At 47.9% G+C, this 57,671-nt stretch carries 41 protein-coding genes (2 of these 41 running past the window's edge); 30 read left to right on the top strand and 11 right to left on the bottom strand.

What is annotated here, in order from left to right; genetic code table 11:
* The 4 genes from AAC022_RS03680 to AAC022_RS03665 all read left to right on the top strand — a co-directional run.
* Positions 1-558, top strand: partial view of a trypsin-like peptidase domain-containing protein gene (locus AAC022_RS03680; RefSeq protein ID WP_339728092.1) — the 3' portion only. Its footprint begins 402 nt before the window's first position; 558 of the gene's 960 nt are visible here — the last part of the coding sequence; its start codon lies beyond the left edge, outside the window; it ends in the stop codon at positions 556-558.
* Positions 559-797: 239 nt separating this feature from the next.
* Positions 798-2,558 carry a hypothetical protein gene (locus tag AAC022_RS03675; protein ID WP_339728090.1) on the top strand — a complete coding sequence of 587 codons (1,761 nt, stop codon included), beginning with the start codon at positions 798-800 and terminating at the stop codon, positions 2,556-2,558.
* Positions 2,559-2,750: 192 nt separating this feature from the next.
* Complete coding sequence (locus AAC022_RS03670; RefSeq protein ID WP_339728088.1) at positions 2,751-4,487, top strand: hypothetical protein; 1,737 nt, start codon at positions 2,751-2,753, stop codon at positions 4,485-4,487.
* Between the two features lie 248 nt (positions 4,488-4,735).
* Positions 4,736-5,797, top strand: a complete 1,062-nt coding sequence (locus AAC022_RS03665) for a hypothetical protein (RefSeq protein WP_339728087.1) — start codon at positions 4,736-4,738, stop codon at positions 5,795-5,797.
* Between the two features lie 21 nt (positions 5,798-5,818).
* Here AAC022_RS03665 and AAC022_RS03660 read toward each other — a convergent pair whose 3' ends face one another.
* The 3 genes from AAC022_RS03660 to AAC022_RS03650 all read right to left on the bottom strand — a co-directional run bounded on the left by AAC022_RS03660 (position 5,819) and on the right by AAC022_RS03650 (position 7,979).
* Positions 5,819-6,499: a methyltransferase domain-containing protein gene (locus AAC022_RS03660; RefSeq protein ID WP_339728086.1), complete on the bottom strand. Its 681-nt coding sequence runs from the start codon at positions 6,497-6,499 to the stop codon at positions 5,819-5,821.
* A gap of 53 nt (positions 6,500-6,552) precedes the next feature.
* On the bottom strand, positions 6,553-7,494 hold the full coding sequence (locus AAC022_RS03655) for an aminotransferase class IV (protein ID WP_339728084.1): 942 nt from the start codon (positions 7,492-7,494) through the stop codon (positions 6,553-6,555).
* Positions 7,495-7,562: 68 nt separating this feature from the next.
* A complete protein-coding gene (locus tag AAC022_RS03650) occupies positions 7,563-7,979 on the bottom strand; it encodes a hypothetical protein (protein ID WP_339728082.1) in 417 nt (138 codons plus the stop codon).
* 339 nt (positions 7,980-8,318) lie between these two features.
* On the opposite strand from AAC022_RS03650, the gene AAC022_RS03645 reads away from it, so the two are divergent.
* The 5 genes from AAC022_RS03645 to AAC022_RS03625 all read left to right on the top strand — a co-directional run bounded on the left by AAC022_RS03645 (position 8,319) and on the right by AAC022_RS03625 (position 12,458).
* Positions 8,319-9,239 (top strand): NAD(P)-dependent oxidoreductase, encoded by a 921-nt coding sequence (locus tag AAC022_RS03645; RefSeq protein WP_339728080.1) that lies wholly within the window; start codon positions 8,319-8,321, stop codon positions 9,237-9,239.
* 88 nt (positions 9,240-9,327) lie between these two features.
* On the top strand, positions 9,328-10,215 hold the full coding sequence (gene dapA / locus AAC022_RS03640; RefSeq protein WP_339728078.1) for a 4-hydroxy-tetrahydrodipicolinate synthase: 888 nt from the start codon (positions 9,328-9,330) through the stop codon (positions 10,213-10,215).
* Between the two features lie 121 nt (positions 10,216-10,336).
* Complete coding sequence (locus AAC022_RS03635) at positions 10,337-11,641, top strand: ATPase, T2SS/T4P/T4SS family (RefSeq protein ID WP_339728077.1); 1,305 nt, start codon at positions 10,337-10,339, stop codon at positions 11,639-11,641.
* A gap of 104 nt (positions 11,642-11,745) precedes the next feature.
* Entirely contained in the window at positions 11,746-11,886 is a 141-nt protein-coding gene (locus AAC022_RS03630; protein WP_339728076.1) for a hypothetical protein, read from the top strand.
* Between the two features lie 338 nt (positions 11,887-12,224).
* Positions 12,225-12,458: a hypothetical protein gene (locus tag AAC022_RS03625; protein ID WP_339728075.1), complete on the top strand. Its 234-nt coding sequence runs from the start codon at positions 12,225-12,227 to the stop codon at positions 12,456-12,458.
* A gap of 214 nt (positions 12,459-12,672) precedes the next feature.
* On the opposite strand, the gene AAC022_RS03620 is transcribed toward AAC022_RS03625, so the two are convergent.
* Both AAC022_RS03620 and AAC022_RS03615 read right to left on the bottom strand, forming a co-directional pair.
* The gene (locus AAC022_RS03620) at positions 12,673-14,406 is read right to left on the bottom strand and encodes a thiamine pyrophosphate-binding protein (protein ID WP_339728072.1); all 1,734 of its coding nucleotides are present in this window, start codon (positions 14,404-14,406) and stop codon (positions 12,673-12,675) included.
* A gap of 167 nt (positions 14,407-14,573) precedes the next feature.
* Positions 14,574-18,293, bottom strand: coding sequence for a family 10 glycosylhydrolase (locus AAC022_RS03615; RefSeq protein WP_339728071.1), 3,720 nt, complete (start codon positions 18,291-18,293; stop codon positions 14,574-14,576).
* 401 nt (positions 18,294-18,694) lie between these two features.
* Here AAC022_RS03615 and AAC022_RS03610 point away from each other — a divergent pair, with 401 nt between their 5' ends.
* Positions 18,695-20,611 carry a hypothetical protein gene (locus AAC022_RS03610; RefSeq protein WP_339728070.1) on the top strand — a complete coding sequence of 639 codons (1,917 nt, stop codon included), beginning with the start codon at positions 18,695-18,697 and terminating at the stop codon, positions 20,609-20,611.
* On the opposite strand, the gene AAC022_RS03605 is transcribed toward AAC022_RS03610, so the two are convergent.
* Positions 20,608-22,020, bottom strand: a complete 1,413-nt coding sequence (locus AAC022_RS03605) for a 6-phosphofructokinase (RefSeq protein ID WP_339728069.1) — start codon at positions 22,018-22,020, stop codon at positions 20,608-20,610. The genes AAC022_RS03610 and AAC022_RS03605 overlap by 4 nt on opposite strands.
* Before the next feature lie 338 nt (positions 22,021-22,358).
* Between AAC022_RS03605 and AAC022_RS03600 the strand changes: the two genes are divergently transcribed.
* Positions 22,359-23,579 carry a trypsin-like peptidase domain-containing protein gene (locus AAC022_RS03600; RefSeq protein ID WP_339728068.1) on the top strand — a complete coding sequence of 407 codons (1,221 nt, stop codon included), beginning with the start codon at positions 22,359-22,361 and terminating at the stop codon, positions 23,577-23,579.
* Positions 23,580-23,640: 61 nt separating this feature from the next.
* Here the strand turns inward: AAC022_RS03600 and rpmA are convergent, their stop codons facing one another.
* The 3 genes from rpmA to AAC022_RS03585 all read right to left on the bottom strand — a co-directional run bounded on the left by rpmA (position 23,641) and on the right by AAC022_RS03585 (position 26,834).
* Positions 23,641-23,892, bottom strand: coding sequence for a 50S ribosomal protein L27 (gene rpmA, locus AAC022_RS03595; protein WP_339728067.1), 252 nt, complete (start codon positions 23,890-23,892; stop codon positions 23,641-23,643).
* A gap of 158 nt (positions 23,893-24,050) precedes the next feature.
* On the bottom strand, positions 24,051-24,887 hold the full coding sequence (locus AAC022_RS03590) for a hypothetical protein (RefSeq protein ID WP_339728066.1): 837 nt from the start codon (positions 24,885-24,887) through the stop codon (positions 24,051-24,053).
* A 489-nt stretch (positions 24,888-25,376) separates the two neighbouring features.
* Entirely contained in the window at positions 25,377-26,834 is a 1,458-nt protein-coding gene (locus AAC022_RS03585) for a serine/threonine-protein kinase (RefSeq protein ID WP_339728065.1), read from the bottom strand.
* Positions 26,835-27,208: 374 nt separating this feature from the next.
* Here AAC022_RS03585 and AAC022_RS03580 point away from each other — a divergent pair, with 374 nt between their 5' ends.
* Complete coding sequence (locus AAC022_RS03580) at positions 27,209-28,468, top strand: CPBP family intramembrane glutamic endopeptidase (protein WP_339728064.1); 1,260 nt, start codon at positions 27,209-27,211, stop codon at positions 28,466-28,468.
* A 40-nt stretch (positions 28,469-28,508) separates the two neighbouring features.
* Here the strand turns inward: AAC022_RS03580 and AAC022_RS03575 are convergent, their stop codons facing one another.
* A complete protein-coding gene (locus tag AAC022_RS03575) occupies positions 28,509-29,846 on the bottom strand; it encodes a cytochrome c (RefSeq protein ID WP_339728063.1) in 1,338 nt (445 codons plus the stop codon).
* A gap of 560 nt (positions 29,847-30,406) precedes the next feature.
* On the opposite strand from AAC022_RS03575, the gene AAC022_RS03570 reads away from it, so the two are divergent.
* Together AAC022_RS03570 and AAC022_RS03565 are read left to right on the top strand one after the other, a co-directional pair.
* On the top strand, positions 30,407-31,354 hold the full coding sequence (locus AAC022_RS03570; protein WP_339728061.1) for a DUF1559 domain-containing protein: 948 nt from the start codon (positions 30,407-30,409) through the stop codon (positions 31,352-31,354).
* Positions 31,355-31,421: 67 nt separating this feature from the next.
* Positions 31,422-31,886, top strand: a complete 465-nt coding sequence (locus AAC022_RS03565; protein WP_339728059.1) for a hypothetical protein — start codon at positions 31,422-31,424, stop codon at positions 31,884-31,886.
* A gap of 48 nt (positions 31,887-31,934) precedes the next feature.
* Here AAC022_RS03565 and AAC022_RS03560 read toward each other — a convergent pair whose 3' ends face one another.
* Positions 31,935-32,759 (bottom strand): PIG-L deacetylase family protein, encoded by an 825-nt coding sequence (locus tag AAC022_RS03560; protein ID WP_339728057.1) that lies wholly within the window; start codon positions 32,757-32,759, stop codon positions 31,935-31,937.
* A gap of 205 nt (positions 32,760-32,964) precedes the next feature.
* Between AAC022_RS03560 and nadA the strand changes: the two genes are divergently transcribed.
* From nadA to ccoN, 16 genes are all read left to right on the top strand, one after another.
* The gene (gene nadA, locus AAC022_RS03555; protein WP_339728055.1) at positions 32,965-33,954 is read left to right on the top strand and encodes a quinolinate synthase NadA; all 990 of its coding nucleotides are present in this window, start codon (positions 32,965-32,967) and stop codon (positions 33,952-33,954) included.
* 639 nt (positions 33,955-34,593) lie between these two features.
* Positions 34,594-35,901, top strand: coding sequence for an MFS transporter (locus tag AAC022_RS03550; RefSeq protein WP_339728052.1), 1,308 nt, complete (start codon positions 34,594-34,596; stop codon positions 35,899-35,901).
* Between the two features lie 57 nt (positions 35,902-35,958).
* Positions 35,959-38,937 (top strand): nitrite reductase large subunit NirB, encoded by a 2,979-nt coding sequence (gene nirB / locus AAC022_RS03545; protein ID WP_339728049.1) that lies wholly within the window; start codon positions 35,959-35,961, stop codon positions 38,935-38,937.
* Positions 38,938-38,951: 14 nt separating this feature from the next.
* Positions 38,952-39,722 carry a ferredoxin reductase gene (locus tag AAC022_RS03540; protein WP_339728047.1) on the top strand — a complete coding sequence of 257 codons (771 nt, stop codon included), beginning with the start codon at positions 38,952-38,954 and terminating at the stop codon, positions 39,720-39,722.
* Between the two features lie 6 nt (positions 39,723-39,728).
* Entirely contained in the window at positions 39,729-41,474 is a 1,746-nt protein-coding gene (locus AAC022_RS03535) for a DmsC/YnfH family molybdoenzyme membrane anchor subunit (protein WP_339728045.1), read from the top strand.
* A gap of 29 nt (positions 41,475-41,503) precedes the next feature.
* Positions 41,504-43,711, top strand: coding sequence for a nitrate reductase (locus AAC022_RS03530; protein WP_339728042.1), 2,208 nt, complete (start codon positions 41,504-41,506; stop codon positions 43,709-43,711).
* A gap of 376 nt (positions 43,712-44,087) precedes the next feature.
* A complete protein-coding gene (locus tag AAC022_RS03525; protein ID WP_339728039.1) occupies positions 44,088-45,125 on the top strand; it encodes an alpha/beta hydrolase in 1,038 nt (345 codons plus the stop codon).
* Between the two features lie 375 nt (positions 45,126-45,500).
* Complete coding sequence (locus AAC022_RS03520) at positions 45,501-46,034, top strand: sigma-70 family RNA polymerase sigma factor (RefSeq protein WP_339728036.1); 534 nt, start codon at positions 45,501-45,503, stop codon at positions 46,032-46,034.
* Positions 46,035-46,065: 31 nt separating this feature from the next.
* The gene (locus tag AAC022_RS03515; protein ID WP_339728033.1) at positions 46,066-46,653 is read left to right on the top strand and encodes a hypothetical protein; all 588 of its coding nucleotides are present in this window, start codon (positions 46,066-46,068) and stop codon (positions 46,651-46,653) included.
* A 4-nt stretch (positions 46,654-46,657) separates the two neighbouring features.
* Positions 46,658-47,341 carry a hypothetical protein gene (locus tag AAC022_RS03510; RefSeq protein WP_339728030.1) on the top strand — a complete coding sequence of 228 codons (684 nt, stop codon included), beginning with the start codon at positions 46,658-46,660 and terminating at the stop codon, positions 47,339-47,341.
* Positions 47,342-47,391: 50 nt separating this feature from the next.
* Positions 47,392-50,157, top strand: a complete 2,766-nt coding sequence (locus tag AAC022_RS03505) for a DUF1549 domain-containing protein (protein WP_339728027.1) — start codon at positions 47,392-47,394, stop codon at positions 50,155-50,157.
* 97 nt (positions 50,158-50,254) lie between these two features.
* A complete protein-coding gene (locus AAC022_RS03500) occupies positions 50,255-51,553 on the top strand; it encodes a DUF1501 domain-containing protein (protein WP_339728024.1) in 1,299 nt (432 codons plus the stop codon).
* Between the two features lie 77 nt (positions 51,554-51,630).
* Positions 51,631-52,140 carry a hypothetical protein gene (locus tag AAC022_RS03495; RefSeq protein ID WP_339728021.1) on the top strand — a complete coding sequence of 170 codons (510 nt, stop codon included), beginning with the start codon at positions 51,631-51,633 and terminating at the stop codon, positions 52,138-52,140.
* Positions 52,141-52,403: 263 nt separating this feature from the next.
* Entirely contained in the window at positions 52,404-55,262 is a 2,859-nt protein-coding gene (locus AAC022_RS03490) for a DUF1553 domain-containing protein (RefSeq protein WP_339728018.1), read from the top strand.
* Positions 55,263-55,277: 15 nt separating this feature from the next.
* Positions 55,278-56,717 carry a DUF1501 domain-containing protein gene (locus tag AAC022_RS03485; protein WP_339728016.1) on the top strand — a complete coding sequence of 480 codons (1,440 nt, stop codon included), beginning with the start codon at positions 55,278-55,280 and terminating at the stop codon, positions 56,715-56,717.
* Positions 56,718-57,567: 850 nt separating this feature from the next.
* Positions 57,568-57,671, top strand: the 5' end (the start) of a protein-coding gene (gene ccoN, locus AAC022_RS03480; protein ID WP_339728013.1) for a cytochrome-c oxidase, cbb3-type subunit I. It continues 2,179 nt past the right edge of the window; 104 of the gene's 2,283 nt are visible here — the first part of the coding sequence; it begins with the start codon at positions 57,568-57,570; its stop codon lies beyond the right edge, outside the window.

Genomic DNA, 57,671 nt, shown 5'->3' with positions numbered 1-57,671 from the left:
AACTACCATGTTGTAGAGAAAGAAACACGGATCGCCGTGACCATTTTTCATCGTGCCGCGAATGGCGAGTTTCAACGCCGACAGATCAAAGATGTCGAAATTGTGGCGTTAAACCCGTTTTTTGATTTGGCATTGCTGCGGATTCCTCGACAGAAGGATGTCCCGTTTCGTACCGTCTATCTGGCGGAGAATGATCAACAACGCGAAGGTGAGGAAGTCTTTGCCATTGGAAATCCGCTGGGGCTGGAACGGTCCGTTTCACGCGGCATTGTCAGTACCCGCAATCGCAATATGCAGGGAATTGTCTATATCCAGACCACGACTCAAATCAATCCGGGAAACAGTGGCGGCCCCTTATTCAATTCGCGCGGGGAAGTCATCGGCGTGACCAACATGAAATTGATTCTCGGAGAAGGCTTAGGCTTTGCGATTCCGATTACCTATGTCAAACATTTTCTGGACAATCGTGATGCCTTTGCATTCGATAAGACCAGCCCCAATACAGGTTATCGCTATTTTGATGCACCACGCAGAAAATCGGCTGATTCTGAAAAGTAAGCGAAGTTTTTTGCAACCGGCGTTTGTTTTTGCTGGTACTTCCTTGTGAGATTCCTCTGCCAATTTTTTGTATCTGCCCAGGAAGCAGGGCAAGTTGGGGTTGTCAGAAAAAACAGAATTGCTACAAATAAACAGTATTTATCATCGTCGCGCTCTACTGCCTGGACAAGGACATTTAGTCCAAGCAAGCGGACGATCTTTTAAATCCCCTTACTAAAAGAGAAAGAATGAAGGCTCCAATGAGAAAGCCACTTTTGTTTTTTACTTTGATGCTCATGCAGGCGATGTTCCTGCTAACGACAGTTCAGGACAGCTTTGCGCAAGACCGAGTCACGGCTGCCCAGCGTATTCCCGCTGATTCATTGCTCTACTTTTCTATTCCCGATGTAGAAACATTGGGCGATAACTGGAGCCGCTGCTCCATGGGCCAGATGACGCACGATCCTGCATTTGCGGATTTCAAGAAAGACCTGATCAAACTGATCGAAAAATTCTCCGAGAAGTTTGAATCAGAAACAGACTTGAGCCTCAGTAATATCCTCAGCATTCCCAGTGGCGAAGTCTGCTTTGCCTTTATCAAAAGTGATGAAGGAAAATTTGGTGGTCTGGGTCTGATGGAATACGGCGAAAGCGGTGAAGTCCTGGAAAAAATTCTGTCAAAAGCGGCTGACGCATTTGATAAAGAAGGGGCACAGCGCTCAATCCGTAGCGTTGATGGAACCAAAATCGTCGTTTATTCTTTTGAATCAGAAGACGACGATCAAGCGCCAGTCAAAGTTCCTCTGGCAAAGAAATTTGCTTACTTCCTCAAAGACAAAACCTTTGTGACTTCAAACGATGACAAAATTTTGGAATCGGTTTTAGCGAAATGGGATGGTCAGGGGCAAAACACATTAGCTGGTAAAAAAGAATATCAGTACATTCAAACGAAATGTGCCGATCCAACAGCTCCTGCCGTCATGCAGTGGTACATGAATCCTATCGGGGTGCTTCAGTCAATCCTCGGAGTTGCCAGCCGCATCAATCCTCAAGTTGGTATGGTTCAGGGATTTCTCCCCGCTTTAGGCATTACCAATCTGAAAGCAGTCGGTGGATCAACATATATTGCTACGAAAGATTACGATTCGATTTCGAAAACGTTCACCTATGTCGAAATGCCGACTTCCGGAATTATCGACATGTTCAAATGCCCGGCAGTCGCTCAGCAACCACCAGTCTGGGTTTCGGATAAAGTTTCAACCTATTACTCAATCAACTGGAGCATCGGCGGTGCTTATGATTCGATTGAGACCTTGTTTGATGGTTTCCAAGGACGCCCTGGAGCATTGTCAGCGCTCATCGATCAAATGGCTGACAAACCCGAAGGTCCCAAAATTCACTTCAAAAAAGATATTGTCGATAATATGAGTGGCCGGATTCAGGTCGCAACCGAACTGATTGAAGGCGAACAATTGGACCTGACGAAAATGTCTGGCCAGTTTACCGTTGCATTCGGACTCAAAAATTCTGACGCATTTCAGAAAGTGATAGCATCGCTAACTGCCCGAGATGACTTCCCCGGCCAGACACGCGAGTTCCAAGGCATCACGCTGTACGAACTCCCGGGAGCAATCCTGAGCTCGCCCACCGATGCCGCGTTCTGTATTGCAGAAAACCAGCTTTTCATTGCCAATGATGTCAAGCAAATCGAAAACGTACTACGCAAAGACCGTGGTGTCAGTTCGCTGGTAAATAGTGAAAGTTACAAACGGATTTCAGAAAACTTTCCTGAAAAAACGTCGATCATCACTTACCAAAATGCAGACGCACAAGTTCATGCTGTCTATGAATTATTGAGAAAAAATGAAACCGGGGTAGATCTGCAAGGTCTTGATTTATCGAAGTTACCCTCTTTCGATGTGATTCAAAAGTATCTTCCCATTTCAGGCGGATACACGGTTCCCGATGATCAAGGGTTCTTCACTTCGACCTTTGGCGTTAAAAAATCAGAAAACAAATGATTTTTGAATCGCGTCTTTAAGCTACTTAACCCGGTGAGTTCGCTCACCGGGTTTTTTCGTCTGTACGACAAATCTTGCAAAATCTGATTTAGGAAAAACGGAAAAGCTGGCCATGCTTTGAAAATTGATCTATATTCGAATGAATACTAAAAGCGCAGTCCAGATTCATCTCTAAAATGCGAGTCGCCTCCGATGCAAAAACAATTGTTGTTGAGTGTTTTTTGTTTAACGCAAGCCTGCTTTCTGCTCGGTATTCAAAGCAGCCCTGCCCAAGCCAGCGGCCAGATGGCCCAACGCATTCCCTCAGACACCTGTCTTTATTTTACCGTCCCGAATGTGAAAACGGCGATAAAACAATGGACTAACCGATCTGTCTTGCAGATACTGGAAGAGCCCGCACTGTCGGAATTCAAAGAGGAAATCACAACAAGCTTTGAGAAGGCATCCCGGGAGATCAAGAAAGAAACCGGATATCCTCTCTCCACCATCCTGGAAGTTCCCAGCGGAGAAGTTTCGCTTGCGGTTTTCAAAACCGCTGAAGACCGCATTGGTACTGTCGCAACGATGGAGTACGGTGAAGGCGAGAGCAGTGAGGTTCTGAAAAAACTGTTATCGCTCGCTGCCGACCACCTGAATAAAGCAGGGGCCGTTCGTTCCATCAAACGCGTTAACGGCACGATCTTCAAAACTTATTCTTTTGAGGCAACAAAATCAGAGTCGGATACCGTCCCTCTGGCCAGGGAAGTGGCGTATTTTCTCAAAGACAACTCTCTGGTGATCTCAAACGACAGCAAGCTACTGGAAGCAGTCTTGTCAGACTGGGAAGGACGCCGCTCAGACTCTCTGGCTGACAATAATGAATTTCAGTATATCCTCAAAAAATGCGAACAGGAAGATGCGTCTGCCGCCATGCACTGGTATCTGAACCCGATCAATGCAATTCAATCGACGTTAAAAATTTATGCACAATTCGAACCCATAGCCGGCATGGCTCAGGGAGTATTGCCGTCACTCGGAATCACCAATTTAAAAGCAACGGGCGGTTCAGCCTACTTCTTTACCAAAGATTATGAATTTGTCTCCAAAACCTTCACCTACGTGAAACTGCCCGGATTCGGTTTGATCGATGTCTTTCACTGCCCCGCAATTTCGCAACAACCGCCTTGGTGGGTTTCGAATCAATGCGTCAGCTATTACTCGATCAACTGGTCGATTGAGGATGCCTATCAAGCAGCGGAATCACTTCACGACGGCTTCCGTGTGAGTCCCGGCGCTCTGGCCAAAGCGATCGATGATTATTCGAAGCAAGACGACTCTCCCAAAATTCATCTCAAAAAGGATCTTCTCGATCATCTCACCGGCAGAATTCAGATTATCACGGAGCATCAGGACTTAGAATCCGTGGAGCAATTCTTTGGAAGATATACGCTAGTACTAGGACTGAAGAATCCAGACACATTCAACAAAACGATTCTCGCGTTGTCGGACAGGAGTGAGTCCAAAATCGCAATACGAGAATTTCAGGGGACCACCTTGTATGAATACCCCGATAGTTTTCTCCCTGCCGCTTACTGCATTATCGATAATACATTCATTGCATCTACCAATGTAAAAGAGCTTGAAATGATCATCAGGAAAGATCGTCAGGCAGGCTCATTAGTGGATGATCCTGTTTTCAAGAAAATCTCAAAGACGTTCCCGACAAAGACATCAATCATTTCATATCAAAGATTAGATGCTCCGTTTCTGGCGTTCACAAAATTGCTCCAAGATAACAAATATTCAGGCGAAATCGATGCAGGGCTGTTATCCCAAATCCAGAGTTTAGACGGTGCGATCAAATACCTCCCGATTACCGCTGGCTATACAGTTCCCGATGACCGTGGCTTTTTCTCGGTCCGAATGATTATGAATAATTCATTTGATTAGTTCGCCTCTCGCTAGAACCAGATAAAGAGAATTCAGTTCGTTTTTTAAGAAATTAACCAAAACTATTCGAAGTGAAGCGTGTTTAATTTATTAACCCGGATACGGGTTGATGAGAGCCATTCCAGCCTCAATTAAGATATTCCTGACAAAGCCGAACGCTTGGGGACACTTAAGTCCAGGCAGGGCAGGGCTTCGATGTAGAATCTCTGGTATTTTTCTATCTCAGCATTCCCACGAAAGAGACTGTCATGAAGCGCACTTTTCAATGTATTACTTTGTTGACTCTACTTGGCGTTTCTGTCAATCATCTCGCTGCAGCGCCGGAAAAAGATGAGTCGTCATCGCAGAACATCTTTCAGCAACTTGACAAAAACTCAGATGGAATCGTGACTGCTGAAGAAGTGCCGGACGAGAAATCACGTTTTTTCGATCATCTCATTCGCCAGGGAGATCAGAATAAAGACGGCAAACTGACCAAGGCTGAATTTGAAGCGGGCCTGAAAAAAGAAGATCAGAAGTTTCCCGCAGGCGATGCCCCCAGGGGAAACCGCAATCGGGGACCGCGTGATATGAAAAAGTTTTGGAGTCGCCTGGATCGAAATGGTGACAAGAAAATTTCCAAAGAGGAACTTCCGGAACCGATGCGTGCGCGTATGGAACCGCTGTTTCAACGATTAAATACAGATGAAATTTCCCTGGAAGAATTTGAAAAGTTCGGAAACCGATTCAAAGGAAACAGAGAAGGGGGCAAGCCCCCCGGAAATCGCCCGCGGAAACCTGGAGACATGCAAGCGGGTGCAGAGCGATTTTTCGATCGATTGGATACCAATAAGGATGGGAAACTCACTCTGGAAGAATCTCCCGAACGAGGAAAACCAATTGTACGGCGTCTTTTGGAGAAATCTGGAAAAGGCGAGGATGCAGAACTGACCAAGGAAGAATTCAAGAAAGAGTTCGCTGCGTTTCGTCCTGACCGACGTCGCCCCGACCGTGAAAACGACAAAGAGATGAAACGTCCAGAAATGCGTGACCAACAGAAAAAACAGCCGGGTGAGCCAGCAAGGCGGCGTCCCGGTTCCAGTTTCTTTCAAACAATAGATCTTGATAATGATGGAAAATTGAGCAAATACGAGTTAAATCAAATTGATCGCGTCTTCGACAGACTGGATCGAAATCGAAATGGATATCTCGAATTAGAGGAAGTCGTCGGACAACAAAGACGTGGCAGAATCAACCCGGTTCGCATCGGAGCTGAGCCGCAAAAAGAGAATCAGAAAACGGAGAGTAAAGGAAAAAAAGCGTCGGAGTAAAACGGCAACGTTTCACTCGCATTAAGACTTGAGTTCCTCAGAGGCAGTCTGCTCGGCCAGCGCAGGACTGCCTTTCTCTTTTTGCAGATGTTGCACCCAAGCAGGCGGCAGATTGAACCAGACCCAGTCCGTTTGAATTTGATACTGACTGGTATAATGACTCATAATGTCATCAATTTGCCGAATCCGCTGATTCTCTTCACCCCGCGAAATGGCTTTCCGCACAGGTCGCACATACATATATTCAAAGTAAGACAGGACGCCACCCGGCTTGAGCAGACGAAAATAGGCTTCAAAGATCTCGCCCACCAGATCCGTGGGAAAATTGTTCAAAGGCAGTCCGGAAACGATATAGTCGTATTCTTCTCCCGCTCCATATTCCTGCAACGGACAGTTGTGGATGGATGTCTGATCCTTGATCTCTCGAAACCCCTGTTCCTGGTCAAAACGTTTATGGAGAATCTCGACAAACTTGTCATTCAACTCCACCAGATCCAGTTGGTCTCCCGGTTGAATCTGTTTGACGATCTGCCGTGTCACAGCGCCGGTTCCGGGACCAATTTCCAGAACTTTCTTAGGCCCCTGATGCTGCTTCATCGGCCCCGCCATATCTGACGCCAGAAAACGGCTGCTGGGAGCAATTGCACCGGTGGTTTCAAAGGTCGTACGAAACTGTTTGAAAAATTCCAGATAGTGTGACACGGTGATAGTTCCTGGTATGTAATCAAAACAAGGGAATAATATGAAACCGGCAATTACGAAAGTGTCTTCCGTCTCGCGTCACCGATCTGTACAGCCTGTTGAGCAATATCAACCCCGACGGCTTCGCTCCACGCTACGAGTAACTGCATAAACACAGGCCCCGGAACGCCCTCTGAAATGGGAGTTTCCCCAAAACGGGTCACTGGCATCAGACAATACCCGGTCGAAGACGTCAATGCTTCATCGGCCTCGAGAATCGCATTTGCCGAAATATCTGCCTCTGCATAGCGAAGTCCCAGCTGTTTCGCTAATCGGATCACCATCTGCTGACTGATCCCTCCCAGAATATGCTCCGGACGTGGTGACACGATCATATTGTCTTTGACAATATAGAAGTTACCGATCGTCGTTTCCGCGGCAAATCCTGACTCATCAAATAAGAGTGCGCTGGCTTGTGGCTCTTTTTTACGAATCAGTTTATCCGCTCGATACAAGTGAATGCGGCTGCGGGATTTGACCTGGGGATCAAATATTTTTGCATTGAGCTGTTGTACTTCGGATCTCACCAAATGTTGGCCGACTGCGTATTTTTGATCCCATAGTTCAAACGCCAAAGGAAACGTATGCACGCAAACCGTCGGCGTTTGACAGGTTTCAAGTTCGGCAAGTCCCAGGTAGGGCAGATTCTGGCCGGCTGTAATGAAGACCGTCAAACCCAGATCCTGCTCTGTCGGTAACAATGCTGCGTTCTGATCGATCAGGCGTTCACAGATTTGTTGTAGCTCCGATTTTGCCACGGGGGATTCAATACAGACATAATCCAACGCAGAGTAGAGCCGGTCCAGATGCTCGTCCAGCATAAAGGGGCGATGCGCGAAGGTGCGAATCATCTCCGTCACCGAAGCGCCGTACACAATCCCCAGATCTGTCACCGCCAGCTTTGCGTCGGAAAAAGGGATCAAGGCGCCATTGAGATACGCCAGTGGTTCAGTCATGCCGGAAATTTCATCACAAAAGGAAGATTCGTTGAAACGCAGAAGCGGAAGCTCATCAATAAGACGAGTTAATAACCATCATACACGGGGTACGAATACGCGGGGACTGGTGTCTGATACTGTGGGTACTGTGAATTCAAATAAGGCCGTCTGCCATAGAGCCGGACTTGCAGATACATGAAGTTAGACACCATGCGGCAGCCGAGCGGAAAGGCGGAATTATCACAGCGGCGATGTAAATCCTGGCGAAATTGCAAGTCACAATAACGGCGGCTGACTCCGGGAATTTCATAACATCGATCATGCTGTATGCAGGTCCCTCGAAAATTGGCTCCCATGAAACCCTGCGGCGTTAAAAACCGTAACAAAGGCGCACCATCCGGGCCGCAAGGATACCCGCACCCCTGGGCATAAACAGTGCTGTGACTGCCTGAAGCAGGCATTAACCAGAGTGTGAAAAACAGGATCGCTAGTTTCCATTTCATGGAGAGGCTCGCTTTATCATCTGAAAATTAGTCGACTGACACCCAAAAGAGGAGCGGGGCAGGTGTAGTGGTCGATTTTTACGATTTTCCCTACTTGGCGTGCGAATCGCAAGTTTCTTTTATCACCTCTCTTTAAATCCCCCGACAAAAGACCAAATCGCCAGCAATTGTTGTCAAAAAAATGAACCAGTGGTATGACTTCTGAGTCAGAGCTCGATATACTGCCAAGGAGAAATATTGTGCTAACTTGAGATCTGACAATCATTTTTTTACGATTTCCAGTAGGCCATTGTGAATAGAAATACGAACTTGAACTGAGAGCGAAAAGGATTGAACAATATGGCGATACCAGCAATTCAACCAGGACAAACGAAAGTCGGCTGGATTGGAACGGGAGTCATGGGTGCCAGCATGGTCGGACACCTGATGGACGCTGGTTTTTCAGCAACTGTCTATAATCGCAGTAAATCTAAAGCAGAGCCTTTGATTCAGAAAGGCGCCAACTGGGCCGATTCCCCAAAGGCAGTCGCAGAAGCGTCTGACGTCATTTTCTCAATTGTTGGTTTCCCTGCCGATGTCAGAGAAGTCCTATTAGGAGAGCAGGGGGCATTAGCCGGAGCCTCTGCCGACAAAATTCTAGTCGATATGACAACCAGCGATCCCTCTTTGGCCGTGGAAGTTGCCGAAGCAGCGAAAGCAAAGGGCGTCTATAGTGTAGATGCCCCCGTTTCCGGCGGAGATGTCGGCGCCAAAAATGGCACCCTGTCTATCATGATCGGGGGAGAGCAAGCAGTGGTCGATGCCCTGCAACCCTGCTGGGAAGCCATGGGCAAGACGATTGTGCATCAGGGTGAAGCCGGTTCCGGTCAGCATACGAAAATGGTCAATCAAATCCTGATCGCCACGAACATGATTGGTGTCTGCGAGGCCCTGCTGTATGGTTATAAAGCAGGACTGGACCTGCCGACCGTATTAGAATCTGTCGGCAGCGGCGCTGCAGGCAGCTGGTCGCTTTCCAATCTCGGTCCTCGTATTATGGATAATAATTTCGATCCAGGATTCTTTGTCGAACATTTTATCAAAGACATGGGCATCGCATTGGCAGAAGCCAAAGCAATGAACTTGAGTCTGCCTGGTCTGGCATTAGGACATCAACTGTACCTTGCTGTTCAGGCTCAGGGACATGGTCGCGACGGAACACATGCCCTGCAGCTGGCACTGGCGTCTTTATCCAATGTTGACTGGGAAAATCGTTCCTAGTTGCAAAACGGATCAATCACATAAAAGTAGATCATCGATCTGGTCAAACCGGTCTGACCAGTCAACTTAGTTTTGAGGTAGAATAAGCATGTCTAATCAAAGTGACCTGTTTGCAGGTCTTGCGGTGGCAATGATCACCCCTTTTAAAAATGGCGAAATCGACGAATCAGGCCTCTGCGCACTGGTCGACTACCATATTGAACAAGGGACTGACACCTTGTGTCCCGTTGGAACAACCGGTGAATCACCGACTCTCTCCCACGACGAACACAAACAGGTAATTTCGATCGTTTGCAAACATGCGGCAGGCAAGATCAAGGTCATGGCGGGCACCGGTTCAAACAGCACCCGCGAAGCCGTCGAATTGACCAAATATGCAGAACAGGCTGGTGTCGATGGCGCTCTGCACGTTGCCCCGTATTACAACAAACCAACTCAGGAAGGCTTTTTCCAGCATTACAAAGCCATCGCCGAATCGGTTGATATTCCGATTGTGATCTACAATATTCCCGGTCGAACGGCTAAGAATATTGAACCTGAAACCATTATTCAGTTAGCTGATATCTCCAATATCGTGGCCGTTAAAGAGTCCACGGGTTCCATGGACCAGGCTTCCCATATTCTCTCTGCCTGCGATCTGGCCGTCCTTTCAGGGGACGACAGCCTGACTCTGCCACTGATGGCACTGGGAGGAAAAGGCGTTGTGTCTGTTGTGGGAAATATCGTTCCAGGCGACGTAAAACAAATGCTGAACGCTTTCAATGCCGGCGATTTGAATCTGGCCCGCGAATGGCACTTTAAGCTGTTCAGTCTCTGCCGTAATCTGCTGGGACTGGCGACGAACCCAATTCCCATTAAAGCGGCAATGCAGTTGCTCGGACGGGACAACGGTGAAGTCAGACTTCCGATGACGCAGCTTGACAGTGCTTCCATGAAGGTTCTGGAAAAAACACTGCAAGATTACGGTCTCCTGTAATCGATTTGCGGCTGAGTCTTTCAGCCTGTCAAAGTCGAAAATGCACGTCACTACTGAGTGAAGGCGTTCAGAAGTGAAAATTTAAGTCAGGCACGTTTCCCATTTGAAAGAGGTATCGCTAGTGATATTTGGTTTTGGAAAATCCCGGGAAGAAGAGGACGATGAGTTCGAAGAAGAAATCGAGCCGGTCTCCTTCCAAGGCGCTTTAAATGGGCAACCAGCAAATCTGAAAGATAATGCGCGACTCGTGAAAGCGGGCCTGATGCCTGCTAAGGATATCATTACCGATGGGCTTGCCCTGCGTGCTGAACTGATAAGGTTTGAGCCAAAAGGGGAACGATATCAGGTTGCCTTTTATGTCGATGGTGTGGCAAACTCCGGCCCCAAACTCTCGAAGCAACAGGGAATGGCGGTCGTCCAGGTGGTTAAGCTGCTCTCAGGGCTGAATATTCAGGAACGAAAACGACCTCAAACCGGAGGTATTGTGGCTGAACTGGAAGAAGTTCCTTACCAGTTACGCGTTACAACGTCTGCCACTCCGGGGGGAGAACGTTTATCAGTCAAAGCCATCAATATGAACCAGCCATTAGACCGCGCTGATGACATTGGGATCACCGATGAAATAAAAGAACGTATTCGGGAACTCAGTAAAGGCCGTAACGGTTTGATCCTGATCAGTGGCCCCCCTAATTCCGGCACCACAACGACTACCGTTGGGATTGTGCGTTCTGTTGATGCTTACCAGTACACAATTTTTGCTCTGGCAGATCCTGAGCACCGCGAGTTGAGCCACATCTCGACCCTCGACAAAAAAGAGGGAGATACGTTTGACGATGACCTGCGCAGAATCATTCGTATGGAAGCGGATATCATCTACCTGAATCCGATTACAGATGAAGCGTACGTCGGCAGTATCCTGAACGTCAAAGATGAAATTACGACGATTGCAGAATTGTCAGCCAAGGATGCGGCCACTGGTTTACTCAAATTCTGCAAATTAGCAGGCAGCGTCGAAAAAGGCGTTGGTGCATTACGCTGCGTCATTGGTCATAAACTGATTCGTACCCTGTGTGATGAATGCAAAGAAGCCTTTCGGCCTAATCCAAAACTCATCGCGAAAATGGGCCTGCCGAAAACCACCAAAATGCTCTATCGTCCCCCGCGTCAAACTGTTGACGATGATGGTAACGAAATCGAACCTTGTGAGAAGTGTGATGGTCTCGGGTACTACGGACGTACCTTGATGCTGGAAATGATCGAGATGACTGATGAAATGAAGAAGTTCATCATCAGCGATCCCGATCCTGCAAAAATCAAAGCATTCGCCAAGAAATCGGAGATGCCCGGCTTCCAGAAAGATGGAATTCGTTTAGTCGCCGAAGGCAAAGTCTCACTGGACGAGTTACAGCGTGCCTTTAAGTCGTAAGCAATTTGTTCTTGGATGATGCGAAGTCCGATTGAGCTTAGCGTCAGGACGGCACTACTGTTACGATTCGTCGCGACTGATGGCCTTTTCAGGAGCTGACGAGCATGGCTTATTTAACGCGCGGTAATCTGACAGGTATTTGCCTGGGGCTGTTGCCTGCGATCGGTTGCACATCCGAAACGAAAATAGAGCTGGAGCAAACGATGAAGTACCGCCGAGAGCAGAAACGGTCTACACAACCATAGCCACCACTGATTCTTCCTAAATTAACACCCCGTCTTTCAACGGCTTCCGGTAGTGTTCATACTTTCCCACCCTGCCATATCTATGCCCTGCGGACTTTCTTTATACAAAATATTGTCCGATTAGGAAGAATATGCCGAAGATTCCGGTTCTGTATGTCGATAAACCAAGTACACACATTGTACTCATGTGTGACCTTGCGTGTGGCTTCCCGAACAAGTCACCGGATTTAGTTTAAGGACAGACTGATCCCAAGGTGTTCCCGGCTCCTGTCTTACCCTGTTTACACGCGTCTCCCCAACAGGTGCCTTTCGACAACTTTTCAATTCCGAGGAAAATCATGGTAATTCGCCAGTTTAAAAATTGGTCAAGTTTAGGAGTTCTGGGTTTAGCATTAATCGGATTAACCAGCACCGGTTGCCAATCCAGTATCGGCGGCCAGACGCTGCCATCTGCTTATTACCTCGATGATGACGTTCAGTACTACCCAGCCGGTCCCGAAGAACAGCTCTACAACCAGCGTGAAGTTCTGGAACAATACAAACTGGAGCGTAAGCTTCAAGAGGATCAATAAATCCTTGTCGCATCCATCTTGAACAGGTACACCTCTTAAAAAAGCGTGCCTGTTCAATCTCCTACCCTTAAACGAAACAGGGGGGACCCTTTCGCGTTCTTATTGCAGTCCATGCGCTGGAACTTCATGGGCTGCATGCGAAAGGAAATTAGCCGGGCATAGAGAACGGGACTCTCGCCCGGCTTTTTTTACGTACCTGACTTCGTACCACTGCTTAGAGCTGTTTCGACATTTTATCTGCCAGCCGAGTCAACGCCGGACTGACATCCGTAGGCTCCAGATGCACGTTGATCACGCTCAAACTGTCCTTATTTGCCAGTGCCGCTTTGATCGCCTTCTCCAAGTCACCTTCGGTGCTGACTTCAAAGCCCCAGCCGCCACCGATCAGGTCGGTAATGTTATGATATTTCCAGTTCGGAATATCGTTAAACGGACCTTCCTGCAGGAAACGCTCGGTGGTGTAGCCTTTATTATTCAGGACAATGACAATCGGGTTGTACCCCAGCTTGAGTGCTGTTGAGAGCTCAAGACAGGTCATCTGAAACGCACCATCACCGACCAGGACAATCGGGCGTAAACTCGGATTAGCCACCTGTGCCCCAATCGAAGCCGGTATCGCAAACCCCATCGAGGTATAATAGGCGGGACTGAGGAATTGTGTGTGCGTACCGATCATCAAATCAACGGCTCCAAACAGACAGTCTCCGACGTCGGTCACTACGACCGTGTGATCACCCAGGATCTCATTGACACTCTCAAACAAGTGCTTTGTGGTAATCGGCTGTGTTGGTTTTACCTTAAAATCAACAGGCTGAGGGCGTACATTGTCCGGTATTTTACGCACGACCACCTTCATTTTTTGCTTACCAATCGCTTTGACAAAATCAGAAAATATCACATCATGGAAGTGATGATAACTGATCCGCAGCTTTTCGCTGGTCGCATAGATACATTTTCCCGGGTCCAGATGTGCCGTGTATATGCCCAGGTTAATATCTGTCATAAACGTTCCCAGTAGAATCACGCAGTCACTCTCTTCGACATACCGCTGGACTTCGTTTCGCCCCATTGCTCCTTCATAAACGCCCAGATAAAGTGGATGAGATTCACTCACGACCGACTTACCTAGAATCGTCGCACACATGGGAATTTTGTGCTGCTCTGCAAACTTCAAAACCTCTTTCCGCAGGCCAAAGCGGTGCACTTCAACCCCCGCGATAATTACCGGCTTTTTGCTTGCCTGGATTAACTCCTCCGCCTCTTCTAGGGACTCACGCAACGCGTTTTTATCGCTGGTCGGCTGATAATCTTCAGGAACATGCGGCATGATGGCTTTTTTGTGAACACAATCGCGAGGCAGCTCCAGATAAACGGGTCGCTTATACCTCACGCAAGCTTCCAGACAACGATCAATTTCCTGAAACGCCGTCAGAGGATCATCAAGCAAAGCGGTTGCCACTGTGATCTTTTCGAAGACATCCCGTTGCGTATGAAAGTCTTTCACGCGATGATGGAGCAGGGGGTCTGTTTCCCGTTCTTCCATTCCCGGGGCACCACTAATGACCACGACGGGTGACTTCTCTGCATAAGCACCGGCGATGGAGTTACACAAACTCAAACCACCAACACAATAGGTGACGCAGACGGCCCCCAACCCATTGACGCGCGCATAACCATCCGCAGCATACCCGGCATTGTCTTCACGCGTTGTCCCAATAATTTGAATCGGGCTCTCTTCGAGCATGCCGTAAAACTGCAGGACAAAGTCTCCCGGTATTCCGAACATCTCGTTGATACCGTAATCCTGCAAACGCTGAATCAGATAACTCCCGATCGTAGGTACTTTGCCGTTGTTCTTTGAAGCGGTACGCTTCGGAGTTTTTTTCGTTGTCGTACGTGGCTTCGCGGTAGGTGCTTTAGACTGGGAGATTGTTTTTCGAGCCGCCATATCAAACCCTTCCTTGCAGAATGAAAATCAACGTAAATACGGTATATGACTCCATATAGTCATTATAACACTATAAACACGTTGATTAAGGGCGATTTTCGTAAATCATTGATATACAATATGATACGGCGGGGCTAGTACATGTCGCTTCTCAGGAATCTGCGAACTTAGCGGCGGATCAGCTTGCGAATACCGCGACGCTCCGCATGTTTTGCAGGCTCAGAACCCTGACCTGGACCAGGTTGACTGGATGCCGATTCGCTATCGAATTGCCCCCAATAGCTGTTCAACAGGCGATAGCAGTCCAGATAACGCTCAGAATCCCAGGCAAACGAGAGCGTGGACACAAGCTTGGTTAACTGCCTGTCGTCCGCTGGAGAGATTTTATGGATCTGCAGATCAACGTCATCGATCCACAAATTGTCTGCTCCCAGTTTTTCAATCAGAATATGGGCATTCGTAATTTGCTGCGAAGGAATATCCTTTACACGAAACAGATATTTTCGCCACTGCTGATCAACAGAAATGATTGCCGATTGTACTTTGAGCTTTCCATTCTGCTCTGCTTCCAATGCAATCCGAACCTGCATGCCTTGGGTATTCGTTTTCATCCAGACACTCATATTCAAATAACGGCAATCCTGCAGCGGGATCACATTCGTTTTGAGAGAATTATTTCCGGGTGCACGATCCAGAAGCAAAGAAACCTTTCCTGAATGCGACTGAGTACGGTCCAGATTCCAGGAATGTGGTTTCTGGTCCTTCGATTCCCAACCTGCCAGAATGTAGTCGCGGGATTTTTGCCCTTCAAAATCAGCCTGCAGGACAACAGCGGTCGCGTCATTCATCGTCTGATGCAAACGAATCAAACTGCGTTTTTTTTGATCGATCTTTGCCTGCAAATTCAATAATTTTTGACTCTCTACCTTGGCATCCACCGAAAGAATTTGAACTTGTGAGTCTTGTATTTCAAACGCCTGAAAATCAAATGCTGCTAACTCAATTGAATAAGAAACACTACCTTGCGACGACTTGATTATTTTGACTTTTTCACCACTCGCCAGTTGAACCACAGGCTTACCTGAAGGCACATTCATTTCAACCGTCACCTGGCAGGCATACGGAAAATCATTGACCAGATAGTAAAAAGTTTTCTCCTTACCACGTGACAAGCGAGCAACCACAGGCTGCTTTGCTACTTGAACCGTTTGGAAAGGCCGCGCCGGCAACATCTGTAACTGTCGGCGGATCGACTGAGTTGCCTGCTCTTGCCCAAAGGGAATCGTCCAGCCACCATCGAACACAAGATAAGGATCCTGTCGTGCGATTGAGTGCACATAACGCATGCGATTGACGGCACCAGCGGGTGATGCCTGCGAGACAAGCCATGTAAATGCAGGTTGCCAGGGAGAAAGCTGGTCAAACTCAGAAATCCGAACTTCTACCGGATGATGATAAAACAGTGTCCCATTGACGCGTGTTTTAAATGCATCATCAACGGTGGGATTCGTATTGAGAATGTGAGCAGTCGCGTTTTTTTGCTGTGTAGAATGGTACTGTTCCGGTCGCAGGACAACTCCATTACTGATTTGATCATAGCCGGAAAAATCAAGCCCCATTTCCATTAAAACAGGCCGAATTTGTGCTCCTGCTTTCAATGAAGAAACCACATCACCCTCTTTACTGTGCGAGGGCACTAACTCTCTGGCAGCAAATACAATTTGTGCATCAGGGCGTGCTTTTAAAAGGATTCCCGCCAACCGTTGATGCAACTCTTTAATTTTCTGACAGCGCCATTGTGTCCATTGCGGAAATGCAGATGTTGTCAAAAACTGATAACGTTTTTGATATTTTTGTGCCCCCGCAGCGGCTGGAACTTTAACGCCGGTCTCTTTTTCAAATCGAGCAACCGTGAAATCATCGTACCCCCAGCTTAAGCCGGGCAACTGGAGATAGCCATTCAAACTCAATTGAACAGCCACACCCCGAAAGGCAGCATGCTGACTGTATCGCGCCACTAATTCACTAAAAATGTTGGCGATTTCGTTCTGAACGCGGGGGTGCAATGGATTATAATAAGGAGCTTGCCCCCTGGGGGCACCTTTTGCATGCATCCAGGTTTGCCCATGCTGATTGACCAGCTCAATTCCCACGGCCTGTTCTGATCCATCCTGAATCAGCTGCTCCAGTCCTGACAGAATTGAAGAGAATTGCAATTCTGGCATCAAGGTCAGCTGCTCACGATCAAAAATCTGAAACAGCATTTCCAACACATCTTTTTGCTGAATATCCTGACCAGAAGAATGATACACACCAGAATCATAACGGGGAGTCGGAGCCAGATACTGAGAAGGGTAAATCGCACTTCCGTCAGCAGAAACAGCGAGCAAGACACTGTTGAAATCGTGATACTTTAAATAAAAGGCCAGTCGATTGCCGGCCTCATAAAATGTTTGCCAATCATCCAGACTGCGATTGCTGCTCTGATCCAGGACTTGTGAGGCACCAAATATTTCCGGCAGCAACGGTTTTTGCAAATACGGGCCTATGAGCCGTTTGTTTTCGATACCCGAACCAGCCACCGGTTTGACATCCTGCTCCGGTAGCGGTAGTTCATAAACCTGCACTCGTGTCACTTCTGCTGGAGTTTCTGTTCCCAGACTGTGAAATAAGAGAATTGGATTCTCGATTTTAGGCCAAAACAATACTTCCGCTTGCTCTTCTCCGGACTCAGACGCGGAAGTTGACACCAGGTTGGCAGCTGTTTGATAAACCCCTGAGTCCACACCAACGGGTACCAACTGGCCTGAAGCATCCGGCTCCAGAATACTGAACCCAACATGACCGTGAGGACGACGGGGGTAACTGATCACCAGACGATGTGGTCGGCCTTGATGACTGAGCTTTAAATGATATGCCGACCAGGGAGCGGAGCGATGCACTGCGTTGTCTGGCTGTGCTCTTGCTTTGAACAGCGACTTGAATGATTTCCGGATGCGTTGGCGGGGGCGTCGGGCAACCAGTTCATGATCATCCTGGGCACCGTTCAGATCAAATTCATCGATGAGCACCTGCCCCTCACGCTGAGAGACACTTTGAGCAAAACGCGGAAACTGACTGGAGATCACAATCAACTGAGTCTCTGCCTGATGTGCTTCTCCCAGTTTAACCACCAGGTTATAGACTCCTTCCTGAGGTGCCTGAACAGACAGAGAGATTCCTGACTTCAGTAAATCATGACGATCCTGTGCTGGAATTGGTTTTGAACCTGATGCAACCAGCTCCTGAGTACGAGAGCGGTAAAGTAACCATTGAAGTTCTGAGCCAACCGTTTCTTCTGAGGTCAGCAGGTACTTGGGAAACGCCTGGACTTGAATAATTTCATCCGGCACAAATACCAGATGGGGTCGATTGATCTTCAAAGCAAAGGCATCACCGGGGGCTTGCTGCACCACCAACTGAGTCCCCGTCTGGGGAATGGCGAGAACCTCTTTTTGTTTGAGAATATCCTGCAGTTCAAACTGATGCTTGACCGTAACGCGCGGATCATTCCGATCCTGCATGACAACCTGCAGTTTTGTTGACAGATTACCGCGGATTTGAAATTCCATACTGTTAAAAACACGGCTGGTGCGAGGCTGATATACAACTTTTGCATCAACTCGTGAAATCACAGTTGCCTCATCCGCATCGACACCCAATGAATTCACTGACACGAATTCACCGTCGGTCAAATCAAAGTGGGCTTTCCAGAGCCGGGGAGTTTTTTCTCCCCATTCCACTCGCAATCTCACGGAGACAGGAGCGTTGGTTTCAGCCCAGGCAAAGGCAGACGCCTGCAGACTGCACAAAAGAAAGATTGAGGTCAGTATCTGAATAGGTTTCACAGAAAACCCGCTATTCCATACCAGAAAATCAGGTATTGTAAGATCGAATGGATGCTGAAAGAGAGGAAGCGAAAAGTGCCAAAACAGGCATATGCGAAATGAGCATTGAAGTGGAGACTGACGAGTATAGTTATTTTTGAGAATCAGCCAAGACCAATTATTTTTTACACGAAGTTCCTCAAAATGGACCTTGAATTCCCCATAATCCTCTTGACGTAATTCCAGAAAAATGTAAAAAAACACATCCTCTCTCAGACAGCTTGCTTTTCTCTCTCAAGAAAAGTGGTTGCAGATGTTTCAATAGTACAAACCGAAGTGAATCAAACTGATTTGCCTGTGAATATTATATTGAAACAACAAATCCTCACTCCTCTCGAATCCAATACCTACCTGGACTGATCATGATGTTAAAAAACGGTTTCTCTCTGGTAAGCGGCATTTTACTCCTCACACTGATGACTGGTTGTGCTTCTCTTGTTGAAACACAAGCCATTGAACAGTTTGCCAAAGCAATCGAAAATGAGGATCTCAAAACGCTGAAACATCACAGCACGATGAAATTTTCAAAAGTGGCCCTCAGAAACCCCTCTTCAATGGATGACTTGAAAATCCTCAAGATTCCAACGGGAGAAACCACGGTCGTCGAAATCAAAGACCTTTCCGACAATCACAAACAAGTCGTTGTGGAAGTTGGAAAAAACAAAAAGAAGCTGCTCTATGATCTGAAAAAAGTGACCAAAACAGGTGAGTGGATCGTTGATGACCTTTACATCAACCAGAAACAGAAAAATTTGAATGTCATGAAATCGGTTACCGAGCAGATGGATCTGCTGTTAACGGTTCGTGAATTCGTAGCCGCCTGGGAAACTGGAAATCGAGACGATATCCTGGCGACAACAGATGGTGAATTCAAAGAAGTTCTGGAAGAACTGCATCCAGGATTCCTGGCGAAACTCTCAAAGAAAGTTGCTGGGGAATCCGGGAAGTCGAAAAAACAACGCCCCGACGCACAGTTAGACAAAGATATTGCCATTGTCACACTCCCTCGACGTTCAGGCGAGATGATTATTTCCATGAAACTGAAAGAGGGGAAATGGAAAGCGACCGATGTTGCCGTCGAATCAAAGACTGATGGGAAACATGTGAATTCAGCCCATAAACAGGCCAAGATGCTCTTAGCCATCAGTAACTTTCTCGATGCTTACAACAAGAACAATAAGGATGAACTCAAAACATATTCTGCCAGCCAGTTCTACCGCGGCAGCTTGGATTTTGGCGACCTGAGCATCGCCCCTTTACCTGAAACGCATGCTGCCGCTACCGATTACGAATTGAAGATTGAAGGAAATCTTGCCAATTTCGTAACCCATATCCAGGGAAAAATGGTTAACTTATCGGTGATTAAAGTTGAGTCCGATGAAATTGATATCCCAGAAAAATATCTCGTAGAAGAAGTCACCCTGTTTCAGGATCAAGGCAATCAGCAAATTACGCTGACTTCGCTATTCTCTTCTCGTGCGATTGCACAGTTATTCAGTGAAGCACTCTCGAATCGGGATCTTACGATTCTTGATTTCAGCTCAACACCAGACTTTTCTGCTCGCGTCTGGAAAAAAGTGATACCCAAACTGGCTGCACAGTTGCCAGTACAAGAAATCACAGAGTCGGGCTTTTCGATTCTAGATATCAAATTCAATGGCGCTGTCACGAAAGTCTCTGTCAGACAAGGAAACCTCCCCTTAACCTATATCTTGCGTGAGCATCTCGGCAAACTTTTAGTTGATGATGTTCAAGTGGATCTTAAAGGTAGACCCGCGTCTGTCAAAGAGACACTGGAGTTGATGGTTCAGGTTCAAAATTATGCATACTACATGCACGAAGAAAACATCGGGAAATTGCAACGGCATTCCTCACGCGATTTCAATGAGCTGGTCTGGCGTCAGGTAGGTCAGGTTCCTCAGACTCAGTACGAGATCCCCGAATTACTAATGTCGAAACTGACGAGTCTGGAGCGGAATGAAAACGAAGGGTTCGCGCGGATTCAAGTAGGCGACAAGCACCAGGGAGCCACAGTGATTCTGAAAAAACAATATGATCAATATGTGATTGACGATATTATGGTCAATTCCGATAAGGTTGCATCCAGTTATGTCTCGGCCAAAAAAGAACTGCGACTAGCAATGGCCGCCACCCCCGGAACTCTCAAACAAACTACGGTTCCGGCAGCCTTCACCATTTCAAATATGACGGAAGAAGAGAAGCCACAGGTTCCGGTGATTGAACCTGCCGCTTTTGATTTGCCGCAAGAGGAACCTTAAAAGGGATCAATCGGACCGTCTTCGTTTTCCGAACTCAGATAACGAATATGTTTGTGGATACCAACATTCACACTCTGATAGCGGGACTTTAAATGGCCGGTATCAAACAGATCTTCTCGCAAGAGCTCCAAGTCATCGGAACCGACAGCATTGTTAAAGATCTTGGAGAGGTAGTCGATACCCAGCTTCGATGGTTGGTATCGGTGTTCGTCATAAAAAGAGGGATGCAACAAGCGTGGATGAATTCCGCGCCAGGAGTCACGTAGGGCATTTCCATTAATCGAACTGACATGGAACCCCTGTTCTTCATTCCATTGCAGGATCGCGACATAGTTGTTTTGACGTTGCACAAGCAGATCAACTGCTTTTCCCCCTAGCTGCGTCGCATAATATCGGTCAAAACGAATTGGTCGTCCGCCCCGTTGCGTATGACCAATTTTACGTGTGAATGTTGCCGCGGCAGCCTGTTCATGACGCTTGCGTGAAACAAAATAATGATCGCCCATTGATTCGATGAGCATGTTCTGCAGCACTTCCGCAGCCCCGCTAAAGATCACGTTCCCTGCCGGGTCTACGCTCTGCGAGATATCACCTAAACGTTTCCCCTCCTGGTCACGTAATCCTTCGCCGATCACAATCACGACATTTTTCTGTGCATCATAGAGATCGCGTACGCGGCGTTCAAACCGTTCGAAATCTAAAGGAATTTCGGGGATCAGAATAATATCAGGTTGTCCATAGGCCGCCCCTAATGCAAGATAACCTGATTCTCTCCCCATCACTTCCACAATCGCAATCCGACGATGGCTTTCTGCCGTCGTGCGGATACGTTGAATTCCCTGCACACAGACATACACCGCAGTGGCATATCCTGGAGTGGCAAAATTGACGATGTCTTCCAGATCCAGATCCTGCTTGCTCGGTAATTTCCGGAAGGTTTCCTTTTTACTTTCAGGATCTACCTCGCGCACCCATTCATTGGGTTCATCCAAATAATTCAAACCCAGATCGTTATCAATTGTTTTCGGAGCCAGAACGCAAGGCATGAATTGAGAAATCGGCTGCATCCCATTCAGCGTTCCATCTCCGCCAATACAGATCAAACCTTCGATTCCTAATTGATCTAGGCGTTTCTTGACTACCTGCAGTTCCCCCGCGTGAGAATCATCAATATAAGTTCGAGAAGAGCCTAGAATCGTCCCACCACAACGGGGATCAAGCTCTGGAATTGTTGAATACAGTGGATTAAGCCGCAGATGGGGCACATTCGGGTCGAGCAATCCACCAAAGCCTTTAATAATCCCTACGACTTCGACTCGAAGTTCATTGGCTCGTTCGACGGCTCCATAAATGGTCGCATTCAAAGCCGGTGTGTCTCCACCTGCTGTTAAGAGGGCAATCCGACGCATATTGATTCTTTCATGCTGAACTTCGGGTTGGTCGTTGAAAACATCGTTGTTTTCAGCGTGTTCGCTTTTTGCCAAGTCACTTCGACTTTGATTTGTAGAGTGTGAATCTCTATTTACCCTTCAGGCAGATTTGCGATAATGATTGCGATCTGATTACTATAACATAGTCAGAAAGTTCTTCAGTAATCTGGTATCGGATTATGATATAGTTCCATCCAGAATTCATGTGATATATGAGAAATCTCGTAAACTCATTTATCAAATAGTAATCCACACGAAACCCCTTAGCTTCTTATTTTACCCAGTCTCTTCGAGTTCCGTGACATGTGAGGTGTTACATGAAATATGTTATCGGTTGTTTTTTCTCTGCAGTATTAGGCAGCTTGCTTGTCTCTTCCATTGAATCACCATCTTCTCTCTGGATTACCGCTTCCGAAGCACAAGTCCCTTTGAAACCAAGCGGCCCGCGGATTATCCCTCCTACACCGCTGTCTCCTGCAGTCTCAAAGCCCACTACGAATAAATTGGGAGAGGCACATCGGCAGAACTTATTCAATGAGCGCGGACTGTCGCCTGAAGAAGAAATCAATGTCAGCGTCTATGAGAAATTGAATAAGAGCGTTGTTCACATCACAACGAAGAGCACAAAAACAGATGGATTTTTCTTATTGGAATACGACACCGAGGGAGCGGGCTCAGGTGCCATCATTGATAAAGCGGGGCATATTTTAACGAATTACCATGTCATCGAAGACGCGAAACAAGTTAACGTCACGTTATTCAATGGCAAGTCCTACTCGGCGACGTTTGTTGGCGCTGATGCCATTAATGATATCGCAGTGATCAAAATCGATGAAGCCCCCCAAACACTAAAGCCCGTGACAATGGGTGATTCCAGTCAACTCAAAGTTGGCCAGCGGGTCTTTGCGATTGGAAATCCGTTTGGCCTGGAACGAACCATGACTTGCGGTATTATTTCCAGCCTGAACCGGTCACTCAAACTGCGCGGAAATCGCACGATCAACTCCATCATTCAAATCGATGCCGCCGTCAACCCCGGGAACTCCGGTGGCCCGTTACTCAACTCTCATGGCCAGTTAATCGGCATTAATACGGCGATTGCCAGCAGCACCGGCCAGAGCTCAGGTATCGGATTTGCAATTCCCTCGAATCTGGTCGCGCGCGTTGCCCCACAGCTTGTGACGCACGGCCATATGATCCATCCGGAAATCGGAATTCAACGAGTTTACGAAACCGAACAGGGATTACTTGTGGCCAAATTGACTCCGGGAGGCCCCGCCGAAAAAGCAGGCTTACGGGGACCTAAAATTGAGCGACAGAGAAGGGGGCTGATTGTCATCGAACGCGTGGATCGCACCGCGGCTGACCTGATTGTGGCGGTGGACAAAAACCAGATCAAAACGGCTGCTGACTTTTTGGACTACATCGAAAGCCAAAAGCCGGGAGACACGGTGATCGTGACGGTTCTGAGAGGGAAAGAACAAACACCGACAAAAATCACTGTGAAATTGACGGCCAGCCAGCCAAATCGGAAATGAAAAAAGGTTTCCTGAAAGATAGATTCAGGAAACCTTTGATGTGTCTTGTCGCGGAGTAGATTTAGTTCAATACAGGCTCAACGTTGATACGCCGACCTTCTTTGTCGAAATAAACCTTGCCTTCAACCAGAGAAAAGATGGTATAGTCTCGTCCTAAACCAACATTTTTTCCGGGATGCCATTTGGTACCACATTGCCGTGCGATAATGTTTCCAGCGAGGACGCTTTCACCACCGAATTTTTTAATTCCGCGGCGTTGTGCTTGTGAATCGCGTCCGTTACGACTGGATCCTTGTCCCTTCTTATGAGCCATTGCTTTTATCCTCAGGTAGCAAAAGTTGCCCACTAATGGGGCGAATTCAATAAAAGATGTTATTTGAGGCAGTATCTTGGCGAATCAGGCCTGAACTTGCAAGAGATAATCGGTTTTCCAGACAACTTCCTGCTATTTTCCAGTAAGAAACCAGAGATTCAGGGCGTTGCCTTTGTGGAATCATCGATATTCAGCTCTTTTGCAGCAATTTCTGGATCATTAGACAGGTAAGCCCAATAGGGTCTGCCTTTAGGGCGAAATTCGCGTTCCTGCTGACCGAACTCATCGCCGGGCCGCCAATACTGCTGCACGAGCACTTTTCGCCGGGTTAACTTTTTGCCATCAGGGCCATCTACTATTTTGTAACCATTGGAAAGCCCTGAAAACAACAGCGTAAAGTAATCCGTACTCGAATCGACGCCTGTCCAAGTACAAACACCATAGATTGCTTGTTCGCCTTTGGAATCAGCGGGAGTAAGAGGGGGGAGCTCACCGATAATATCAACTGCGTTTTTGAATTGCCTGCGTTCCCGTTTGTTAATAATCGCTTCGGCTTCGGGAAGAATCTGGTTGGGATAGCTTTTTTGCTGGCCATTGTCGTTCGTAATCAGTGTCACTTCGGGAACAAACAATGCCGGTCCTGGTGGAGGGACCTCAGCATTTTCCGGTGTAAATTCATCTTTATCACTCGGACGCTCAATCGGTCGCAGCACACACTTGTAGACAATATACCAGACGAGCGTTTTCTCTTTTTTGCCCGTCTTGAGGTTTGTCAAATCCATTCGAGCCATTCGCATGGGCTTAAACGTCGCATCGAGCACCCACAGCGATTTCTGAGCGGCACGTTCTTCCCCCGTAGCCGTGATGTCGGCCTTGATCGAAAATCCACGATTCAATGTCTTCTGTTGAGCAAAGCTCTGATTTCCCACAGAAGTAAGAGCCAGACAACCACAAAACAGGGCTGCCAGAACGGATTGTCTCAGAGAATGACGCATGAAATACCCCAGGGCGGCTGACGATTCAAGGTTGTGTACGGTTTTCGAAAGTATCAGTATATCGACTCAGTGATCCAGATTCCCGCAAAAGCTTGCTGAATCAAAGAGAAATTCTTATTGAGCTGAAACAACGAGGCTTCCACTCCAAGATGCGCCTCACTGAAACCAAGACCTGCACATTGGAACAGACAAACTAACTCTTGCAGCATCGCAATCGAGTCTGATTCGCCCATACTGACTATATCAGTGGTTTGAATGGGTGGTCAAGCTTTTGATTTACGATCTCAGTGAATTCATCGGCAAAAGCAGGCCGGAACTGTGGTTTGAGACAACGATAAGATCGTTTCCTGGAATTCCGATGCTGCCAGCAGTTCCAAGATGACCAAAGAAGGAATCACTGGATCGTTGACCCAGAAGGGAAAAGACGAACAAGCAGCATAACCACTACAGACGGCTGAGCATCAGCCTGGCTCTCTCGATGCAGATGACTTAATGCAAGTCATGCCCTGTGAGCTGATGTTCAATTTCATCGGCATGGTGTGCCACTGCCATCACACTCTTGCGAATGTCGTCCGCACCAACAGAAGAGCGGGGAAACGTATCAACCATCACAAACTTCGATTCGTCATTGACTTCACGAATCGAAATCCCGCCGTGCGAGATTTCTGCATTCAACCTGAGTGCTTCTTCATAGTATTCCGGTTGCGCATCACAACAGGTGCTGTAAATCAACAAGAGTCGCTCCTGCATCTGATGATCACTCGGTTCGATGAAAACCGTCTGTCTTCGTTTCGCAGCTTGTTTGACTTCCAAAATGTACTGCGAACCATCTCTAACCCAAGAGACATTCTGATTGTTGCCAAATGCCTCATGCAGCATCGCCTCGATATTTTGAACCTGTCCCAGAACCGCATTCAGATAGAGTGCCGCCATGAAACCATTTTGAAATCGATTGGCGGGGCTCTTGTCTAACATCAGTGAAACACATTCCGATATTTCCAAAGGAATCTCGGGGCAAAAATCACGCACGCTTGGTGCAGGTTGAGACGTCACGTCCTGAATCAGTGAATTGAAAGTCTCACCTCGATGGGGAAGCTGTCCCGTTAATAAGACAAAAAAGCAGACCCCCAGCGAGTAGACATCAGAGGTCGCAGTAGCAGCACTCCCCTGAAATAACTCTGGCGCCATATAATTGGGCGTGCCTGCCAGATATTGCGATGCAGCTCTGTCGTCAGCTGTAATCCGTTTCGCGAGGCCAAAATCAGCGATCTTCGGAACTCCAGATGTGGTCAGGAGGATATTTTCCAGCTTCAAGTCCTGATGGATAATTCCTTTGGCATGCGCGGTTCCCAGGCCGGAAGCCACCTGTGCTATCAAAGAGGTCGCATGAAGTGCACTCAAAGGCCCATCTTCGCGCACCACGCGACCTAAAGCCCGGCCGGCAATCAACTCCATTTCAAGAAAACGATAGCCGCGTTCTTCTCCAATTGCATGGGCGGTAACAATATTGGGATGATTCAAGGTCGCAACGGAGCGGCCTTCGTGCAGAAAACGTCGGACATAATCAGGATCACGCTCCGCCAGTCGCGGCTTAAGGATTTTCAGGGCACAACGTCTTCCCAAATCACGATGCGTTGCCAGATAGACCATTCCCATCCCACCACGACCAATCATCGACTTGCATTGATAGACGTGCAGATCGGTCCCGGCAATCGGATCGTCCAGATCGGTCTCTGGTTCCAACTGCTCTGAAAGTCGGTCCGCCAGATCATGTGTCACAATGGTTTCCTCTAAATCGGAAATCATCACCCCATCGACTTTGGCATCACACGTGGGACAGTGCTCGACTCCTGCCTCTTGAAAAAAGGTCGAATTGCAATTGGCGCAATAATGCAACTGGCAGTTTTGCTCGGCTGTATCCTCTTCAAGATCTTGATCTGGTAACATTTCTGAAACTTGCTCGACAGAACAGATAGCATCTGTAGTTAATGACTCGTTCATAAATCTGGCCCTGCTAATATCATACCCGGTTTTGAGGTAAAAGCGATAACGAGTTCTCTCTGAGAAGGGATTGCTGCACTCTCTTATTCGCTCTGGAAGACTCATTATTTGCACGGAATCTCCTTTTTCCTGAAAAAAACTCGAATTCGCGCTTCTGAAATGGGACTATAAAGACATAGACTGAAAGGCAAGGGGCTGATGTGCTATTTCATTATATCAGGGACCCTATACCATTTGACTGATACAATTTACGTCGACCACACCGTTTTAGACATGCTGAAACAGTCAACCAACCAATCACCCTGAAGCAGAAATTCTCTATGACCGCTCCTGATAATACTCCTTCCGATGATCCGGAATCCGATTTGACGGACCTGGAATTCTTAGATAACCCGGATGCCGAAAAGGGAGCGATCTCCTCAGCCCCCGATCAAGCCGCAACCGAACTCGACCAGGTCTTCCAGAACGCATTACAGACCGCACGCTCTGAAGAGAAAACCAAAACGAACCGCCTTTCAAGGAAACCGCCGGGGCCCGGTTTGTTTGAATCGATCTGTTGGATGTTCGGTGTCTTTGGTGCGCATTTCGCGGGTATCATGCTCTTTATCGTCGGCGCATTTATTTATTTGATGACGACATCCAATCTGGGACAGAACGCGGCCACAATTCAAAAACATCTCAAGGAATTTTTTGAAAATCATCCGCTTGAGATGGCGGGAGTCGAGCAGGGCATCTTTGTCTTAATCGCCATCGTTGCCATTAGTCTGCGACTGGGCAAAGGGGTTTTAGCTAAAATCAATTTGCAACCCTTTTCCGTCTCAACAGGATTGTTATTGCTCATTTCCGTTTTACCCTTGTCCATGCTTTCGGGCGAATTTTACCGCGTCGCCTTCGATGCCTGGAGCACGTTCGCCGAACAGATTCCCTTGTTGAAACGGTTCAACGAGTTGCAAACGATGGAAATGGTCAAGCAGATGGCCGAAAACAGTCCCCTGTGGGCACTGATACTGGTGATTGCCGTCTTTCCTGCCATCGGAGAAGAAATTGTCTTTCGCGGCGTGATTGGTCGCGGACTTCTGGCGCGCTGGGGATTGATACCTGGAATTCTGATTACATCGATCATGTTTGGTCTCGTACATGCACATCCCGCTCATGTGATCGCGGTCATTCCCTTAGGGATGTTCATGCATTTTGCGTACTACGTCACGCGGAGCTTCTGGGCGCCGATGCTAGTCCATTTCCTGAACAATGCCTTTGCCGTTTCCATGGCGAAATTGGTCACTGAACTTCCCGATCAAGCCGCGAAACTGGGCGATGAAACACAGGCCGTCCACCCGCTGATTACTGTAGCGGCGGCGCTGTTCGTTGCAGTCGTTTGCGTTTACCTCTGGAAGACACGAGCGAAATACGTCACGCCGTCGGGCAGCGAATGGACTCCCGGTTATATTTCGAACGAACGACCGCCGTCCGAAGAAAATGTCACACTCGAGCGAAAGCCAGCCGCCCTGGGATATTACCCTGGTTTGGCTCTGCTCTATCTGAACTTCCTGGCGATGATGGGGCTGTTCGGATTGCAGTAAGCATCCACCGATCGCGTAAGCACAGAGCATTTTCGCGACGTCAAAGCGTTTTCAAATATTCGAGTACCGCCCGTTTCTCTGACGGATTCAAAGCGTTGGGGTAGTCATGGCCACTCGCCGCTTTGCCAAACTGCGAAGTGTCAAAATAACTTCGCTTTTGCCTGATCGATAAGTTGTCTGGCAGCTTGGGAAATGAGGAGATTTCCAGGCCCACTTTCTGTTTGTCATAGCCGTTTTCAGTACGCTTCCAGATTTTCGGACGCTCTGCCGGATGTAGCACGTGCCATAAAGTGGGCACCGATCCATTATGAAAATAGGGGGCAGACGCCCAAACGCCATTCAACGGGGGAGCCACATAGCCACCCGGATCTTCCACCACCGGATCTTTCCCATAACGCGAGAGCCAGCTTTGATTCAATGCGGCTCGATAAGCGGGCGGCAACGATTGCAACCGTACCGGGTCCGTTTTCAATTCCGCAATCGCGACCGTTTTCTCAGGGTAGTCTCCATCGTCTCCATAGGTACCATGACAGCGTGCGCAGTGATCATTAAAAATTTGTTTGCCCTGCTGCGCCAGCGATTCATCAACGGGCCAGCGATAGCGGGGGGCTTCCAGTGATTCAATATACGCCAGAATGTCTTCAAAGTCGGCTTCCCAGCTTTTGATCTTCTGGGCATGATTTCGCGGTATCAGAATGAACTGCATTAAGACACGATGATTCTTGGTCATGAAAGCATCGGCATAAATTTTCTGTTTCCGCTTCACATTCCACCAGGCTGGCGGATCCATGTCATGATGTAATAACTGAGGAACCTTGCGGGTTCGATCAAAATTCATATCAGGATCGCGGAGCGAATCGAGAACCACGCCAAAGATTACGGAATTGGTTGTCCCATGAGTCGTCCCCAGTGGAATCCCAATCGCAGCCAAATCCATATGGCTCAATTTTTTCAACTGCTGCAATTTTATCTTGCTCACATCCTCCGTCAGTGTGTGCAGAGCCAGGTGACTGTTCGGTGCCCCTGGGATGACCGTCCCTGCCACTTTTCCTCCATGGCAGGTAAAGCAGTTCATGACCCATTTCTGTTCTGGTGTGACCACGTATCCGAGCGGCGTCGTTTCCGAACCGGGACGCTGCATTATGCCATAATAGGAATAGATCATCGCGCGACGTTCTTCGGGAGTCGCTTGTTCTGCCTTGGCACGCTGTTCTTCAGGCCAGACTTTCCACAGATCCTCAAGCACGGCCTGATCAAAGTCAGGCGGCAGGTAGGCTTTGGATGTCAATATCTGGTAACCCCGATCGGCAGAGGTTTCTTCTGCGACGAGTTGTCCCCCACAACAGAACAACAAACTTAAAATACAGATCATTCGCATTTGCGCCACCGTATTGAGTTTCGTTTTTAAAAAATGGATCAACTGCTTCGAGAAAGAATCAAACACCAGTATATCAATTTTAACAGCATTCTGTATCGCAATGGATTTTAGTACGTGTTTTTAAAATGGCGAATCTAAATCTCAAACTGCAGTGACAGAAATACGACACCTGTTTTTGAGTCTGCCCAGAAATTCGGCTCCTGTTGTGCTCCTTGAAATACTCTGCTTGTTTCGCGCATCGTGACTCCAGCATCACATCAAACCAAGTGCAAATCCCTGTAAAATTAGCCTTATCTAATATTTGCCCACTTAACGTAAATCTTTGTTGACTAACGAATTATCCAGGTGTATATTAATGAACTGCTGTATTGTGCACTTTAGAAATCGGCATATTAAGTTTTGAGATACAGAAGGGTTCCATTAAAAAAATAGACCGCTGCTGAAATATTACGGCTTTCTTCATAAATACTCATTCGAGTACCTGAAAACTGATGCGTCCCTGGATCGAATTTTTCCTGTCAATTCTGACTTTCTCTTTATTTTTACAAAGGAAAAGAACAATGAACCTTCATCCCTGGCAGAAGCGTGGTTTTACATTAATCGAATTATTAGTCGTCATCGCCATCATTGCCATTCTGATTGCATTACTCCTTCCTGCTGTTCAACAGGCACGTGAAGCAGCGAGACGGTCTCAATGTAAAAACAATTTAAAACAACTTGGCATCGCGCTCCACAGTTACCACGAAGCACATGGTGGCTTTCCTGGAGCCTCCTATTGTGGCGGGACTTCTGGGATTTCACACTGTCATACCTGGATTGAATCATTACTTCCGTACATCGATCAAGCCCCCCTTTATAATAAAATCAATTTCGAGATTCCGAATCACCAGGGTAATAATCCGGCAGCGCTCAATGATTGGAAAGCGACTGTTTTAATGTGTCCTACGGATCAAGATAGCGGGCTCTTTCCCAATTCGCGAGAAGCAGGTTATACACCAGGCACCGGAGACTCTCTCGGCGCAAATTATAAACCATCTGCTGGGCCGCTGAATATGAATCTCTGCCCCATTCCCGCATTAACCCCGAATATCAACTGTAAAAGTACGGGAGGCGCACGTGCCAGTGTCGAAGCTCCCGGCATGTTTAATGGAGGCCGCCTTTCCTACAAATTCCGTGATTGTCCCGATGGTACGAGTAACACGTTTCTGGTGGGAGAAACGCTCCCTATCTACAGTACGTTCAATATGTATTTTGCATCTCATATGCATATTGGCTCAACGAATACTCCGCCGAATTATTTCAAAACATATACGGCTTGCCCCAAATCTCGAAACACCCGAATTGATTCCTGCTATGCCTATATGGGCGGTTTTATGAGCCGTCATGTTGGCGGAGTCCACATGTGTATGGCCGATGGTGGTGTGCGATTTATCAGCGAAAATATTGATTATGAAACATGGTGTTATCTGGGAGACAAAGACGATGAGCAAGTGGTCGGCGAATTTTGAAACACCACCTGCATTTCTGATGTCTCTAATAGTCCATTCATAAAATCCGGGGAGGATCATTCGTTTGATGACTCAACTTGCTCAAAATCTGAAACGATTAACATGTTTATTTTTCCTGATCCCGATGCTCCCATTTCTATTAGCAGGCTGCAGTGGTAATGAACGGCCGAAAACCATTCCAGTCACAGGGACCGTGACCATTGATGGAAAACTATTGCCCAAAGGTACTGTGACCTTTCAGCCAAAATCTTCGAGCGAAGGAAATGTGAAGCGGCCTGCCATCGGTCAGATTGATACGACTGGTCGCGTGCAGTTATCTACGTTTGAAGCGGGCGATGGTGTCTTACCAGGAAGCTACGCAGTGGTGATCACGGCATTTGAGAATGATCCGACGGCAGAAGAGTATGCAGCCGGCGTGAAACGAAAGTCGCTCATTCCCGATAAATATAGCAATGCTCTGACATCGGGCCTGGAAGCAGACGTGGCTGAGGGAAAGAATGACTTCACCTTTGATCTGAAGAGTCGAAAATAAAACAATCTTGGCTTGCTTATTTGACTCGTCTTTTCTGTAAATCAAAACTTATGGCAAAAATGGAAACAACGTCTTAATCTTCTCAGAGCAGAGAGGTGAGCCATACTCACAAGGCTCATAAGCTTCGATGTATTGGATTTCGTTGCCTCGTTGTTCGCCGTAAGTTTGAATGATCAAATCACGATAACGATCTGCCAGAGGGGCAATTCGCGCCTTCATTTTTTCACTCAACCAGGCTTTGCGATCAGATTCGTCTGCAGGCACTTCATCTTCGTAAAAATGATTATAAGGCAGCCAGTCATAAAACTGAGAACGATGACTGTCCAGCGCGTCCACCAGTCGATCCCATACCGGTTCGACATCGACGACCACCGTCGGAGAGAAGGGGTAGGGACGCGTGAAATGATCCGATAAGTATGCGATCACCGGGTTGGTTCGCAGGGCCGGTACATCGGGTACGATGGGAGGCACCGTCACCATATACGCCGCATCGCACACCAGTTGAGAGGTATAACGGTGATCGGGATGATAATCATTGGGTCGGTGCGTGAAAATTAGATCAGGCTGAAACGTGCGGATCAGGCGAATAATCTCAAACCGCGCTTCAATTGTCGGCTGCAGATAGCCATCCCGGTTTTGCAGTACCTGATATTCAAGTCCCAGTGCTTTTCCCGCGGCCGTCGCTTCTGCGCGACGGATATCCGCTAGTTCAGTCCCTGAAAGCCGTTGATGGCCCGATTCTCCGTTCGTCACACTGACGAATTTAACGGTATGTCCCGCCTGCTGATACAAGGCAGCCGTTCCCCCCGCTTTGATGTCACAATCATCAGGGTGAGCCCCAAAAACCAGGATTCGCAATGATTGATCTGCCATAGAGTTCTCAACCTTCACACAATGATATAGAATAATAGCGTCTTGACGAGAATCGTTTTCCGTTAACAATAGTACTGTAGTTGTACCGGAATCGCTTCAGATTCTCCAGTATTAAGTGAAATGAAGTCTTGAACTTTTGACGGCGATCTCTTGTCCGTATAGCAAGTTCCGTTTTGAATAATTGATTTTTTGAGGGCCTGAGCAAATGTCATTGCCAACAATCGATAACTCCGAAGCAGTCTACGAAGATCCGCTTGATCTGATGGACGAAATCGATCGCCTCAAAAAAGAAAAAGATGCGACACTACTGGCTCACTTCTACATTGATGGTGATATCCAGGAGATCGCTGATTTCACCGGCGACAGCCTGAAACTCGCCCGCGATGCCGTCAAGGTGAAGACATCGACCATCGTCTTCTCAGGTGTCCATTTCATGGCCGAATCGACCAAGATTCTAAGCCCGGAAAAGACAATTTTGTTACCGGACCTGAATGCAGGCTGTTCTCTGGCTGACAGTTGTCAATATGGAGACCTGCTCCAGTTTCAGGAAAAACTGCGGGCGGAAGGCCGCGATTTTGAAACCGTTGCCTATATTAACACGACGGCCAAAGTTAAAAGTCTGTGCGACTGGATCGTCACCAGTGGGAATGCACGAGAAATTATCGACCGCGTCCCCGCAGGCAAAGAGATTCTGTTTGTGCCCGATCAACACCTGGGGCGGTATCTTCAGGAAGTCACGGGACGCCTCATGATTCTCTGGCCTGGCTCCTGCATGGTCCACGAGATCTTCAGTGTACAGGATTTGCTCCGCGCCAAAAAGAACAATCCCGGTTCGCTGGTTTTGGCGCACCCCGAATGTCCTCATCGGATTCTCGAAGTTTCTGATTTCGTCGGCGGAACAGAGAAGTTGCGGCAATATGTGATGGCAATCAAAGAACCGGGAACCTTCCTGATTGCCACCGAAGCGAATATGATTCACCCGCTTCAGAAATCGGCGCCGCAGCATACTTTTCTTCCGGTTCCCGGAATCATGTCTTCTACCGGTGAAACCTGTGCCTGCAATCGCTGTCCGCACATGGCCCTCAACACGCTGCAGAAAGTCCGTGACTGTCTGAAGTATGGAAAACCGGAAATTGTCTGGCAGCCCTATTTCGATAAAGCAAAAGACGTCCTGGAACGCAGCCTGCTTCAGTAGACATCGAATTGCCCATCTGCACAAAATAAATGCTTATTCAATAAGCATTTCCACGAATCCCTGCTCAGAAACTAGACTGAACATTCGGGCCGCTTAATATTTTTTGAGTCACAAAAAGACAATATCGTCCTCTAATAATAGGGGATTTCTGCCTGGATAACGCCCCCCCCTACTTTCTAAAGATAGTTGACTTATTTTCTGGCACATGCTTTGCCTTTCTATCATGACATTGAATTTAACTTCTTACGATCATGCATCATAAGAAGCAGGCCTACTGCAATCTCTACTGCGCTATCAGGGGATTCAGTCATGAACTTGAGAGAAATACAACAGCATCATTTTCCGACAACAAAGCCACTGAAATCCAACTAATTTTTTGTGCAAGCAATTAGAGTAGCGCTCCCCTCCTCAGCTTGCGGAAGAGATACAAGCTCTTCTCCCTTTTTCTTTATTACTTCCTACAGAAGGATTGCGCGCATTGTCTCGCAGGTAATTGCACGAGAGAAAAGTGAGAGGAGCAGAATCAGACCTCTTCATTGAGACCCACTTCAAGAAAGCGTTTAAGAAATGGAAATCCCAAACAAAGCAACTAGAATCAATCTGTTTAATTTTACGACGCCCCAGATGCGGGCATTTCACATGTCGTGGTTTGCCTTCTTTCTCTGTTTCTTTGCCTGGTTTGGAATCGCACCGTTGATGAAGGTGGTGCGGGAAGAAATGCTGCTGACCAAAGAGCAAATCGGCTGGTGTATTATCGGCTCAGTTGCCATTACAGTCATTGCCCGACTGTTTATAGGCTGGCTCTGTGACCATATCGGCCCGCGACTGTCTTACACCTGGCTTTTGATCCTGGGATCAATCCCCGTCATGGGAATTGGTTTCGCCCATGACTACACCACATTTCTGATCTTCCGCATTGCCATTGGTGCAATTGGTGCCTCGTTTGTGATCACTCAATATCACACCTCGGTCATGTTCGCACCGAACTGTGTGGGAACGGCTAATGCAACCACGGCCGGCTGGGGGAACCTGGGTGGTGGTGTTACCCAAATTATAATGCCACTCATTTTCACGATGTTTATCAGCGTACTTGGATTCAGTGAATCTCTCGGCTGGCGGGCTTCGATGTTCTTAGCCGGTCTTGTTTGTGCTTTAACGGGTGTCGCTTATTATTTTCTGACTCAGGACACCCCGGACGGGAATTTCAAAGAACTGAGAGCAGCAGGTAAATTGCCACAAAAAGAAGAAAAGAAAGGCATGTTTATGAATGCCTGCAAAGACCATCGTGTCTGGGCTTTGTTTGTGATCTACGGTGCCTGCTTTGGAATTGAACTCACGATCAACAATGTCGCGGCTCTCTACTTTCTGGACTACTTTGATTACTTCAAAAATATGGATACCACCAAAGCCATCAAAATGGCAGGTCTGTTTGCTGGTATGTTTGGGTTAATGAATATTTTTGCCCGTACCCTGGGTGGCGCTTTTGGTGATCGCTTCGGAAAAACATGGGGGCTCAGTGGCCGCGTTAAATGGTTATTCATCGTAATTTTCTGTGAAGGGATTGCCCTGATGGTCTTTTCACAGATGAATGTTCTCGCCATGGCGTTACCAGCACTGATTGTCTTCAGTCTGTTTGTGCAAATGTCAGAAGGGGCGACTTACTCCGTCGTACCATTCATCAATAAAAAAGCACTCGGTCCCGTTTCTGGAATTGTGGGCGCTGGTGGAAATGCCGGGGCTGTGGCAGCAGGATTCCTGTTCAAAACCCAAGCCATCAACTGGCCTACGGCTCTCTTTATTCTGGGCGCCATCGTTACCAGTTGTTCCTTCCTGACATTCCTCGTCCGGTTTAATGAAGAAACAGAAGAAGAAGCCCGTCTGGCAACAGAAACAGCAATTTCCATCAAAACGGGAGAGAAAGAATTAGCGGCTACAATGGGGAACTAATTCCTGATGCCCCCGCGTTTAAAATAAAAAGTGCTCTGATTTAAAGGTGGACTCTCTGTGATTCAGCGAAATTCTGGACAAAAGAAAAATGTAGTTGTGATTGGGAACGGTATGGTCGGCTTGCGATTTTGCGAGCAGCTCATCGACAAGGACCAGTCACAGGAATATAAAATTGTCACGTTCTGTGAAGAACCCCGGGCCGCTTATGACCGTGTCGGCTTAACACAGTTTTTTGCTCATAACGACGCAGAAAAGCTGATGCTGGCCCGCAAGGAATGGTATGCAGAAAACAACATCGATCTGCACCTGGCAGATCGTGCAGTCAGCATTGATCGCAAAAACAAGATCATCCGCTCCCAAAAGGGTGTCGAGATTCCTTATGATAAAGTGGTCATCGCGACAGGCTCTTATCCGTTTGTGCCAACGGTCCCCGGAATTAAAAACCGCGGGGTTTTCGTTTACCGAACGATTAACGACCTGGAATTAATCATTGATTACGCCGCAAATTCAAAGAATGCGGCAGTGATTGGCGGGGGACTGCTCGGTCTGGAAGCAGCCAAGGCCGCTCTGGATTTGGGATTGAAAACTCATGTGTTGGAATTTGCCCCGCGACTCATGCCGCGGCAGATCGATGATGCGGGTTCTAAAATTCTGGTCCAGAAAATTGAAGAGCTCGGTGTTGAGGTTCATCTGAATAAAGCCACTGACGAAGTTCTCGGCGAATCCAAAGTGACAGGCATTCGTTTTCAGGATGGGGAAGAGCTGGAACTCGACATGATCATCGTCTCGGCGGGAATTCGCCCCCGTGACGAGTTGGCACGTGAGTGCGATCTGGAAGTCGGCGAGCGAGGCGGCATTCTGGTAAATGATCACCTGCAAACATCCGACCCCGATATCTACGCAGTCGGCGAAGTCGCCTTACACTCCGGGATGGTCTACGGTCTGGTCGCCCCCGGCTACCAGATGGCTGAAGTCGCGGCGACACATTTATGTCAAAGTGGTGAAGCACACTTCACAGGCAGTGACCTTTCCACGAAACTCAAGTTGATGGGCGTTGATGTTGCCAGTTTTGGTGATTACGAAGCCGACCCTGCAATATCCAAATGCCTTACCTTTCAGGATCCTTTCAAAGGCGTCTATAAAAAACTCGTATTTAACCTGGATGGTACCAAATTACTGGGTGGCATTCTGATCGGCGACGCTTCTGATTACGGAACGCTCTCGATCCTGACTAAATCGGAAGATCTCTTGCCTTGCAGTCCCCATGAACTTGTGGTGGGCGCCGGAGGTGGTATTCCCGGTGGTAACGCCGCAGATATGCCTGATGAAGCACAGATCTGTTCCTGTAATAATGTCACGAAAGGACAAATCTGCGCGGCAATTCAGGACGAAAGTTTAACCTCGGTCGATGAAGTCAAAACATGCACCAAAGCCGGAGCAGGCTGTGGTGGCTGTCTGCCGCTGGTGACCGATGTGTTTAAAGCAGAAATGGCTGCGTCCGGCATCACAGTGAATAATTACCTCTGCGAGCACTTCGAATATTCGCGGACGGAATTGTTCGATATTATCAAAGTCAAGAAACACAAAACGTTCAATGCTGTGATCGCTGACTGTGGTTCAGGATCTGGCTGCGAAATCTGTAAGCCCACTGTCGCATCGATCCTTGCCAGCCTCTGGAATGATCACATTGTTGATCATGCCAACCTGCAGGATACAAATGACCGTTTCATGGCGAATGTGCAACGTGGGGGGCTGTACTCTGTGGTGCCCCGTGTACCGGGTGGCGAAATCACTCCTGAAAAACTGATCGTTCTGGGAAATGTCGCCAAAGAATACGGGCTTTATACGAAAATTACCGGTGGACAACGTGTCGACTTATTCGGCGCGGAGGTGCACGATCTACCCGCCATCTGGGAAAAACTGATCGATGCCGGTTTTGAAAGCGGGCATGCCTATGGTAAGTCGCTGCGTACGGTCAAAAGCTGTGTTGGCACAACCTGGTGCCGTTACGGTGTCGGAGATTCCGTTGGTTTCGCAATTCGACTGGAAGAACGCTATCGTGGCGTTCGCGCTCCGCATAAACTTAAAGGGGGCGTTTCAGGGTGTGTGCGTGAATGTGCTGAAGCGCAAAGTAAAGACTTCGGACTGATCGCCACAGAAAATGGTTATAACCTGTATATCTGCGGGAATGGCGGCTCAAAGCCCCGGCATGCTGACCTGTTCGCTTCTGACCTGGATGAAGAAACCTGTATTCAATACCTGGATCGTTTTCTGATGTTTTACATTCAAACTGCTGATAAGTTAACCCGGACAGCAACCTGGCTGGATAAACTGGAAGGCGGTATCGAATATCTGAGAGAGGTTGTGATTGAAGATAAACTCGGGATCTGTGACGAACTGGAATCCATGATGCAATCGCTTGTCGACACGTATCATTGTGAATGGAAAGAAGTCGTAGACAACCCTGAGAAGCGGCGACTGTTCGAACAATTCGTCAATACTGATGAACATCAACCATCGATTGAACTGATCCCGCAGCGCGGGCAACATCGTCCTGTTGACTGGGAGCCTGATTTTATCCCCATGGATGACCTTAAGCCGCTGGAAACGTCTCAGAAAGATGACGACCAGGAATTGAACACGGAACCTCGGGAATGGATTCGTGTAGGTAATGTCAGCGACTTTCCCGCTGAGAATGGTTCGACGATTAAATATGGGAATTCACAAATCGCAGTATTCAACTTTACCAGTCGTGGCGAATGGTACGCTTGCCAACAGATGTGTCCTCACAAAAAGGCAATGGTTCTGTCGCGGGGGATTATTGGTGATAAGGGAGGGGTGCCTAAAGTAGCATGCCCTTTGCATAAAAAAGCATTCTCCCTGGAAAATGGTTCCTGCATAAGTGGAGAACAGCAGTATTCAGTCAACGTATTTCAAGTTAAAGTAGATGAACAGGAAAATGTGTATCTGGAACTCCCCGAAGAAAAAGTACTCGATGAAATATTGAATCAAGTAGAATGTGCTGGCGCTCACTAAGCACAGGTTAAAAAATGATCGAATCAAAACAACAAGATTCCAAAAAACAAAACGAACAACTGGTTTCACTTCCCGTAATCGAAGTCATTCAGGAGGCGGACGAAGTTCGCACCTTTCGGGTAGATAATTCCGAGGGCCGCGTGGCTGTTCACAAACCAGGCATGTTTGTGAAGGTGTGCCTGAACATTAACGGAGAAGACGTCTGGCGCAGTTTTTCGATTAGTTCTTCGCCACTGCATCCCGAGCGAATTGATCTCACGATTAAACGCAATCCACTGGGGCAGGTGGGGAATTACTTTTTTGACCAGATCGGACCGGGCAGCAAGTTGCTCCTCAAGGGGCCGTTAGGAAATTTCTATTTTGATCCACAAGAACATACTGAGCCCCTCGTTTTATTGTGTGCGGGAATTGGGATCACCCCCATGATCAGTATTGTTCGCTATCTTAATCAATCAAATCGAAGCAAGCCCTGTTATTTATTTTATGGTGCGAGATCTCACCAAGATATTATCTTCGATGAAGAAACCCGCAAGTTAATCACTGAAATGCCGGAGTTCCATTACTACCTAACCCTTTCTCAACCAGCACCACACTGGCTGGGTTACTGCGGACATCTCAATTTTGATTTCATCCTGTCAAAAATCCCTCAAATTCCAACTCCCCGTTTTTTCCTATGTGGCCCACGGCAATTCAATCAGGATTTTGAAAAGCAACTATTTGAAGCCGGCGTCCCACACGAATTGGTTCACAGTGAACAATTTCATAAAAAACGAAAGTCGAAATAAGTACATATGAATTTCAACGCTGAGGGGCAGAATCAAAATACACCTTTTTCTCTGGACGAGATCACTACGATTCCACAAGAGAATTCAGCCTGCCATACAGACATCGATTTGATCGCACAACTGCTGAAAGAACAACAGTCTTTAACAGCCGTGGATCAGTTTGCCAAACAATTTGAATCGCAATCCCTACCAGCACAGTCACGCTACTATGCTGACCTGATTCCATCCGCAACCCCGCAATCAGGCGAGCAATATGCGTTTGAAGTCGATCTGGATCGATGCTCCGGCTGTAAAGCTTGTGTGACCGCCTGCCATTCTCTCAACGGGTTGGACGAACATGAGACATGGCGCGATGTCGGCCTGATTATCGGTGGGTCGAATCAGGAACCCATCTATCAGCATGTCACAACCGCTTGCCATCACTGCCTGGAACCGGCCTGTATGCAGGCCTGTCCGGTCAACGCTTATGAAAAAGATCCACAAACGGGCATCGTCAAGCATCTCGACGATCAATGTTTTGGTTGCCAGTACTGCACATTGGCCTGCCCGTATGATGTCCCCAAATACCAGAGCAATAAGGGCATCGTGCGCAAATGTGATATGTGCAGCCAGCGATTATCCGACGGCGAAGCCCCCGCTTGTGTGCAGGCCTGCCCGCATCAGGCGATTTCGATTGATATTGTTAACCAAGAACAGGTCATTGCCGATTCGGAAATCAATCAATTTCTGCCGGCTGCTCCTGATCCACAACACACCTTTCCTACGACAACTTATAAATCGAAAAAACCGTTCCCCCGTAATGCATTACCGGCTGATTATTATTCTACCAGTCCACAACATGCGCACCTGCCTCTGGTGATCATGCTGGTTCTGACCCAGCTTTCGGTCGGAGCGTTTCTGACAGGATCGGCGCTGGAATATTTTCTCAGCGGTGAAACAACGGCCGTGATGACTCGAATTCAAGCTACGTGTGCGTTGTTCTTTGGCTTAGTCGCTTTAGGAGCCAGCACATTGCATCTGGGACGCCCCCTGTATGCCTTTCGTGGGATCCTGGGACTGAGACATTCCTGGTTGAGCAGAGAGATCCTCGCCTTCGGTGCCTTCGCAAACCTGGCGATGGTGTATGCCGTTTTGACTTGGGTTTCTGCTTCTACGTTTCCAGAACTAAAATCTTGGCAGCCTCTGGCAGGACACATGGTGGGGGCAGTGGGAGTCGTCGGTATTTTCTGCTCGGTCATGATCTATGTCTTTACCAAACGGGAATTCTGGAGTTTTGAATCAACGGCGTTTAAGTTTTCACTCACCGCCATCCTGATGGGAATCGCGTCGACCTGGTTAACCATATTTGTCTTGAATCTGACGGATAACTCCCCAGAATCAAATCGCCTCATCGCGCAAGCAGGGCCGATTCTCTCCAAATCTTTAATCATAACGACAATACTCAAACTCAGTTTTGAAGCGTCGATATTTCGTTATCTGCTGCGGCGACAGAATTCCCCCCTCAAACGTTCTGCGGTACTCATGAGTGGTGAACTGTCAAATATCACACTTGCCCGATTTGCCTGTGGGATTCTAGGCGGCATTCTCATGCCCGCCTTCTTGTTGAATCATCAGACACAACCACTTCAGAATTTGACTCTGTTTATTATTGTCAGCATTTTATTCATCGCCTGCTTAGTTGGTGAATTATTAGAACGCTACCTCTATTTCTCCGCGGTAGCCGCTCCCCGCATGCCCGGAGTTTTACGATAAATCTCTTTTGACGTACTGGAATCGATTTCATGTCAATCATCGATCGATCAAAACTGACTTCACTGATCCATCAAAAACAGGGACACCTGACCCGCGAGTTATTACTCTCTCCCGGCGGGTTCGGTCTGGGTAAAGTCCCTGAAAAGAATCTCCCCGATGCAACCACGCAAATGGTCTGCGGATATTGTGGGACAGGCTGCAATCTGAATATCCACCTCAAAGATGGGGAAGGCGTCTGTATTACTCCAACCACCGAATACCCCGTGAACCTGGGAATGGCGTGCCCTAAAGGATGGGAAGCGTTATCGGTTCTCAAATCTCCCGACCGGGCGGTGAGCCCCTTAGTTAAAAAGTCACCCAACCATTGGGAGCCAGTCGACTGGGATTCGGCCCTCTCTCTCTTCACACGAAAGTTCAAAGGAATTCAGGAACAACACGGGGCCGATTCCGTCGCTTTTCTGAGTACCGGTCAATTGGTAACCGAAGAAATGGCGTTTCTGGGCGCACTTGCCAAGTTTGGCATGGGCATGGTTCACGGCGATGGAAATACGCGTCAATGTATGGCCTCTGCCGTCACCGCGTATAAACAATCATTCGGATTCGATGCGCCCCCATTCACGTATCAGGATCTGGAAGAATCAGATGTTCTGGTCTTCGTGGGCGCCAATCCTTGTATTGCGCACCCGATTATGTGGGAACGCGTCATGCGCAATCCGCACTCCCCGGAAATCATCGTTGTTGATCCACGCCGGACAGAAACAGCCATGCAGTCCACGCTGCATTTACAGATTTCACCGAAATCAGATCTACCTCTGTTCTATGGTATCGCCAACATCCTCATCGAACGCGGCTGGATCGACCAGGATTATATTCAGGCACACACAGACGATTTTGAAGAATTCACTGCCCATGTGAAAGAGTATTCGATCACGCGGGTTGTTGCCGAGACGGGACTGAGTCCGGAAGTCATCGAACAGTTTGCGGAATTAATTCATACTGGAAAACGTGTTTCGTTCTGGTGGACGATGGGCGTGAACCAGAGCTATCAGGGAGTCCGCACGGCACAGTCCTTAATCAACCTGGCACTAATGACCGGGAACATCGGAAAGCCGGGCACCGGCCCCAATTCGATTACCGGCCAATGCAATGCCATGGGATCTCGTTTATTCAGCAACACCACCAATCTGTTAGGCGGGCACGACTTCCTGAATGAAGAACATCGCGCCAAGGTGGCTGAGATTCTATCAATCCCTGAGGATCGCATTCCTGCGGAAAACAGTCTGCCTTACCACAAAATTATCGAAGGCATCCTGGCGGGTAAAATCAAAGGGCTCTGGATCATCTGCACCAACCCCGCGCACTCCTGGATTAATCAGGGACAGATTCGCGACATTCTGGACCGCCTTGATTTTCTAGTCGTACAGGATATGTACCATACTACAGAGACCGCGCGTCACGCCGACTTAATCTTACCAGCCGCTGGTTGGGGAGAAAAAGAGGGGACCTTTATTAATGCCGAACGCCGAATTGGTCGCGTAAAACGGGTCACCCGCGCTCCCGGTCAGGCATTGTCTGATTTTTCAATCTTTAAATTGATCGCACAATACTGGGGCTGCGCAGATCTTTTCTCAGAGTGGAAGTCACCGGAAGATGTATTTCATATCATGAAACAGCTCTCGGCTGGTCAGCCCTGTGATTTTTCGGGAATTGAAGACTACGCAGATATAGACGAGCAGGGGGGCATTCAGTGGCCGCTTTCTCAATCAGAAAACAAGCCGCCTGAACAACAGAGACGATTATTCGCCGATGGCCAGTTCTTTCACTCGACTGGACGAGCTAAATTCATGTTTTCAGATCCGGTCAAAATGCCAGAGCCGCCGAGCGAGCATTATCCTTTCATTCTACTCACAGGGCGGGGGACAGCTTCACAGTGGCATACACAAACTAGAACAAAAAATTCTGATGTGCTGCGCAAGCTCTATCCCAACCAGATTTATGTAGAAATGAATCCACAGGATGCAGCACACTATTCCATTAAACCGAATGATTATATCTTTGTGGAATCGCAACGAGGCCGCCTCAAAGCGCGTGCTTTTGTAACCCAGTCTGTTCAACCAAAGCAGCTGTTTATTCCCATGCACTATGAAGAAACGAACCGGCTAACCGATGCGGTCTTCGACCCTCATTCCAGCCAGCCCTCGTATAAATGCTGTGCTGTGCGTGTGATCAAAAACTAAATTCGCGCTAGAACGCTTTGACTCGATCTGCCTCTCTTCCGTCCTGAAGGCCTCTACACCTGCGCCTGGAGACTTTAGCTAAACCCCTCTTTTTTTGCACATCCTCGGAGATCGCTTCGCGGTAATCCTCAAAACCGGAGTTTGCATTAAATTACGTTATGGTAGCAGGGAAAAGACCGATATCCCTTATAAGCGCTTCGCGCATTACCAGACAAATCATGCGCGCTGCATGTGAGAAAAGAGGAACTTGAGCACATCTGATGAATCGACCGCGGTCTCGGTTCCCATTTTAGAGCTCACATGGTTCTGAAAAGACAACACCATACCCGACTTCGGGCTTGTCCCACTCATCCATTGAATTGAATAAATCAGGCCAATGAATTTATTGAATCCTCAATCCATGCAGCTCAAAGCAATTCTCTGCTGCTGCCTGCTTTTCTGCTCCACTCAACTGCTTGCTCAAGAGGCACCTGCTCCCGCCGTTTGCGTGAATGAGGAAAGTCCCTGCATTACTGCCCCGGACTGCACATCGTGTGTTACGGAGATCAATTACTGGGTTGTCAGCAGTCGATGCTGTATTCAGAAAAGCAAATGCTGTTGCCCCTGTTGTGAATTTGATGTCTATCATTCGGGTGAAGATGGCTGTGTGACGGAATCGACGTTTGATACGATGACCCAGGCGATTGATCCCAATGCACCAATTTGCATTATGGTGCACGGCAGCTTTGTAAAGTGGGAGAGTGCACTCACAGATGCGTATAACACCTATTTCTGGTTGAGAAACGCGGCACCAAAGACGCCATTGAATGTTATCTTTTTCACCTGGCCCAGCGATGATCTCAAGACAAAGATCTTGCCCATTGATGTCAATATTCTGGGTAAACAGGCTGAATACAACGGCCATTACCTGGCACGATTGATCTCTGAATTGCCCCCCCATCACCAGATCAGTCTTTTGGGGCACAGTCATGGCGCACGCACCGTCTCTTCCGCATTACATCTGATCGGAGGCGGCTCAGTTCAAGGCGTCTCACTCAGCGAGTGTGGAATTCAAATCTGCTGTCGCTGCCGACATTTTCGAGCCGTTTTTGCTGCCGCTGCTATCAACCACAATTGGTTGAACCCCGGACAACGGTATGGCTGTGCCTTGAACTGCACCGACTGTCTGGTGAATCTGCGCAACAAAAAAGACCGAATTCTGCTGTTCTATCCTGTCCTCGCCCCCATCTCCCGCCGGGCCTTAGCCCGCACCGGGTTCACCTGGCTCGATCGGCGAGCTCTCGGCGATGAAGTTGACCGCGTGCATGATATTGATGTTTCAGAGTGTGTCGGTGCAGGTCATATGTTCCCGAATTACTATAGTCACCCTGAAATCGCCGAGACCATTATGCCTGCGATTTATTTCCGCCAGTAGCACTCGAAATATTTCCTTCTCCCACTAGACGTATTTGCTTCCCAGCTTTCTATCTACTGCAGTGACTCAGACAGGCAACGTCCACACCAATCAATGTGCACGTCTGTCCCAAGGTGCTTGAGAAATTCTTCTCTTCCTGCGCCTGTTTTCCGATTTCTTTTTTGCATCGCGGCGACCAGATGCTTATTCTTTCTGAGGAATTCGGAGGCAGCCATTAATTGAGTTATGCCGTATCTCACTTCCTTTACTAGAGTTACACCACACACTCCTCAATCGTATTTTTTAGAAATCTTATGAGATTCTGAAAATAATGGGGGCTGCTCGTGCATCATTATTACTAAAAGCCGTGGTTTTGTTATGAGACGGGAGTAGATATTGCCCACCGGTAACGATGGCAAACTCGCCCCCGAGGTCGTCCATCAATTAGTTGAAACTCATGCAGTCGAGCTGCGCGCTTTTTTGACGGGGTTATTACGTAATCATGATCTGGTTGATGAAGTATTCCAGCTGACGTTTTCCAAGGCACTCCAGTCGGGAGGCCAGTCAAAGGAAGAGACTCGTAAGGGCTGGTTATTTCGAGTGGCCTATCATGAATCCATGGGGTTGCTCCGTCGCAATAAGATTCACAAAAAATCACTGAATAACTTGTGCCATACAACCAGTGTGTTCTGGACAGAAGCACCGGAACAACGACTTTTAGAGAGTGAAAATCGGGAACAGATCAAACGAGCTTTGAGTAACTTGCCTGAAAATCAGCAGACCGTTGTGATTGCCAGAATTTATCAGAATAAAACGTTTAATGAAATCGCTCAGGAATTCGGACTTCCGTTAGGAACGGTGCTGACTCGCATGAGACTCGCCATTAAAACCTTGTCGAAACAAATTGATAACCCGTCTGAAAATCCTTGAACTCGTAGTTTATTATTGTAAGCCAGCTATTATGAATCACCTTTCCAACACCGCGACACCTGATAATGATCCAGTCGACCTGGACTGGACCGCGTTCCAATACCTGTCGAATGAGCTTTCTGAACAGGAATCTGAAGCGTTTGAAACACTGCTCTCCGAACATCAGGATGCCCGTGAAGCACTGGCGACTGCGACTCAGCTGATCGCAGGATTAAAAACGCTGGAATCTGTACCAGCTTTGAACCCTCAAACAACGATAACAACGCAGGCAGCCCCCAGGACACGCACCACTGTCTTCTCGCGAACTCAACAATGGGCTCTGGTCAGTTGTGCGGCTGCCCTCTTGCTTGCCGTGACCTTTCTGCTTAACAGACCAGCAGTTCACGACACACCAATTACCAAGCTCGCTCAAACAGAGCCCACACAAGAAGACTTGGAACACGTACTGAATCTCTGGTCGGAATCGGCTGAAGACAGCAGTCTCCTGGTTGCCTTGAATTCTGGTGCCGAACCAATTGATTTCGTTGATCAGCCAAACGCCCTGGCAGAGAATCATTCTCTGGAAATCCCAGAATGGCTCTACACCGCAGTCTCTCTCCCGGAAGAAAGTCTGAATTGATTTGATGTTATTAACACGCTTAAAAATCCGTAACCTTCCCTGTTTGATCGCCGGCATCGTTTTCTGTCTGTGCGTTTCACTGGCGTCTTTCGCTCGCGCGGAAAAACCTGCGCAGTCCAAAACCGTTTCAGTCTCGAAAGGTGATGCTTCAAAAGCAAAGCCATCTAAATCAACTGATTCCGTCAACAAAAACCGCAAGAATTCCAATTCCCTTAATGCGGAGCGGGAGAAACTGGCGCTCGAATTCGCGAAGTCACATCACCCGGAATTAGCGAAACTGATCCAACGACTCAAAAAACATAATCTCCGTGAATACAAACGGGCCATTCGCGATTTAGACACCACACTCACAAAGCTGGAACGGTTCAAAAAACGAGACGATGAACGCTACCGGTTAACATTGGAACGCTGGGAAATCGATTCCCGCATCCGCCTGTTGGCGGCTCGCGTTTCGGTGATGGGAAGTTCGGAAGACAAATCCGAAATAAAGTCGCTCATCAAACAACGCGTTGATCTGCAGCTGGAATTATTAAAACACGATCAAAAGCTGGCGGAAAAGCGAGTTCAAAAACTAAAAAAATCAATCGCTGAAATAGAACAAAACCGAGAAACATTCGTTGACTCCGAATTTAACAAAATCAATCGCAGCATCAAAAAAACGGGTCAACAAAACAAAAAACAAAAGTAAACGGATTACCCTTTGACTGACATTATGTCGTCCCTAGTGCAAGGTGTGTTATGAAAACAATCAGAATAATCAGTTACTGTGTCCCATTCATGGTCGGAATGCTGGCTTTGACTGCAGCAGGCACCGCCGCTGAAAATGCCGCTAAAAATGCCGGCATCAAACAGCCCGTCACCCAGCGGTTTGCTGCACCGGGAGTTAAGGAAACACCGCAGTTCCAACAGCACGTGGTTCCCTTATTAGGAAAGCTGGGATGCAACGGCCGTGCCTGCCATGGCTCCTTTCAGGGGAAAGGGGACTTTCGGCTTTCCCTGTTCGGCTATGACTTTGCCATGGATCACAAACAACTGACTGCTGAAGATGTCGCACGGATCAATCTGAAAGATCCTGCACAAAGTTTAGTTCTGCAAAAAGCACTGGAAGAAGTCGATCATGAAGGGGGCCAGCGTTTTGAACCGAATAGCTGGCAGCATCGACTGTTATCGCGTTGGATTGAAAATGGTGCACAAGGTGTTCCGAAAGACGCTCCTAAATTTGAGCGACTGGAAATCACTCCGAATGCCATCCAGTTCACAAAAGAAGGGGAAACCGTTTCCTTACGTGCCGTCGCCTACTGGTCGGATGGCACAAAGGAAGATGTCACGCCTCTCTGTCGCTTCCAGACCAATAACGAACAGATCGCAACCATTTCAGAATCAGGTCTCGTCACTGCCGCCAAACCAGGAGACACGCATGTTGTCGTCTTTTATGATTCGGGCGTGATTCCGGTTCCCGTTCTACAACCGGTCTCTGATCAATACGGTAAGAACTACCCTCAAATCGCTGCCAACACGAAAATTGATAAGCTGGTCGTGAATAAACTGCAAAAACTGGGAATGGTGCCCGCGGAGACATGTGATGACGCCGAATTCCTGCGTCGTGTCAGCCTGGATATCACCGGCACTCTTCCAGCGCCTCATGAAATTGAAGCCTTCCTGAAAAACAGCTCCCCCAACAAGCGTTCTGAAAAGATCGATGAACTGATCGAAAGCCCTGGCTACGCTGCCTGGTGGACGACCAAGCTTTGTGACTTCACCCAAAACAATTACGACGATCTGGTGAATGTCGCTCCTGTACGTGAGCTTCCCAGCCAACACTGGTACGACTGGATTAAAAAACGCGTCGTCGACAACGAAGGCTACGACAAAATCGTCGAAGGCATTCTGCTGGCGACCAGTCGGGAGCCCGGCGAAGATTTCGAACAGTTCACCAAATCAATGAATGAGATCTATAAGGATAAACCAAGTCAGGAATTCGCAGACCGCGACCAGATGCCTTACTACTGGGCGCGACGGACTTTCAAAAAACCAGAAGACCGCGTTCTTGGTTTTGCCTACACTTTCCTGGGCATCCGGATTCAATGTGCACAATGTCATAAGCACCCGTTTGACCAATGGACCCAAACCGACTTTAACGAATTCCGTGGTTTCTTCACACGGGTCAATTTCGGTGTGAACCCCACATCACGTCAGGAATACACGGCCATGGTTGAAGAACTAGGTGCCGACAAGGTACGTGGTAATCAACTAGTTCGCGAATTGAATAAACAAATCAAAAATGGGAAAGACGTTCCTTTCATGGAAGTGTATGTGCCTAAAGCACGACCTCAGCGAGCCAACAATAATAAGAACAAAAAACAAAAGAAACGCCGCAACAACAACCAGAGCCCGGCGACAGCCAAGCTCCTGGGAGCAGAAGTCGTGGAAATCAACAAAATGGATGATCCACGGACGGCTTTGATGGAATGGTTACGCCGTGAAGATAATCCCTATTTCGCCAAAGCATTTGTGAATCGGGTCTGGGCGTCTTACTTTAACCGAGGCATTATCGAACCACCGGATGACTTGAATCTGGCCAATCCTCCCAGCAATGGTCCGCTGCTTGATTATCTGTCTCGCGAGTTTGTCCGTCGTGACTTCGACATGAAGTGGCTGCATCGCGAAATCGCAAACAGCGACACATATCAACGCAGCTGGAAAACCAATAAAACGAACGAACTGGACGAAGTAAACTTCAGCCACTTTATCCCACGTCGTCTGCCTGCGGAAGTTTTATACGATGCGATTCATCAGGCAACCGCTTCTGATGATGCCATCGATTCCTTAAAAAACAGCATTAGTGATCGTGCCATCGGAATCGCTGCTTCAGGTGTCCGCAATCGAGCAATACGAGACAAGCAATACGCCTTGACCATCTTTGGCCGCTCGACTCGTGAAAATAATTGTGACTGCGATCGCTCCGTAGATCCCAGCCTGTTACAGACAATGTATATCAAAAATGATAACGACGTCTATTCTGCGATCAATCGTTCCAACAGCAGTTGGTTGTTCCAGGTGGGACAGCAACTGGGTGCGGTTCAGAAACCCAATGAGCAAAAAGAGGGTATGAATGATCGTATGGCTGAGATCAAAGAACGGGTCAAAGCCGCGAAACAAAGAGTTAACCAGTTGAAAAAGCAGGAAAACAAGAAAAAACAACTTCAAGAGACACAAAAACGGTTACGCACCTTGACTGCGCAGTTGAAGAAGATGAAGCAAACATCCTCTCGCATGGCAACAAAAGGGCCAGCTCGTATTCAGACGTTCGAAAAACCAATTTCTGCTGATAAAACAGAGGAGATTATCACAAAAACATATCTAAGAAGCTTGAGCCGTTATCCGACGGAATCAGAAAAAATGGCTGCCACGAAATATCTGAATGAGTCTCAAGATAAAATCGCGGGAGTTTATGATCTGATCTGGGCTGTGATTAACACCAAAGAATTCATGCTCAATCACTAAACAACACAAAATATTGATTGCTTCGAAATAACAGCAGACACAAACAACTTACGCCTGAGTAAACAACATCAGGCACTTCACTGTGAAAGGAATTCAAATGGCTTTATCAATGACATGCGATGGAGTGAAACGCCGTGACTTTCTCAAAATCGGCACACTCGGTTTTACAGGGCTGACGCTCTCTTCTTACCTGCGAATGGTGGATGCAGGCGAAGCCAAACCCCAGAAGGCAAAGTCCGCCATCTTCATTGAACTCTCCGGCGGCCCCTCGCACATGGATACGTTCGATTTAAAACCAGAATCAGCCAGCGAATATCGAGGCGAATTCAAGCCAATTAAAACCAACGTAAACGGAATTGAAATCTCCGAACACCTGCCGAAGCTTGCCGGCTGCATGGATAAATTTGCCTTGCTCAGAGGCGTCTCTCACTCTGTCGCAGCCCACGCGTTGGGTCGCTCCTACGTGAATACGGGCAATCGTCCTTTGCCTTCGCTGGAATATCCCGGATATGGTGCCGTCTTCACCAAAGAAAATCCCGGTCCGGAAAACCTGCCTCCTTATGTATCGATTCCCAATTCGACACAAAAGCCAGGCTTCCTGGGTGTGAAACATGCCCCCCTGAATACGGGAGCGACTCCGCGTGCTGGCCAGCCATTCAATGTTCGCGGCATCTCCTTGCGGTCCGGGTTGACTGTGGAGAACATCGAACGGCGTGAGTCACTACTACGAGATATCGATCAAACATTTAACAGTATCGAGAAGAACTCACAGCTCATCGAAGGTCTGGATCGCTTTGGTCAACAGGCACATTCGATTATCACCTCAAAACGAGCACGCGATGCGTTTGATATTTCCAAAGAATCGCCGACATTTGCCAAACCATTCGGCGAATCCAGTTTTGGACAAAGCTGTCTCCTGGCTTCACGACTCGTTGAATCCGGCGTTCGTTTTGTCACTGTCTCCATGGGTGGCTGGGATACACACCGTAACAACTGGGAGAGTCTGGAAAACAGATTACTGCCACCATTTGATGAAGGTCTGGCGGCTCTGTTTACCGGTCTGGAAGAAAAAGGACTTCTGGAATCTACGGCTGTCTACGTCACCGGTGAATTTGGGCGTACTCCCAAAATCAACACAACGCGCGGCGGTCGTGACCATTATCCACGCTGTATGTTCATGTTGATGGCAGGAGGGCAGGTCAAAGGGGGACAGGTCATCGGCAAGAGCACCGAAAACGGGACCGAGCCCGCTGATGAGGGGCGTTCGCCTGATGACGTGGCCGCTTCCTTCTATCATAATCTCGGTATCGATTTCACAAAAGAATACCACACCAACACCGGTCGACCAATTACCATTGTGCGGGATGGTGCTGTGATCGATCAATTATTTTCCTAACTGATGAGTCTTCCATTTCAGCCAATATCCATGTTGTATATCTGGCATATTTAGTAATTTCCTGAGGGGGAATGAGAATGTTGAAAGTATCTAAAGCGCTTGTAACGATGGCCTTAATCCTGGCTTGTGTCGCATCAGTTGATGCAGCCGAAAAAGGCAAAAAGAAAAAAGGGAAAAAGCAACAAACGGTTCAGATTCAGGCGTTGAAATTACCTGCTACCATTGAACTTTCTGCAGATCAAAAAGAAAAAGTGGCTGGCCTGAAAAAAGAGTACACACCACAGTTCGCTGCATTGCAGAAGAAAAATCGTGAGATTATGACTCCCGATCAGGTAAAAGCACGTCGTGCAGCAATGAAGGAAGCCAAAGACGCTGGCAAAAAAGGCAAAGAACTTCGTGAATCAGTCAACTCGGCATTGAACCTTTCCGATGACCAGAAAAAGCAAATGAAAGAAGTTTCGACAGCAACTCGAAAGCTGAATGGTGAAGTCCGCGGAAAACTGGCCAAGGTTTTAACCGCAGACCAACTCACTAAAATTAAAAAACCTGCTAAAAGTGCTAAGAAAAAGAAGAAGAAAAACAGCTGATTTTACCAGTGAGAATCTACATGCTTGTGCTGAATGAGCTGTATGGTCAATAAGCGATCTTCGCGAAATCCCCCGATTCCGATATTGGAATCGGGGGTATTTTATTATCAGGGTGATTCTAGAGTCCGAAAACGGGGGTCGCTTTACTTAAAACCTGCGCGAAAAGGAGTTGTTTCCGCTCCTAAATCATGATATAAACATAAGTTGATCCCCCTTGAATTTCTAATAAACTCAGAGTTCTATTCAACTGAGGAGCATGCTCAATGCCATGGTCTGAGCAAAGTTTCATCCTGAAACGTGTCGTTGTCGCCATCGTTTTGATGCTGGCAGGCGGAGCACCAGTTGCCAGCGCCAAAGAGGCACCTGAGAAAGACCGTGGAATTGAATTCTTTGAAGCCAAAATCCGGCCGGTTCTAATCAAACACTGCTACGAATGCCATGCGGCCGACGCCAAATCGATTCGCGGAGGATTATTACTGGATACGCGTGCCGGAACCTTAACAGGCGGCGATTCTGGCGAATCCATCGTCCCCGGCAAACCAGACGAAAGCCTGCTGCTGGACTCGCTCCGGTTTGAGAGTTTTGAGATGCCCCCTGCGGGCAAACTGGCTCCCGAAATCATCGCGGACTTTGAAACCTGGATCAAGATGGGCGCTCCTGACCCGCGCAAAGGGGAAAGCAAAGTTGTCAAGCAGACGATTGATCTGGAAAAAGGGAAAGAGTTCTGGTCCTTCAAGCCCATTAAAAAACAAACAGTCCCCCGTGTTACCGACCCAGACTGGTCGCATACCGGCATTGATCGCTTCATCCGCGCCCGGCAGGAACAACAAAAACTCACACCGGTGTCTGTCGCCGATCGAACCACACTGGTCCGCCGACTCTATTTTGATCTGATTGGCCTGCCACCAACGCCCGCTCAAATCGATCATTTCCTGAATGACAAAAGCCCAGACGCCGTCGCGTATCTGGTCGATGAATTACTGGCATCGCCTCATTTTGGCGAACGCTGGGGCCGTTACTGGCTGGACGTTGCCCGGTACTCACAATCAACGGGGGGCGGCCGTTCGCTGCTCTATAATTCTGCCTGGCGCTACCGTAATTATGTCATTGACTCATTCAATAACGACAAACCTTACAATCAATTTATCAAAGAACAAATTGCCGGCGACACTCTTGAATCGAAAGATCGCCTGCAACAACAGGAACAATTCATCGCAACCGCCTTTCTGCTGCTGGGGCCCACCAATTATGAGCAGCAGGATAAAGAACAGTTGCGCATGGACGTGATCGACGAACAGATTCAGACCGTCGGCCGTGCCTTTCTGGCGATGACGCTGGGATGTGCCCGGTGCCACGATCATAAATTTGACCCGATCCCCGCCAGCGACTACTACGCACTGGCAGGAATTTTTCGCAGCACAAATGTACTTACTCCCGGCAATGTTTCCGGCTGGACGAAGCGATCGCTTCCCGTTCCCGCCGAACAACAACACCAACGCGACGCCTATGATCAGAAACTGGCCAGCCTGACTTCGCAACAGAAAAAGAAACAGAAGCAATTAAAAAACCTGGAACAACAATTAAACAGCATCGTCCTTGATGATTCCGCAGCCACGCTGGTCGGCGATTGGAAACAGTCGACCTTCATGAAAGACTACATTGGTGAAGGATATATTCACGACCAACATCAGGCGAAGGGCAAGAAGCTGGTCAAGTTTATTCCTCAAAAGCTCAAATCAGGGCGCTACGATGTGCAACTGGCCTACAACTCTGCAGAGTCCCGAGCCTCACGCGTTCCCGTGACAATAAAAACGGCAAAGGGCGAACATACGGTTTATGTCAATCAAAGAGTCGAACCAACTGATGGTACTTATGCTTCTCTAGGGAAATTTGAGTTTACCGGCACCAAAGACGAGGAAATCATTGTTTCCAATGAGGGCACCGATGGTTTTGTCATCGTCGATGCGATTCGATTCATCTCAGCCCCCGCTGAACCAGAGGCGGAAACCCAACCGCAGACAGCAGTCGTAGAATATAAGCAGACGTTACTCAGAGTTGCTCAAACGAAAAAACGACTCAAAGCACTGAAATCGGAAATTGCACAGACGAAGCAGGCGGCTCCGCCCGAAATCCCGGAAATCATGTCCGTTTACGAAGGAGAAGAACCTGGAGATTACCATCTTCTCATTCGCGGCGACGTTCATAATCTGGGAAAGAAAGTTCCCCGCGGTTTTCTCACGGTTGCCCAATCGCAAAATCCCGTTTCCATACCCGCCACTGCCAGTGGGCGACTTGAATTGGCAGAGTGGGTCGCCAGTTCACAGAATCCATTAACGGCGCGGGTCTACGCCAATCGAATCTGGCACCACTTGTTTGGTTCAGGACTGGTGCGCACTGTCGATAACTTTGGCTTGCGAGGCGAAACCCCCTCACATCCGGAACTACTTGATCATCTGGCTTTAAAACTAATGGAACAAGGCTGGTCAACCAAATCCCTGATTCGGGAAATCGTGCTTTCCAGAACGTATCAGCTCGCCAGCCATTCAACAGCCAAACAGCGCACTACCGACCCGGATAATCGGCTCTTAACACATCAAAATCATCGACGCCTTGATGCAGAAGCGATTCGAGATACGATTCTATTTGTCAGTGAGAATCTCGATCTGTCACAGCACGAGCAGACCATCAGACCCGATACAAAATCGGAATACGGTTATGTATTTCAAAAACAATTTCGGAGCGTCTACATTCCGGTTTTCCGAAACCGCTTACACGAATTACTGGCTGTCTTTGATTTCCCCGACCCGAACCTCTCAATCGGCCGCCGCAATACCAGTACGCTTTCGACGCAAGCACTATATCTGATGAATAATCCCTTTGTGATTGAACAGTCACAAAACCTGGCAAGCCGGCTGATCAAAGAGTTTCCGGCTGACGCGTCAAGCCGCATCGACGCGTTGTTTCGAACCACATTAGGGCGGCTGCCTGATCAAACTGAAAAAGCCAATGCAGAACGATTTCTGAGCCAGTCTCAAACAGAGGGAGGACCGACCGAAGTGGAAATCTGGTCTGCTCTCTGTCAAACAGTCATTGCCTGCATTGATTTTCGCTATATCAAATAATTCTGGAGTGATTCCATGATGGATACAAACGGTCTCGTTTCCCGACGTAATTTATTACGCTCGTCCGCCTGTGGTTTTGGCTCTCTCGCATTTTCCGGTCTGCTGTCTCAAGCTAAAGGAAACACTCCCAGCATCGTTCATCAAAACCCGTTGGCACCACAGGAGCCGATGTTCCCTCCGCGTGCGAAACGCATTATTTTTATCTTCATGCAGGGGGGACCGAGCCATGTGGATACCTTCGACTACAAACCGTTACTGGAGAAGAAAAACGGCGAACAACTGGAATTCAAAGATTCACGGACCATTGCCAAAACGGGAAAATACGGCAAAGAAAAGGTGATGCAGTCTCTCTGGAAGTTTCGTCAGTACGGCGAAAGCGGACATTGGGTCTCCGACCTGTTCCCGGAAATCGGCCGACAGGTCGATGATTTGTGTTTCGTTCACAGCATGCACACCAACGGGGTTGCGCATGGCCCGAGTACGTTGTTCCTGCATACTGGAACTACGAATTTGATCATGCCTTCGGTTGGTTCCTGGATTACGTATGGACTGGGAACGGAAAATGAAAATATCCCCGGCTTCATCACGATTTCTCCGTCTTCCTCCAATGGAGGACCGCGAAATTTCTCGAATGCGTTCTTGCCTTCACATTATCAGGGAACCGCGCTCGGCAGAGCAGGGCAGCCCACTGACAAAGTACGCTTCAAGAATATCAAAAATGAACAATGGTCTTTGAACAAACAGCGGCAACAACTTAAACTGCTCCAGTCATTCAATCAGAATCAGCTGCAGTCTCATAAAGAAGATGATGAACTGGCGGCGGTAGTCAACTCATTCGAACTGGCATTCCGCATGCAACAACATGCACCAGGACTAACAGACCTCACAGCGGAATCCAAATCCACATTCGACATGTATGGAATTGGAACTCCGGAAACCGATGATTTTGGTCGGCAATGTCTCTTGGCACGGCGCATGGCAGAAGCCGGCACGCGTTATATCCAGGTCAACTATGCCGACAATGGTAATACGCCGCGTTGGGATCAGCACAGTAAAATCCAGAAGCACGAAATTCATGCCAGAGCAACAGACAAACCAGTTGCCGGCTTGATTCAGGACATGAAACAACGCGGACTACTCGAAGACACGCTCATCTGGTGGGGCGGAGAATTCGGCAGAAATCCCTTCTTACAAAATGGTGATGGCCGTGACCACAATCCCAAAGGGTTCACACATTTTCTGTGCGGTGCCGGCGTCAAATCGGGCTTCTCTTATGGGGCCACCGATGAATTCGGACATGAGGCGGTGGAAAACAAAGTGCATATGCACGACATGCATGCCACGCTGCTGCATTTGCTGGGCATCGATCACGAACGCCTCACTTATCGGCATGCTGGTCGCGATTTCCGCCTGACCGATGTTGAAGGACGTGTGGTCACCGATCTGTTTGCTTGATCAAAATAAATCAGGTTCGCAAACGACCCCTCATTTGCGAACCTGTTATTAATTGTTTGATTCATTTAATCCGATACGCAACCTCCTTTGTAACTGTCTGAAGAAGAAAATCGAGGCTGTTGTGATGTTGAAGAAGGATCTTAGCCTGTGTCCAGGTTGGTTCTCGCGTCACCCAATGCCATTTGGATCGAGCCTAATCGTATGGCTGACGCGACGGTTAAATGGGGCGAACGAGAAGGTTAGCGTTACCGTTGTTCGGCTATCCAGTAATTCTTTCCTGTTCGTGACCGGAAACCCCAAAACGCCGGCTAGTGACAAGCAATCGTTGAACTTGTAATCACCATCGAATGCCATCGTGATCACGTCATTACCGACGACATCATTTGAATCGAGATTGATCCAGTCGCCGTACTGAGTATTAACTTGAATTTCATTTCTCTCTCACTCTGAGATTCTATTTACCGTTAATGAGAAAAAGATCCTCAGCCGGTAGGTTTTATTCTTTTTACTGAGACAGAGGCACGTATTCCGACAATTCTATCTTTAAATATAATTTCGCCCCTCATAGAATGCGCGCGTGAGGACGAAAATAAGCCTAGTGAGATTTTTAACGAAAATGACATTCACGAAGCTGCAAGGTTTCACAATGGATCTAGTTTGCGGTGTATCAGTCCACAGGATGGGGTATATCCCTGAAATCCCTAAGTCTGGCCTGTCACAAGGAAAGTCAGATAGGCCTGAAAGAATAATTGACTAGAATATCCTGTTTTCGAAAACAGTGCTCGGTAAAAGAGTTATCTGGTTTTGTTTTCAATATGTACCATTCAAGTTCCGGAGCAGAGGAGCAAACGTGTCGGCAGAATCTACGATAGAAAATGTCAGTCAGAGCGGGAAGCTGGAGAAATTTGTTTATGATGACCAAATTGCAAGGATGTTTGCGCTTGCGACACTGAT

This window comes from uncultured Gimesia sp. (genome assembly GCF_963976445.1).
GTDB lineage: Bacteria > Planctomycetota > Planctomycetia > Planctomycetales > Planctomycetaceae > Gimesia.
This window is presented reverse-complemented; position numbering and strand designations above follow the sequence as displayed.

Excerpts from the sequence above, each read along its gene's own strand:
- AAC022_RS03675 (WP_339728090.1), top strand. The coding sequence starts at position 798 with ATGAGAAAGCCACTTTTGTTTTTTACTTTGATGCTCATGCAGGCGATG.
- AAC022_RS03670 (WP_339728088.1), top strand. The coding sequence starts at position 2,751 with ATGCAAAAACAATTGTTGTTGAGTGTTTTTTGTTTAACGCAAGCCTGC.
- AAC022_RS03665 (WP_339728087.1), top strand. The coding sequence starts at position 4,736 with ATGAAGCGCACTTTTCAATGTATTACTTTGTTGACTCTACTTGGCGTT.
- AAC022_RS03655 (WP_339728084.1), bottom strand. The coding sequence starts at position 7,494 with ATGACTGAACCACTGGCGTATCTCAATGGCGCCTTGATCCCTTTTTCC.
- AAC022_RS03650 (WP_339728082.1), bottom strand. The coding sequence starts at position 7,979 with ATGAAATGGAAACTAGCGATCCTGTTTTTCACACTCTGGTTAATGCCT.
- AAC022_RS03645 (WP_339728080.1), top strand. The coding sequence starts at position 8,319 with ATGGCGATACCAGCAATTCAACCAGGACAAACGAAAGTCGGCTGGATT.
- dapA (WP_339728078.1), top strand. The coding sequence starts at position 9,328 with ATGTCTAATCAAAGTGACCTGTTTGCAGGTCTTGCGGTGGCAATGATC.
- AAC022_RS03630 (WP_339728076.1), top strand. The coding sequence starts at position 11,746 with ATGGCTTATTTAACGCGCGGTAATCTGACAGGTATTTGCCTGGGGCTG.
- AAC022_RS03625 (WP_339728075.1), top strand. The coding sequence starts at position 12,225 with ATGGTAATTCGCCAGTTTAAAAATTGGTCAAGTTTAGGAGTTCTGGGT.
- AAC022_RS03620 (WP_339728072.1), bottom strand. The coding sequence starts at position 14,406 with ATGGCGGCTCGAAAAACAATCTCCCAGTCTAAAGCACCTACCGCGAAG.
- AAC022_RS03610 (WP_339728070.1), top strand. The coding sequence starts at position 18,695 with ATGATGTTAAAAAACGGTTTCTCTCTGGTAAGCGGCATTTTACTCCTC.
- AAC022_RS03605 (WP_339728069.1), bottom strand. The coding sequence starts at position 22,020 with ATGCGTCGGATTGCCCTCTTAACAGCAGGTGGAGACACACCGGCTTTG.
- AAC022_RS03600 (WP_339728068.1), top strand. The coding sequence starts at position 22,359 with ATGAAATATGTTATCGGTTGTTTTTTCTCTGCAGTATTAGGCAGCTTG.
- rpmA (WP_339728067.1), bottom strand. The coding sequence starts at position 23,892 with ATGGCTCATAAGAAGGGACAAGGATCCAGTCGTAACGGACGCGATTCA.
- AAC022_RS03590 (WP_339728066.1), bottom strand. The coding sequence starts at position 24,887 with ATGCGTCATTCTCTGAGACAATCCGTTCTGGCAGCCCTGTTTTGTGGT.
- AAC022_RS03585 (WP_339728065.1), bottom strand. The coding sequence starts at position 26,834 with ATGTTACCAGATCAAGATCTTGAAGAGGATACAGCCGAGCAAAACTGC.
- AAC022_RS03580 (WP_339728064.1), top strand. The coding sequence starts at position 27,209 with ATGACCGCTCCTGATAATACTCCTTCCGATGATCCGGAATCCGATTTG.
- AAC022_RS03575 (WP_339728063.1), bottom strand. The coding sequence starts at position 29,846 with ATGCGAATGATCTGTATTTTAAGTTTGTTGTTCTGTTGTGGGGGACAA.
- AAC022_RS03570 (WP_339728061.1), top strand. The coding sequence starts at position 30,407 with ATGAACCTTCATCCCTGGCAGAAGCGTGGTTTTACATTAATCGAATTA.
- AAC022_RS03565 (WP_339728059.1), top strand. The coding sequence starts at position 31,422 with ATGACTCAACTTGCTCAAAATCTGAAACGATTAACATGTTTATTTTTC.
- AAC022_RS03560 (WP_339728057.1), bottom strand. The coding sequence starts at position 32,759 with ATGGCAGATCAATCATTGCGAATCCTGGTTTTTGGGGCTCACCCTGAT.
- nadA (WP_339728055.1), top strand. The coding sequence starts at position 32,965 with ATGTCATTGCCAACAATCGATAACTCCGAAGCAGTCTACGAAGATCCG.
- AAC022_RS03550 (WP_339728052.1), top strand. The coding sequence starts at position 34,594 with ATGTCGTGGTTTGCCTTCTTTCTCTGTTTCTTTGCCTGGTTTGGAATC.
- AAC022_RS03540 (WP_339728047.1), top strand. The coding sequence starts at position 38,952 with ATGATCGAATCAAAACAACAAGATTCCAAAAAACAAAACGAACAACTG.
- AAC022_RS03535 (WP_339728045.1), top strand. The coding sequence starts at position 39,729 with ATGAATTTCAACGCTGAGGGGCAGAATCAAAATACACCTTTTTCTCTG.
- AAC022_RS03530 (WP_339728042.1), top strand. The coding sequence starts at position 41,504 with ATGTCAATCATCGATCGATCAAAACTGACTTCACTGATCCATCAAAAA.
- AAC022_RS03525 (WP_339728039.1), top strand. The coding sequence starts at position 44,088 with ATGAATTTATTGAATCCTCAATCCATGCAGCTCAAAGCAATTCTCTGC.
- AAC022_RS03515 (WP_339728033.1), top strand. The coding sequence starts at position 46,066 with ATGAATCACCTTTCCAACACCGCGACACCTGATAATGATCCAGTCGAC.
- AAC022_RS03510 (WP_339728030.1), top strand. The coding sequence starts at position 46,658 with ATGTTATTAACACGCTTAAAAATCCGTAACCTTCCCTGTTTGATCGCC.
- AAC022_RS03505 (WP_339728027.1), top strand. The coding sequence starts at position 47,392 with ATGAAAACAATCAGAATAATCAGTTACTGTGTCCCATTCATGGTCGGA.
- AAC022_RS03500 (WP_339728024.1), top strand. The coding sequence starts at position 50,255 with ATGGCTTTATCAATGACATGCGATGGAGTGAAACGCCGTGACTTTCTC.
- AAC022_RS03495 (WP_339728021.1), top strand. The coding sequence starts at position 51,631 with ATGTTGAAAGTATCTAAAGCGCTTGTAACGATGGCCTTAATCCTGGCT.
- AAC022_RS03490 (WP_339728018.1), top strand. The coding sequence starts at position 52,404 with ATGCCATGGTCTGAGCAAAGTTTCATCCTGAAACGTGTCGTTGTCGCC.
- AAC022_RS03485 (WP_339728016.1), top strand. The coding sequence starts at position 55,278 with ATGATGGATACAAACGGTCTCGTTTCCCGACGTAATTTATTACGCTCG.